This window comes from Pseudomonas onubensis, from assembly GCF_965653655.1.
GTDB lineage: Bacteria > Pseudomonadota > Gammaproteobacteria > Pseudomonadales > Pseudomonadaceae > Aquipseudomonas.
This window is the reverse complement of record NZ_CBFHAZ010000006.1, coordinates 1-57,671: the sequence shown is the minus strand read 5'-3', so window position 1 is coordinate 57,671 and position 57,671 is coordinate 1. Positions and strand designations below refer to the sequence as shown.

29 protein-coding genes (1 of these 29 running past the window's edge) are annotated in these 57,671 nt (G+C 61.2%); 12 read left to right on the top strand and 17 right to left on the bottom strand.

Annotation, left to right across the window (positions count from 1 at the left end; genetic code table 11):
* Together pvdN and pvdO are read left to right on the top strand one after the other, a co-directional pair.
* A protein-coding gene (gene pvdN, locus ACTD9P_RS03705) for a pyoverdine-tailoring periplasmic protein PvdN (RefSeq protein ID WP_438866748.1) crosses the window boundary here: on the top strand, window positions 1-292 show its 3' end. The gene continues 989 nt to the left of window position 1, outside the view; 292 of the gene's 1,281 nt are visible here — the last part of the coding sequence; the start codon falls outside the window, past its left edge; it ends in the stop codon at window positions 290-292.
* A gap of 33 nt (window positions 293-325) precedes the next feature.
* Window positions 326-1,198, top strand: coding sequence for a dihydropyoverdine dehydrogenase (gene pvdO, locus ACTD9P_RS03700; protein WP_438866747.1), 873 nt, complete (start codon window positions 326-328; stop codon window positions 1,196-1,198).
* Window positions 1,199-1,650: 452 nt separating this feature from the next.
* On the opposite strand, the gene ACTD9P_RS03695 is transcribed toward pvdO, so the two are convergent.
* Window positions 1,651-2,478, bottom strand: a complete 828-nt coding sequence (locus tag ACTD9P_RS03695; RefSeq protein ID WP_438866746.1) for a N(5)-hydroxyornithine transformylase PvdF — start codon at window positions 2,476-2,478, stop codon at window positions 1,651-1,653.
* A 200-nt stretch (window positions 2,479-2,678) separates the two neighbouring features.
* On the opposite strand from ACTD9P_RS03695, the gene ACTD9P_RS03690 reads away from it, so the two are divergent.
* A complete protein-coding gene (locus ACTD9P_RS03690) occupies window positions 2,679-4,331 on the top strand; it encodes a cyclic peptide export ABC transporter (RefSeq protein ID WP_438866745.1) in 1,653 nt (550 codons plus the stop codon).
* A gap of 154 nt (window positions 4,332-4,485) precedes the next feature.
* On the top strand, window positions 4,486-6,864 hold the full coding sequence (locus ACTD9P_RS03685; RefSeq protein ID WP_438866744.1) for a TonB-dependent siderophore receptor: 2,379 nt from the start codon (window positions 4,486-4,488) through the stop codon (window positions 6,862-6,864).
* Between the two features lie 135 nt (window positions 6,865-6,999).
* Here ACTD9P_RS03685 and ACTD9P_RS03680 read toward each other — a convergent pair whose 3' ends face one another.
* Genes ACTD9P_RS03680 through ACTD9P_RS03670 form a run of 3 tightly spaced genes read right to left on the bottom strand, consistent with a single transcriptional unit; the run spans window position 7,000 to window position 36,217 of the window.
* Window positions 7,000-17,406, bottom strand: a complete 10,407-nt coding sequence (locus ACTD9P_RS03680; protein WP_438866743.1) for a non-ribosomal peptide synthetase — start codon at window positions 17,404-17,406, stop codon at window positions 7,000-7,002.
* A gap of 10 nt (window positions 17,407-17,416) precedes the next feature.
* Entirely contained in the window at window positions 17,417-25,198 is a 7,782-nt protein-coding gene (locus tag ACTD9P_RS03675; RefSeq protein ID WP_438866742.1) for a non-ribosomal peptide synthetase, read from the bottom strand.
* A 3-nt stretch (window positions 25,199-25,201) separates the two neighbouring features.
* Window positions 25,202-36,217 carry a non-ribosomal peptide synthetase gene (locus ACTD9P_RS03670; RefSeq protein ID WP_438866741.1) on the bottom strand — a complete coding sequence of 3,672 codons (11,016 nt, stop codon included), beginning with the start codon at window positions 36,215-36,217 and terminating at the stop codon, window positions 25,202-25,204.
* Window positions 36,218-36,426: 209 nt separating this feature from the next.
* On the opposite strand from ACTD9P_RS03670, the gene ACTD9P_RS03665 reads away from it, so the two are divergent.
* Together ACTD9P_RS03665 and ACTD9P_RS03660 are read left to right on the top strand one after the other, a co-directional pair.
* The gene (locus ACTD9P_RS03665; RefSeq protein WP_017139593.1) at window positions 36,427-36,690 is read left to right on the top strand and encodes a type II toxin-antitoxin system HicA family toxin; all 264 of its coding nucleotides are present in this window, start codon (window positions 36,427-36,429) and stop codon (window positions 36,688-36,690) included.
* A complete protein-coding gene (locus tag ACTD9P_RS03660) occupies window positions 36,675-37,040 on the top strand; it encodes a type II toxin-antitoxin system HicB family antitoxin (protein ID WP_438866740.1) in 366 nt (121 codons plus the stop codon). The genes ACTD9P_RS03665 and ACTD9P_RS03660 overlap by 16 nt, the downstream gene beginning before the upstream one ends.
* A gap of 8 nt (window positions 37,041-37,048) precedes the next feature.
* Here the strand turns inward: ACTD9P_RS03660 and ispC are convergent, their stop codons facing one another.
* Window positions 37,049-38,230 carry a 1-deoxy-D-xylulose-5-phosphate reductoisomerase gene (gene ispC, locus ACTD9P_RS03655; RefSeq protein WP_438866739.1) on the bottom strand — a complete coding sequence of 394 codons (1,182 nt, stop codon included), beginning with the start codon at window positions 38,228-38,230 and terminating at the stop codon, window positions 37,049-37,051.
* Between the two features lie 288 nt (window positions 38,231-38,518).
* On the opposite strand from ispC, the gene ACTD9P_RS03650 reads away from it, so the two are divergent.
* The 5 genes from ACTD9P_RS03650 to ACTD9P_RS03630 are packed head-to-tail and all read left to right on the top strand — an operon-like array spanning window position 38,519 to window position 44,624.
* Entirely contained in the window at window positions 38,519-39,535 is a 1,017-nt protein-coding gene (locus ACTD9P_RS03650; protein ID WP_438866738.1) for a terpene synthase family protein, read from the top strand.
* A gap of 19 nt (window positions 39,536-39,554) precedes the next feature.
* On the top strand, window positions 39,555-41,384 hold the full coding sequence (dxs, locus tag ACTD9P_RS03645; RefSeq protein ID WP_438866737.1) for a 1-deoxy-D-xylulose-5-phosphate synthase: 1,830 nt from the start codon (window positions 39,555-39,557) through the stop codon (window positions 41,382-41,384).
* Complete coding sequence (gene ispH, locus ACTD9P_RS03640; RefSeq protein ID WP_438866736.1) at window positions 41,381-42,310, top strand: 4-hydroxy-3-methylbut-2-enyl diphosphate reductase; 930 nt, start codon at window positions 41,381-41,383, stop codon at window positions 42,308-42,310. Before dxs ends, ispH begins: the two co-directional genes overlap by 4 nt.
* 18 nt (window positions 42,311-42,328) lie before the next feature.
* Window positions 42,329-43,621, top strand: a complete 1,293-nt coding sequence (gene ispG, locus ACTD9P_RS03635; RefSeq protein WP_438866735.1) for a flavodoxin-dependent (E)-4-hydroxy-3-methylbut-2-enyl-diphosphate synthase — start codon at window positions 42,329-42,331, stop codon at window positions 43,619-43,621.
* 16 nt (window positions 43,622-43,637) lie between these two features.
* Window positions 43,638-44,624, top strand: coding sequence for a terpene synthase family protein (locus ACTD9P_RS03630; protein WP_438866734.1), 987 nt, complete (start codon window positions 43,638-43,640; stop codon window positions 44,622-44,624).
* Window positions 44,625-44,627: 3 nt separating this feature from the next.
* Here ACTD9P_RS03630 and ACTD9P_RS03625 read toward each other — a convergent pair whose 3' ends face one another.
* On the bottom strand, window positions 44,628-45,800 hold the full coding sequence (locus ACTD9P_RS03625) for an MFS transporter (protein ID WP_438866733.1): 1,173 nt from the start codon (window positions 45,798-45,800) through the stop codon (window positions 44,628-44,630).
* A 141-nt stretch (window positions 45,801-45,941) separates the two neighbouring features.
* On the opposite strand from ACTD9P_RS03625, the gene ACTD9P_RS03620 reads away from it, so the two are divergent.
* On the top strand, window positions 45,942-46,535 hold the full coding sequence (locus tag ACTD9P_RS03620) for a TetR/AcrR family transcriptional regulator (protein WP_438866732.1): 594 nt from the start codon (window positions 45,942-45,944) through the stop codon (window positions 46,533-46,535).
* Here ACTD9P_RS03620 and ACTD9P_RS03615 read toward each other — a convergent pair.
* The 11 genes from ACTD9P_RS03615 to urtA all read right to left on the bottom strand — a co-directional run bounded on the left by ACTD9P_RS03615 (window position 46,519) and on the right by urtA (window position 57,456).
* The gene (locus tag ACTD9P_RS03615) at window positions 46,519-47,874 is read right to left on the bottom strand and encodes an MATE family efflux transporter (RefSeq protein ID WP_219267613.1); all 1,356 of its coding nucleotides are present in this window, start codon (window positions 47,872-47,874) and stop codon (window positions 46,519-46,521) included. The genes ACTD9P_RS03620 and ACTD9P_RS03615 overlap by 17 nt on opposite strands.
* Before the next feature lie 25 nt (window positions 47,875-47,899).
* Window positions 47,900-48,472 (bottom strand): DUF2239 family protein, encoded by a 573-nt coding sequence (locus ACTD9P_RS03610; protein ID WP_438866731.1) that lies wholly within the window; start codon window positions 48,470-48,472, stop codon window positions 47,900-47,902.
* Between the two features lie 66 nt (window positions 48,473-48,538).
* The gene (locus ACTD9P_RS03605) at window positions 48,539-49,495 is read right to left on the bottom strand and encodes an AAA family ATPase (protein ID WP_438866730.1); all 957 of its coding nucleotides are present in this window, start codon (window positions 49,493-49,495) and stop codon (window positions 48,539-48,541) included.
* Between the two features lie 195 nt (window positions 49,496-49,690).
* Entirely contained in the window at window positions 49,691-50,734 is a 1,044-nt protein-coding gene (locus tag ACTD9P_RS03600; RefSeq protein WP_438866729.1) for an aliphatic amidase, read from the bottom strand.
* A gap of 15 nt (window positions 50,735-50,749) precedes the next feature.
* Complete coding sequence (locus tag ACTD9P_RS03595; protein ID WP_438866728.1) at window positions 50,750-51,097, bottom strand: FmdB family zinc ribbon protein; 348 nt, start codon at window positions 51,095-51,097, stop codon at window positions 50,750-50,752.
* Between the two features lie 2 nt (window positions 51,098-51,099).
* On the bottom strand, window positions 51,100-52,329 hold the full coding sequence (fmdA, locus tag ACTD9P_RS03590; protein WP_438866727.1) for a formamidase: 1,230 nt from the start codon (window positions 52,327-52,329) through the stop codon (window positions 51,100-51,102).
* 217 nt (window positions 52,330-52,546) lie between these two features.
* Window positions 52,547-53,236: an urea ABC transporter ATP-binding subunit UrtE gene (urtE, locus tag ACTD9P_RS03585; RefSeq protein ID WP_438866726.1), complete on the bottom strand. Its 690-nt coding sequence runs from the start codon at window positions 53,234-53,236 to the stop codon at window positions 52,547-52,549.
* Between the two features lie 10 nt (window positions 53,237-53,246).
* On the bottom strand, window positions 53,247-54,005 hold the full coding sequence (gene urtD, locus ACTD9P_RS03580) for an urea ABC transporter ATP-binding protein UrtD (RefSeq protein ID WP_138815131.1): 759 nt from the start codon (window positions 54,003-54,005) through the stop codon (window positions 53,247-53,249).
* Window positions 54,002-55,141, bottom strand: a complete 1,140-nt coding sequence (urtC, locus tag ACTD9P_RS03575) for an urea ABC transporter permease subunit UrtC (RefSeq protein WP_438866725.1) — start codon at window positions 55,139-55,141, stop codon at window positions 54,002-54,004. The genes urtD and urtC overlap by 4 nt, the downstream gene beginning before the upstream one ends.
* A gap of 10 nt (window positions 55,142-55,151) precedes the next feature.
* Window positions 55,152-56,069, bottom strand: coding sequence for an urea ABC transporter permease subunit UrtB (gene urtB, locus ACTD9P_RS03570; RefSeq protein ID WP_438866724.1), 918 nt, complete (start codon window positions 56,067-56,069; stop codon window positions 55,152-55,154).
* Between the two features lie 178 nt (window positions 56,070-56,247).
* Window positions 56,248-57,456 (bottom strand): urea ABC transporter substrate-binding protein, encoded by a 1,209-nt coding sequence (gene urtA / locus ACTD9P_RS03565; RefSeq protein ID WP_138815129.1) that lies wholly within the window; start codon window positions 57,454-57,456, stop codon window positions 56,248-56,250.
* Window positions 57,457-57,671 lie beyond the last annotated feature (215 nt).

The following is a 57,671-nucleotide window of genomic DNA, read 5'->3' as shown; positions in this document are numbered from 1 at the left end:
ACAGGTTGAGGCGCGTATCCACGCACTTAACAGTGAATTCAAAACCCAGTTGCTGGCGCATCCGCAGATCGAGTTGGTGACACCGCGCAGCACCGACCTGTCGGCAGGTTTTACATTCTTCCGCGTCAAGGGCCAGGACAGCGAAGCCGTGGTCGCCCACATGCTGAAAAACCGCGTGGTGATCGATGCCGTCGACCGTGATGTCGGCCCGGTAATCCGTACCTCCCCCGGCCTGCTCAATAGCTCGGACGAAATCCAGCAGTTCATGACCCTGTTAAGCCAACGCCTGTGATGCCCACTTTTTTCCTTTGAACGAGATGCCCACATGAATCCATCCCGACTCAAACCCCTGACCGCCCTGGCGCTGACGGCCCTGTGCGCGGCATTACTGCCCAACCTGGCGCAAGCCGCCACGCCACAACCCGGCAAAGTGTTCAAGGACTGCAAGGACTGTCCGGAAATGGTGGTACTGCCCGCCGGCACCTTCATCATGGGCACCCCGGAAGACGAAGTCGGCCGCGAGCCCGATGAAGGCCCGATGCATGAGGTGACCTTCGCCAAACCGTTTGCCATGAGCCGCTTCCACGTCACCGCCGGCGAATGGGACAGCTATATCCGCCAGACCGGCGTCAAGATCGCTGACGGCGACACCCGCCCCGGCCGCGAGTGCATCGCCAGCAAGCCGCGCTACCCGCAAGGGCCACGCCAGCCGGCGGTGTGCATGGACATGGACGACATCAAAAATTACATCGCCTGGCTGTCGAAAAAAACCGGGCAGAAGTACCACATGGTCAGCGAAGCCCAGCGTGAATACGCCGCCCGCGCCGGCTCCACCGGGCCGTTCCCCTTCCCGTTCGACGAGGGCAAGGGCTACAGCATCGCCCAGCACGCCAACACCTACGGCCCGGCGGACGGCTACAGCTATTCGTCGCCGGTAGGCAGCTACCCACCGAATGCATTTGGCATGTACGACATGCACGGCAATGTGTATGAGCGGGTTGCCGACTGCGAGCACCCCAACTACATCGGCGCCCCTACCGACGGCAGCGCCTGGATGGAGCCCAACTGCGAGGGCTACCAGATTCGCGGCAACGACTGGGGCGAAGCGCCGGTGTTCTCACGTTCGGGCAACCGCAACAACATCTACCCGCAAACCCGTGGGGATTGGATTGGGTTTCGGGTAGTGCGCGACCTTTAAGCAGCTCCCACATTTAGACCGCGTTGCATCAGGTACATAGGCTTTTGCCTTGCACTTGATCTGGCTCTTGCTTCAACCACTCAGGTCGGCTTTCAGGCCGCCGTGCTGTAGATTTTGATCTTGATCTGCTTTTGATCTGAGAATCGCCCCGTCAACCACGATGGCCGAACGCAGGCTTGAATCCGTGGGTAACCCGGCAGGACGCCGGGTTAGCCGCGCTGGGCCAAGGATGGCCCATCGCGGCGGCCCACGGATTCAAGCCGGAGTGCGGGCATGCCGAGCCTAGGCGAGGCACCGAGTGGTGGGGCGAGGACCTTTTGGTTACTTTTGCGTCCTTGCAAAAGTGACCCGCCGTCAGGGCGGAACCCTAAGTAGCCGTTACCGCAGCAACGGATATGTACGCCAACAAACCGCCATCGCAGGCAAGCCAGCCCCCCACATTTAGTTTTGCATCAAGCCTGCTTGGCCAACAACTCCAACCCTTCATGCAACGCCGGGAACAGGCTGTTATTGAAGTTGTTCCAGCGCAGTTCGAGGATGGTGTCCTCAGGCAAAATCTCGGTTTTCAGCACATCGTGGAACACTTCGCCCGAATCAATGCCGTTGTCCACGTAGTGGAATGAAGCGCCGGTGAGGTACAGCGGCTCGCTGGCCTTGGTTGCTTTGCTCGCCCAATCCACCACCGTCTGCCCACGCGCGCCGTATAGAGCATTCCAGGTGGCATAGGCCCCACGGCGCTCATACGGCGATTCAATACGGGTAATGCCTGGGTGGATGTTCATGATCCGACGCGCAAACGGCGCACCGGGACGCACCAGCTCATCAAGGATCACCAGCAGGCCGTCCAGCACCGCGATGTCGGCTTTCAACTCCACCAAGGTGTCGTGCAGGCGACGTTCAAAATCCTGTTTGCCAGCGATGTGTTCCGCACTGCCACGCGGCAGGCGACGGTAGGTGGACGGCACGCTCAGCAACAAATCATTGACCAGCTTGCCCTGCACCCGCAGGTCCGCCGGATAGAGCCACTGGCGGCCCGGCTGGTAGGCAAAACCATAGTCGGCCACCAACTGCTGGTCCCGTGGGTTGTGCTCGTCATCGTCGTACACCACGCCGACCAGATTGTAGGCCTGGCCCAAAGGTGTGTCGTTCAACGAGCCCACCAGAAACTCCAGCACCGACTTCATATAGCGCTCGTGGTCCTTGTAGGCCACCGGCTGGCCTGCCTTATCGGCGGCAGCGTTTCTCAGGGACCAGACATACACCAGATTCTTTTTCGTCATTGTTTCGCTCTCGCTGGATAGATCAGGCACGCGTCGATACGCGTGCGCCTACTTCACAAGAACGAATCAGGCCACGGGCAATTTATCCACCCACGTCACCGCACGGCGTACGTCGCTAAATAGTCGCCCCGGCACTTCGTTTGTCATGGGTAAGGGTCTGTGTGCCCAGCCCCCTCTTTTTCACTTTCCGGGAAGTATTTATGACCGACCCCAAGCGCGGCGCCTTTAACGGTTTGCTCGCATTGCTCAGGCCTTTTCGCACCATCGTGACGGTCTCTGTCGCCCTGGGGATGGCCGGCGGCCTGGCTATCACATTGCTGCTGGCGACCATCAATAACGCCCTGCACTCTTCCACCGGCATGACCCAGGGCGTGGTCTTGACCTTCGCCGCGCTGTGCCTGTTGGCGCTGACCAGTTCGATCGTCTCGGATATCGGCACCAACTATGTGGGCCAACGGATCATTGCCGCCCTGCGCAAGGATCTCGGCGAGAAAGTGCTGTCGGCGCCCATTGAGCAGATTGAGCGCTACCGCTCGCACCGCCTGATCCCGGTACTGACTCACGACGTCGACACCATCAGCGATTTTTCCTTCGCGTTTACCCCGTTGGCCATCGCCAGCACGGTGACCCTGGGCTGCCTGGGGTACCTGGCCTACCTGTCAGTGCCGATGTTCCTGATGATGATCGTCGCCATTGTGATCGGCAGCAGCGTGCAGTTCATCGCCGGCCACAAAGGCATTCGCGGCTTCGACGCAGCCCGTGACCTGGAAGACGAACTGCAGCGCTACTATTCGGCGATTGCCTCCGGCGCCAAGGAGCTGCGCATCCACCGGCCACGGCGCTACCGGATGAACACCCACCGTATCCAGGAAACCGCTGACCGGATCAGCGATATTCAGGTGCGCTCGGTCAACATTTACATCGTGGCCAAAACCTTTGGCTCGATGTTGTTTTTTGTAGTCATCGGCCTGGCCCTGGCCATGCAAGCCTACAGCCCCAACCCGGACCCGGCGGTGATCACCGGCTTTGTATTGGTGCTGCTGTACATGAAAGGCCCGCTCGAACACGTGATCGGTTACCTGCCGATCATCGGCAAGGCCGGCATTGCCTTTGCGCGTATTACCGAACTGTCGGATCGCTTCTCGTCACCCGAGCCGCATTTATTGATGGACGGCAGCGAAGCCCCCACACCGGTAGTCAACAGCCTTGAACTGCGCGGCGTCACCTACAGCCCGCCACCGGTAGAAGGCAGTGAACCGTTCCACCTGGGGCCGATCAACCTGAGCATCAAGCAGGGCGATATCGTGTTTATTGTCGGCGAAAACGGTTGCGGCAAGACCACGCTGATCAAACTGTTGCTGGGTCTGTATCAACCTGACGCCGGGGAAATCCGCCTGAACGGCGAAACCGTGACCGACCCGGTGCGCGATGACTACCGCCAATTGTTCACCACAGTGTTCGCCGACTACTACCTGTTCGACGACCTGGTCCAGGGCAGCGCCACGCAATCGCTGGACAGCGCCGCCAAGTACCTGGAGCGCCTGGAAATCGCGCACAAAGTCAGCGTCAAGGACGGCGTGTTCAGCACCACCGACCTCTCCACCGGGCAGCGCAAGCGTCTGGCGCTGGTCAATGCCTGGCTCGAAGAACGCCCAGTGCTGGTGTTTGACGAATGGGCCGCCGACCAGGACCCGGCCTTCCGCCGCGTGTTCTACACCGAGCTGCTGCCCGACCTCAAGCGCCTGGGCAAGACCATCATCGTGATCAGCCATGACGACCGTTATTTCGACATCGCCGACCAACTGGTGCGCTTGCGTGCCGGCAAGGTCGTGCACGAGATGGAGCCGGTTTGAAATTTATTTTCCGGTTTTCCCGGATAGGAACGTCTCACTAGTGGTAATGAGAATTGACCTCAATAAACACTAAAAGCTGCCCACTTAAAACATAGAAGAGAATGCATCCATGCCAGCAACGTTCGGTCTGAGTCCCTTGAGCAAGGCACTCTCCATGCGCCGCCTCTTGAACACCCCTCTGCTGCCAAGAGCGATTGCCTTTGCACTCGCACTGCCGGTCGCAGGTTATGTGCAGGCGCAGGAGGTCGAGCTGAATGTGCCTGCACAGCCGCTGGGGAGCGCGCTTCAGGAGTTCGGTCGCCAGACCAACTTGCAGGTGCTCTACAGCCCGACCGACGTTGAAGGCAAACGCAGCCACGCAATCAAAGGCAAATTGCAACCTGGCCAGGCCATGACTACCTTGCTGACCGGGACGGGCATCAGCTATGACCTGCAGGGCAGCTCATTCACCATCAGCGCGGCGAAAACGTCGGCACTGGAGCTGGGCGCAACGCAGGTAACCGCCAACCAGTTGGGCACCATCACCGAAGGCTCGGGCTCCTACACTCCCGGCACAATCGCCACCGCAACTCGCCTGGTGCTGAGCCCACGCGAGACGCCGCAATCGATTTCCGTGGTAACCCGCCAGGCCATGGACGACTTCAACCTCAAGTCGATCGACGACGTGATGCGTCACACACCGGGCATTACTGTTGCCGCCTATGACAGCGAGCGCACCAGCTACTTCTCTCGCGGTTTCGCCATTCAGAACTTCCAGTACGACGGTATTCCGATCCTGCAGGATGCCCAGTACTCGTCGGGCCACACCTTGACCGACACTGTGATCTACGACCGCGTCGAAATTCTCAAGGGCGCCACCGGCCTGCTGACCGGCGCCGGCGGCCCGGGCGGCACCATCAATATGGTGCGTAAAAAACCCACCTCGGAATTCAAAGGCTATGTCGACCTGGGCGCAGGCTCCTGGGACAACTACCGTTCGGAAATCGATGTCAGCGGCCCGCTGACCGAGACCGGCAATGTGCGTGGCCGAGCTGTTGCGGCGTACCAGGATAAACATTCATTCCTCGATCACTACCAACGCCAGACCAACGTCTACTACGGCATTCTCGAGTTCGACCTGGCACCGGATACGTTGCTGACCGTCGGTGGCGACTATCAGGACAGCGACCCGCAGGGCTCCAGCTGGTCCGGTTCGGCCTCACTCTTTGACTCGGCTGGTAACCGCATCAGTACACCACGCTCCTTCAACAACGGCGCCAAGTACAGCAAGTGGAAACAGTACACCCGTACCGCCTTCGCCACCCTGGAACACACGTTCGACAACGGCTGGGTCGGCAAGGCGCAGTACAACCACCAGATCAACGGCTACAAAGCCCCGCTGTCGGCCCTGCAGTCACCCAATGCCGAAACGGGCAAGGCACCGCTGCTGACCCGAACCTACAATGGTGAAACCACCAGCGACACGGGTGATCTCTACGCCACCGGGCCGTTCAGCCTGTTCGGGCGTGAACATGAACTGGTGGTCGGCACTTCGGTCTCGCGTTCGCGCTGGCTAGGCAGTGATTACACCAACGCCACCAACTACGAAAACAGCCATGACTACTTCAACTGGGACGGCGATGCTCTCAAACCGGACCGTGGTCCTCGAACCAAAAAGAACGACGAGCTGACCCGCCAGAGCGCCAGCTACATCACCGGGCGCTTCAGTCTCGCGGATGACTTGCACCTGATCCTCGGCACTCGGGTCAACAACTATGAAGTCAGCGGCACCAGCCAGGTCAAGGACACCGGCAAGGTAGTGCCGTACGCCGGCATCACCTATGACCTTAACGACAACTTCTCGGCCTATGCCAGCTTCACCGAAATCTACCTGCCACAGGACGACTACCGCGACCGCAATGACAAACCGCTGGAACCGGATGAAGGCAAGAACTACGAGATCGGCCTCAAAGGAGAATTCTTCGATGGCCGCCTGAACTCGAGCCTGGCCTACTTCGAGGTTCACGAGAAAAACCGCCCCATCGACGACACCGATTACATCCCCGACAGCCACCCTGGACTGGATTACGCCTCCAAGGGCACCGAAGCCAAAACCAAAGGCTATGAAGCGGAAATCTCCGGCGAGCTGGCGCCGGGCTGGCAGTTGCAGGCGGGCTATACCCACAAAATCATACGCGACAAACAGGGTGAGAAACTCTCCACCTGGGAACCGGAAGATCAGGTCAATATCTACACCAGCTACAAGCTGACCGGTCCACTCGACAAACTGACCCTGGGCACCGGCGTGCGCTGGCAAGGTACCGGCTGGAAGCTGCTGAACAACTACGCCAAAGGTACCGAGGAAAACTTCTCCCAGGACCCACTCTGGATCGTGGACGCGATGGCCCGCTACCAGGTGACCGAGAACGTCTCGGCGACCCTCAACGTCAACAACATCTTCGACAAGAAGTACTACACCAACATCGGCTTCTACAACTCGGCTTACTACGGCGACCCGCGTAACGTCATGCTCAGCACCCGCTGGAACTTCTGATCCAGCCCAAGCCCCTGGTCATCGCTGATGACCAGGGGCTTTTTGTTGCCTGCTAAAACGTGGCTCATGCTGAATAACACAGATAAAAAAACGCCCCTGGCCATAGGTCCAGGGGCGTTTCTTTTACACCGAGGGTTACTTCATCGCATCCGCAAAGCTCTGTACGAACGCGGCGTTGTCGATGATTCGATCATGGGTGGAGTCGATCAGCACCGACTGCTCAATACACGCACGGCCCGTAACCTGCGCCATGCTCGCCTCGATCAACTGACGATGCTGCCCTGCACGGCTCGCAGCGGCCCACCAGCAACTGATCGGTGCCTGGATCGGCTTGAAGTCAGCGTCCTTGAGAGACTGGCCGAGGGCACGGTCGAGTTCCCAGGAGATCTGCGCTTCGGCGCCCTCAAGCAAGCTGGCCTTGACCTCCAGATAGGCGTCACCGAGTGCACCTTCTGCCCACGTGCTGAACGCCTGCCATTGCTGTACCTCGTCGTCGGCAACCGCCTGGCTTTGCAACCATGCGTCCTGGATCAGCTGGCTCGACTGCGCAAACATCACCTGCAACAACTCAACGCGCCGTTGATTGACCGGCACCTCACTGTCATCGGTCATCACCGCCGTGTCCCAATAGTCCTTGAGCCAGTACGGCGGCGACGCGTCGATCCAACCGACAACTTCCACCACACGCCCCGCCTGCTCCAATGCATACGCGACTTCCATGGCCAGGTTACCCCCCAGGGACCAACCGGCCAGGCGATAAGGGCCTTCGGGCACGGCATCGAGCAGTTGCACGGTGTAGTCGTTGACCATTGATTGCCAGCTGGGTACTTCACTGCCCTCCTCGACCAACGCCCGACTGATCACCCCCAGCACCGGCCGCTGGTCACGCAGCGCCAGGCCGATAGCCTTGTAGCAATGCACCGAACCGTAGCTGGGGTGAAACAGGAACAGCGGCGTGCCTTGGGTCTGGCTGTTGAGTTTGACGATCAACGACTGGTGGGTCTCGCCCCCCAGGCAAGCGACCTGCCCCGCAATGCTCGGGTTAAGCATCAATTGGCTGACCGACAGCGCTGTGCCGGTCGCCTTGCGGATGCGTTCCTTGAGCCTCAACACCAACAGCGAATGGCCACCCAGCTCAAAGAAATTGTCATTCAAGCCGACGCGTTCAACCTCAAGCACTTCGCTCCAAATTGTTGCGAGGCGCTGCTCCAATTCGGTCTGCGGCGCCTGATATACCCGCTCCTGCAAATGCGCATCAGCCTTGGGCAGCGCCTTGCGGTCCAGCTTGCCATTCGGGCTCAGGGGCATGTGCGCCAGCAGTACCCATTGCGCCGGCACCATATAGTCCGGCAGGTGTGCCAAGAGGTGTTCGCCCAGTGACTCACGCCAGGTTTCGCTCGGTGCCTGCAACACCAGGTAACCTACCAGGTGCTTGCCATCGACCACCTGGACCGAGGCTTCCTGTACCTGTGGATGTTCGAGAACGCGCGCTTCAATCTCGCCCAATTCAATGCGCAAGCCACGCAATTTAACCTGATGATCCAGACGCCCAAGGTATTCGATAACCCCGTCGGCACGCTGACGCACGCGGTCGCCGGTACGATACAGGCGCTCTCCCGGCGCGAACGGCGAAGCGACAAACCGTTCGGCGGTGAGCCCCGGGCGTCGATGATAGCCGCGTGCCAAGCCGATACCCCCCAGGTACAACTCACCGGCCACACCCACGGCGGTCGCTTGCAACTGGGCGTCCAGCACATAGGTGCACAGGTTGGCAATCGGCTGGCCAATGGGTACCGTGTCACGCCCTTCGTCAACGCAAGTCCAGTGGGTCACGTCGATGGCGGCTTCGGTCGGGCCATACAGGTTGTACAACGCGGCTTGCGGCAGCTTGCGCAAGACCTGCTGCTGGGCATCCACCGGCAGCGCTTCGCCGCTGCACACAATCCGTTGCAATGCGTGGCAGGAGCCAACGGCCGGGTCTTGCAGGAACGCCTGCAGCATCGACGGCACAAAGTGCAGCGTGGTGACCTGTTCGGTGTTGATCAGCGCTACCAGCCTGGCCGGGTCGCGGTGATCCCCCGGCGCAGCCACCACCAGGCGCGCGCCGGTCATCAGCGGCCAGAAGAACTCCCACACCGACACGTCAAAGCTGAACGGGGTCTTTTGCAAAACCGTGTCACGGGCATTCAACCGGTAGGCTTCCTGCATCCAGCACAGGCGGTTGGTCAGCGCACAATGGCGGTTGCCCGCGCCTTTGGGCTGGCCGGTGGAACCGGAGGTGTAAATCACATAGGCGAGGTTTTCGCCGCTCAGCACGCTAATGGGATTGGCTTCGCTGTAACTGTCGAAATCGGACTCGCCCAACACCAGCGTGTCCACTCCGTGTGGAATCGGCAATCGACTCAGCAGATGGGCCTGCGTCAGCAACATACTCACGCCGCTGTCTTCCAGCATGTAAGCCAGTCGCTCGCGTGGGTATTCCGGGTCGAGCGGCACATAAGCGCCACCGGCCTTGAGTACCGCCAACAGGCCGACGACCATTTCTATCGAACGCTCCGCGGCCAGCCCCACCAACACGTCGGGGCCGACACCGGCGTCCATCAGGCGATGGGCCAGGCGGTTGGCCCGCCGATTAAGCTGGGCGTAGGTCAAGCGTTGCCCGGCAAACACCAGCGCCTCGGCATCCGGCGTGAGTTCCACCTGCGCTTCGATCAACTCATGCACGGGCTGCTGCGTGTAGTCGCGAGCAGTGGTATTCCAGTCTTGCAGCGCGCTACGTTGCTCGGTGTCGCCCAACAGCGGCAACTGGCTGACGCGCTGCTGCGGGTCGTCGAGCATGCCTTGCAACAGATTTTGCCAGTGCGCCAGCATGCGCGTGAGCATGGCCGGCTCGAACAGGTCAGTCGCATAGGTCAAGGTGGCCCAGATACCCTGCGCAGTGGCCTGGGTGTCCAGGCTCAGGTCGAACTGCGCGGTCTGACTGCCCCAATCCAGGCCCTCCACACGCAAGTCGGGCAACTGACGGCCACGGGTAGCCAACCTCGCATCGCTCTGATGGTTGAACAACACCTGGAACAACGGGTTATGGCTAAGGCTGCGCTCCGGTTGCAGGGCTTCGACCAGTTGTTCGAAGGGCAGGTCCTGATGGCTCTGCGCATCCAGGCTGCGGCGTTTAGCCTGTTGCAGCAGTTGGGTGACGGTGATCTGCTCGTCAAGGTCGGCCTTGAGCACCTGGGTGTTGACGAAGAAGCCGACCAACCGCTCGACTTCAACACGGTTGCGGTTGGCGATCGGCACCCCGACACGGATGTCGTGCTGGCCACTGTAGCGGTACAACAAGCCCTGAAATGACGCCAGCAACAGCATGAACAGCGTCACGCCCTCACGCTGCGCCAATGCGTTGAGCCCTTCGGCCAGTTGCGTCGGCAACTCAAGCTCCAGGCTGGCACCGCGATAGCTTTGCACCGCCGGGCGCGCATGGGCTGTGGGTAGCTCCAACACCGGTTGCTCACCGCCCAGCAGCTCGCTCCAGTAAGCCAACTGACGCTCGCGCTCACCCGCCGCCATCCACTCGCGTTGCCAGTGTGCGTAATCGGCATACTGCAAGGCCAGCGCCGGCAGCTGCGCGACCTCGCCCTGGCTGTGGGCGCTATACAACTGCACCAGTTCGTCGACCATCACCTGCATCGACCAGCCATCGGAAACGATATGGTGCTGCACCAGCACCAGTACGTGCTCATCTTCGGCCAGGCGCAACAAGGTGACGCGCAGCAGCGGCCCCTGCTGCAGGTTGAAGGGCCGGGCAATTTCGCCTTCTACCTGCTGCTGCAGCGTCTTCTCAGTCGCATCGCTTCGCATGATTGCCAACGGTTCGGCGGGCAAAACCACCTGCACTGCGCGCTCATCCTGCTGATCGATGCGGGTGCGCAAGCTTTCATGTCGAGCCACCAAACGGTCAAAACTGCACTGCAAGGCATGCTGATCAAGGCGGCCGCTCAGGCGCAGAATGCTCGGGATGTGGTAAGCGGCGCTTTGCGGATCCAACTGCCAAAGAAACCACTGGCGCTCCTGGGCAAAGGACAGCACCAACGGCTGATCGCGCCCTATCGCCACCATCGGCGGCGCCAGATCTTTTTCAGCGGCTTGCAGTGCCAGCACAAAACCTTGCAGCTGCGGCTGCTCAAACAAGGTGCGCAGTGGCACCTCGCGTTCAAGCAACTGGCGCACTCGGGAAATCACCTGCATGGCCAGCAACGAATGCCCGCCCAACTCGAAGAAGTGATCCGTCAGGCCAATGCGCGCAGCGCCCAGCACCTGGGCCCAAATCGCCGCGACCTGCTGTTGCAATGGCGTAACCGGCTCAACCCACACACCTTGCGACTGCGCCGCATCCGGCTCGGGCAGGCCCTTGCGGTCGAGTTTGCCGTTGGGGGTCAATGGCATTTGGTCCAGGAACATGAAGTGCGTGGGCACCATGTAATCCGGTAGCCGGGTTTTCAGGGCCCGGCGCAGGCTGTCGCGGAACGCGGTGTGGTCGAGCTGCACGGTGGCAGGCACTACATACGCGACCAACTGCTTGCCGCTCGGACTTTCCTGGGCCACGACGACCGTTTCACCAACCGCATCCTGCTCACGCAAGCGCGCTTCGATTTCGCCCAGCTCAATACGGAAACCACGGATTTTCACCTGATGGTCGACGCGCCCGAGGTAATCCACCACGCCGTCCGCACGCCCACGGGTCAGGTCGCCACTGCGGTACACGCGGCTGCCAGGCTTGCCGAATGGGTCCGGCACAAAACGCTCGGCGGTAAGCGCCGGGCGCTCCAGATAACCACGGGCCACGCCTTCGCCGCCGAGGTACAGCTCACCGGCCACGCCGATCGGTTGCAGGTTGAGTTGTGAGTCCAGCACGTAGCCGCTGCGGTTGCCCAACAATGTGCCAATCGGCGCATAGACCGCGCCGCAGGGATCGCCGCGACGGGCTTTCCACAGCAGCGGCGTGACCACGGTTTCGGTCGGACCGTAGCCGTTGAACAGGTAAGTTGGTTTGAGTGCGCGCCAGGCCAGGTCGTAACTGGCCTGCGCCACCGCATCGCCGCCGAAGCAGTACACGCGCACATTGGGCGGGTTGCCATCGCGCTCGGCATGCTCGGCCAACTGTTGCAGGTATACCGGCGGGAACACAGCCATGGTCACGTTGTGGCGGTGCATTTGTTCGTAGGTGTATTCCGGCAGCCACAGGCTGTCGTCGCGGATCAGCACGCTGGCACCGTTGATCAGCGGGTGCATCCAGCCTTCGTGGGAACCATCGAAGGCGAAGGACATGAAATGCAGTTCGCAATCGGCCGGGCCGGTTTCATAACGCTCCCCGGTGGCGATGATGTGCGCCACCAACGGCCCGTGGGAAACCGCCACGCCTTTGGGCATGCCGGTGGAGCCGGAGGTGTAGATCACGTAGGCGAGGTTGTCGCCGTCCAGATTCACCTGCGGCGCGGTATCGCTGTAGCCGGTCCAGTCTTCGGTGCGGTCGATGGCCAGGGTTTCGAGGCCCTCGGCTACCGGCAATTGCTGCAGCGCAGTGGTGTGGCTCAGCAGCAATTTCGCGCGGCTGTCTTGCATCATGTACAGCAGGCGATCACGCGGGTATTCGATGTCCAGCGGCACATACACCCCACCGGCTTTCATCACCGCAAGGAACGCCACCATGATTTCCGCGCTGCGCGGCATGGCAATCGCCACCCGCACTTCCGGGCCGACGCCACGCGCGATCAGTGCATGGGCCAGGCGGTTGGCCTGGCGATCCAGCTCGCCATAAGTCAGGGTTTGCGCATCGAATTTGACCGCCACCGCATTTGGATTTTCCCGGGCGCGATCGGCGAACAACTCATGCACCAGGCGCTCGGCCGAGAAGCCGGAATCAGTGCAGTTCCACAGTAGCAGGATGTGCTGCTGCTCGTCGCTATCCAACAGGTTCAACTGGCCGATGTTCTGCTGCTGATCGGCAACCATCGCCTGCAACAGATTCTGCCAGTGGCGCGCCATGCGCTCGATAGTGGCGGCTTCAAACAGATCGGTAGCATAGCCCAGCGAGGCCCACAGCCCTTGTGTACTTTCGTGCGCGTCCAAGTCGAGGTCGAAGTGCGCGGTGCGGCGCTCCCACTCCAGGCCTTCGATGTGCAAATCCGTCAGTGCTTGCGCGCCCAGGTGACTCTCGCTCTGATAATTGAACATGACCTGAAACAGCGGGTTCAGGCTCAGGCTACGCTCGGGTTGCAGGGCCTCGACCAATTGCTCGAACGGCAGGTCCTGATGGGCCTGGGCCTCCAGTGCACGCTGCTTGACCTGGACCAACAACTCGGCAACCGTCATGTGCCCGTCGATATCGGCCTTGAGCACCTGAGTGTTGACGAAAAAGCCGATCAGCCGTTCGGTTTCCACACGATTGCGGTTGGCGATCGGCACGCCGACACGAATATCTTGCTGGCCGCTGTAGCGGTGCAGCAAGGTCTGGAACGAGGCCAGCAGTAACATGAACATCGTCACGCCCTGCGCTTGCGCCAGGGCTTTAAGACCTTGCGCCAGGCTGGCAGGCAACGGCACATCCAGGCGCGCGCCGCGATGGCTTTGCTGCGCCGGGCGTTGATGGTCGAACGGCAACTCCAGCACCGGCTGCTCGCCACCGAGCAAATCGCGCCAATAATCCAGTTGCCGGGCCTTTTCACCCGCCTCCATCCATGTACGCTGCCATACGGCAAAGTCGGCGTACTGGATCGGCATCACCGGCAACTGTACCGCCTGGCCCTGGCTGAATGCCGCGTAGAGTTGCACCAGCTCGTCGATCATGACTTGCATCGACCAACCGTCAGAGACGATGTGATGCTGCACCAGCACCAACACATGATCGTCCTGCGCCACACGCATTAAGGTCACGCGCAGCAACGGCCCGCTTTGCAGGTTGAACGGCTGGGCGATTTCGGCTTCTACCTGCGCTTGCAGATCAGCTTCTTGTACATCAACGCACTGGATAGGCAGCACCGCCTGCGCACGGATAACTTGCCGCGCACCGTCCACGTGCTGTTCGACGCAGGTGCGCAGGCTTTCATGACGAGCGACCAGCACATCGAAACTGCGCTGCAACGCCGCCGTATCCAGCCGTCCCTTGAGGCGCAAGGCACTGGGGATATGGTAGGCGGCGCTGTCCGAGGCCAACTGCCAAAGGAACCACTGACGCTCCTGGGCGTAGGACAGTGGCAACGGCTGGTCACGGCCGACCGGCACCAGTGCCGGCGCCTGCTCACCGAGCCCCCCTTCCAAGGCGTGCAAAGCGCCAGCGAACCCTTCCAGGCGCGGCTGCTCGAACACCAGCTTGAGCGGTACTTCGCGCCCCAGCGTATGACGCAAGCGTGAAACCACCTGCATGGCCAGCAGTGAATGCCCGCCCATCTCAAAGAAATGGTCGGTCAACCCTACGCGCTCAACGCCCAGGATATTCGCCCATACGGCCGCGACCTGCTGCTCCAGCTCAGTCACCGGTGCCACCCATGCCTGCTGCGATTGGCTGGCGTCGGGTTTGGGCAGCGCGTGACGATCCAGCTTGCCGTTGGGGTTCAGCGGCATGCGGTCGAGGAAGATGAGGTGGGCCGGCACCATATAATCCGGCAGTTGTTCGCGCAGCGTCAGCTTGAGGGATGCGGCGTCTTGCTGCTCGGCAACCAAATAGGCGACCAATTGATTGTCGACGGCCAGCACCAGCGTTTCGCGTACGCAGGGCTGGGCCAACAACAGCGCCTCGATTTCACCCAGCTCAATACGAAAACCGCGGATCTTGACCTGATGATCGACCCGCCCGACATACTCGATGACACCATCGGCGCGATAGCGTGCCAGGTCGCCGGTGCGATACAGGCGCTCGCCGGTTGCGCCGAACGGGTCCGGCACAAAGCGCTCGGCCGTGAGCAGCGCGCGGTTCAAATAGGCACGCGCCAAACCACAGCGGCTGCCGATGTACAACTCGCCCACCGCTCCCAACGGCGCCAGGTTCAGGTCGCGGTCCAGCACGTAAAGGGCGCGGCCCGGCAAGGAACGGCCAATCGGGCTGGCGGTGGCACCGACGATTTCCGCAGCGGCTGTGCAATCCAGCACACTCGACACCACGGTCGCTTCCGTAGGGCCATAAGTATTGAGCAAGCGCACATGGCCAAGACCGGCTTTCACCCACTGCGCCGGGCCGTCCAGTGGCATGGCTTCGCCACCGATGTGGACCTGGCGAAGCGCGCCATACGGTCGAGGCCCCGCCGCCAGGCAATCGAGCAGGAACAGGTTCCAATAAGCGGTGGGCAAGTCGGCCAGCGTGATGCCTCGGGCGATGATTTCGTCGTATAGCCGAGCGCTGTCCCACAGCTGCGGCCCTCGCAATACCACCGTCGCGCCGTGGGTCAGCGCCGGGTAGAGCTGTTCGACGAAACCGTCGAAATTCAAGGTAGCGAATTGCAGTACGCGGTCATCCTGGGTCAGGCGCGAGTAATCGGCGGCCATCCGCGAAAACTCGGTCAGCGCCGCATGATCGATCGCCACACCTTTGGGCTTGCCAGTGGAACCGGAGGTGTAAATCACGTAGGCCAGGTTGTGCTTGTCGACCTTGACCTGCGGGTTGCTCTCGCCGTAGTGGGCCAGCCCCGAATCCGCCACGTCCAGCGTCGGCATGCCTTCTGGCAGTGGCATCGGCACATGGGCTTGCGTCAGCACCACACGCACACCGCTGTCCTCCAGCATATGCAGCAGGCGTTCACGCGGGTATTGCGGGTCCAGCGGCACATACGCGCCACCGGCCTTGAGCACGGCCAACAAGCCAACCACCATCTCGAACGAGCGCTCGACCGCCACCCCCACCCGCACTTCCGGGCCGACACCGCGCGCGATCAGCGCATGCGCCAGGCGATTGGCCTGGCGGTTCAACTCGGCATAGCTGATGGTGTGTTCGTCCAGGCACAGGGCAACCGCCTTCGGGCGGCGTTGCACCTGGGCCTCGAACAATCCGTGAACACCTGCCGCCGCTTCGAACACAGGGCCACCCTGGTTCCAGGCATACAGCAAGTCACGCTGTTCTGCATCAATCAGCATGGCCAACTGCGCCACACGGGTGTCCGCACGCCCGACAATCGCGCGCAGCAAGCGCTGCCAATGCTCGGCCATGCGCTGCACTGTGGGCGCGTCAAACAGGTCAGTGGCGTAGGTCAGCGAAGCCCAGATACCTTGCGGGGATTCCTGAGTATCCAGGCTAAGGTCAAACTGTGCACTCTGGCTGCCCCACTCCAGCGCCTCAAGTGCCAGGCCCGGCAAGTGCAGCTCGCCACGGGATTTATGCGCGTCAGTCTGGTGGTTGAACATCACTTGGAACAACGGGTTATGGCTCAGGCTGCGCTCCGGTTGCAGCGCCTCGACCAGCTGCTCGAACGGCAGATCCTGATGGCTCTGGGCTTCGAGTGCGCGCTGCTTGACCTGGGCCAGCAATTGACTGAAGGGCATCTGCCCGTCGATATCAGCCTTGAACACCTGGGTATTGACGAAAAAGCCGATAAGGCGCTCGGTTTCTGCACGATTACGGTTGGCGATCGGCACACCGACGCGGATATCCGACTGCCCGCTGTAGCGATACAACAGCGTTTGGAAGGACGCCAGCAACAGCATGAACAACGTCACACCTTCGCGTTGAGCCAGCGCCTTGAGACTGCTGACCAACACTGCGTCCAGGTCCATGTCCAGACGCGCGCCTCGATAGCTTTGCACCGGCGGGCGCGGATGATCCAGGGGCAACTCCAACACCGGCTGCTCACCGCCCAACTGCTCAACCCAATAACCCAGCTGGCGTTCTTTTTCACCAGCCTCCATCCAGCTGCGCTGCCACAACGCATAGTCGGGGTATTGAACCGGCAACTCAGGCAAACGCACATCCTGGCCCTGGCTGTAGCCCACGTACAACTGCACCAGCTCATCGACCATGACCTGCATCGACCAACCGTCGGAGACAATGTGGTGCAACACCAGCACCAGTACATGCTCATCCGGTGCCAGCTGCAGTAATTTCACCCGCAACAGCGGGCCCTGTTGCAGATCAAAGGGTTTGGCGACTTCGGCTTGCACTTGAGCTTCGAGTTGCGCGCGATCACCTACGCCCTCAGCGATCTCAAGGTGCATGTCCGGCTTCACCACCTGCAACACCTGATCGACGTCTTGATGCAGGCAGGTGCGCAAACTCTCGTGACGGGCAATCAAGGCGTCAAAACTGCGCTGCAAGGCCGACCGATCAAGTCGGCCTTTCAACCGCAACGCACGTGGCAAATGGTAGGCAGGGCTCTGCGGCTCCAACTGCCACAAAAACCACTGCCGCTCCTGGGCATAAGAGAGTCGCAGCGGCTCGCCTTCCTGACGCTTGAAAACCGGGGCAATCTCAAACAGGTTGATGCCTTGCTGCTTGAGCATTACCGCCAACGCTTTCTTTTGTTGCGCAGAAAGTGAACCTACCGACTCGATTAATGCTTGCACGCCACGCCCCTCAGGAAATCAATTTATCCAAATCTTCTGCTGATAGACGTTTGAGGGCCTCCAAGGATTTAGCCAATGCGTCCTGCACCGGCGAATTATTTGTTTGCCGGGTGGCTACATAGGCACTGAAATCCGCCAGGGTCGGGGTGGTGAAGATCGATTTGACGTCGAATTCGGCGTGCAACTGCTCGCGCAGGCGCACCACCACTTGGGTGGCCAATAAGGAATGCCCGCCCAACTCGAAGAAGTTGTCGTTCAGGCCCACCCTTTGCACGTCGAGTACTTCGGCCCAGATCGCGGCGATCTGTTGTTCCAGGTCGCTGCCCGGCGCCACGTATTCGCGCGCCTGCAGGTTGGCGTCCACCTTGGGCAGCGCCTTGCGGTCGAGCTTGCCGTTGGGGCTCAGGGGCATCTGTTCCAGCAGCATCCATTGCGCGGGAACCATGTAGTCCGGCAGGTGTTGCGCCAAGTGCGCGCTCAATACGTCGCGCCAGTCGTCGGCGGCGTGTTGCAGCACCAGGTAGCCCACCAGGTATTTGCCGTCGACGGCCAGCACCGCCGCTTCACGCACCCATTCGTGTTCGAGCAGGCGCGCTTCGATTTCACCCAACTCGATACGCAGGCCACGCAACTTGACTTGATGGTCGATACGCCCGGCGTACTCGATCACGCCGTCGTCGCGATAGCGCGCCAGGTCGCCAGTGCGGTACAGGCGCTCACCGTTGACAAAGGGGTTGGCAATGAAGCGCTCGGCAGTCAGTGCCGGGCGGCGATGGTAACCTCGGGCCAGGCCGACGCCGCCCAGGTACAGTTCGCCCAATACGCCCACCGGCGCCGGCTCAAAGTTGCCGTCGAGGATGTAGCAGCCCAGGTTGGCAATCGGGCGACCAATCGGCACCGCATCGCGACCTTCGTCAACGCAGGTCCAGTGGGTCACATCGATGGCGGCTTCGGTCGGGCCGTAAAGGTTGTACAGCTCGGCTTGCGGCAATTTGGCGAAGACTTGCTGTTGCGCATCCACCGGCAGCGCCTCGCCGCTGCACACGATGCGGTGCAAGGTGTGGCATGTCGCAACGGTCGGGTCTTGCATAAAGGCCTGCAACATCGAGGGTACAAAGTGCAGCGTGGTGACCTGTTCGGCATTGATCAGGCTGACCAGCCTGGCCGGATCGCGGTGATCGCCGGGCGCAGCAACCACCAGGCGTGCGCCGGTCATCAGTGGCCAGAAGAACTCCCACACCGACACGTCAAAGCTGAAAGGCGTCTTTTGCAGCACAGTGTCACTGACATCCAGGCCGTAGGCTTCCTGCATCCATCGCAGGCGGTTGGTCAGGGCCGAATGACGGTTGCCGGCGCCTTTGGGCTGGCCGGTGGAACCGGAGGTGTAGATCACGTAGGCGAGGTTTTCGCCGTCCACAGCAATACCCGGATTCTCTGCGCTATAGCTGTCGAACCCCGTCTCGCCAAGTACCAGCGTTTCCAGGCCATGTGGAATCGGCAACTGCTCACGCAGATGCGCTTGAGTCAGCAGTAACTTCACGCCGCTGTCTTCAAGCATGTAGGCCAGGCGTTCACGCGGGTATTCCGGGTCCAGCGGCACGTATGCGCCACCGGCCTTGAGCACCGCCAGCAGGCCGACCACCATCTCGATGGAACGCTCCACCGCCAGCCCCACCAGCGAATCCGGGCCAACGCCCGCTTCGATCAGACGATGGGCCAGGCGATTGGCGCGACGGTTCAGCTCGGCGTAATTCAAGCGTTGCTCGGCGAACACCAGTGCCGGCGAATCCGGCGTGAGCGAAACCTGCGCCTCGATCAGTTGATGCACGGTGTGCTGCAACGGGTAATCGCGGGATGTCGCGTTCCAGTCCTCAATCACCTGCTGGCGCTCAGTAGCGTCGAGCATCGCCAGTTCACCCAGGCGTTGCTGCCCACCCTTAAGCATCGCTTGCAGCAGGTTGACCAGATGCCGACCGTAGCCTTGCACCCTGTCTTCATGGAAATGCGCGCGGGCAAAGCTGAACTGCACCGACAGCGTTTCGCCCAGATCCACCAGCACCGTGAGCGGGAAGTTGGTTTGTTCATGGGCGTGGGGCTCGCCAAACCGAATACCGCTGCCGCCGCTTTGCTCCAGGGCTTTGGACACTGGGTAGTTTTCGAACACCAGGATATTGTCGAACAAGGCTTCACCGCCCTGCCCGGCCCAGCGCTGAATGTCATACAGCCCGGTGTGCTCATGCTCACGCAACGCCAGGTTTTGCGCCTGCACGGCTTGCAACCAGTCGGCCACTGACACCTGCCCCTCGACCGCGCAGATCACCGGCAAGGTGTTGATGAACAGACCGATCTGCTGCTCAACGCCCGCAAGCTCCGCCGGGCGCCCGGCCACGGTAGCACCGAAAGCCACTACCGCCTGGCCACTGTGACGCTGCAACAGGATCAGCCACGCCGCCTGAATCAAGGTGTTGAGCGTGACCTTGTGGCTTCGGGCGAACGACTCAAGTTGAGTCGTGAGTGTGCGATCAAGCGCCAGTTGATGCTCGCCATGCCCTTGCGCCGCCGTCGGTTGGCTGCTGCCCAGCCGTGTTGGGGTTTGCAATGCGCTCAATTGTTCGCGCCAGAAGGCTTCGGTCGAAGCGGCATCACGCTGTTGCAGCCAGCCGATGTAATCGCGATAGCGCCCGGCCGCCTCCGGCACCGCCACGCCGGCATAGCGTTGCAGCACTTCGCCGAACAGCCGCGAATTGCTCCAGCCGTCCATCAGGATGTGATGGTTGGTGTAGATCAGTTCTTGGCACTGCTCATCGGTGCGCACCAGTACCAGGCGTACCAGCGGTGCCTTGGCCAGGTCAAAACCCTGGCGGCGCTGGGCCTGTTGCAGCTTGCGCAGCTCCAGTTCGCGCTCCGGCATGGCGCGCCAATCCAGAACCTGTATCGGCAACCGCGCCTCGCGGTACACCACCTGGCACGGCCACTCCAGCTGGCCTTCCCAGAAGAACCCGCTGCGCAGTACATCATGGGCCTGCACCGTGGCATCCCAGGCGTGCTGGAAGCGCGCCACGTCCAGGCCCTCGGCCGTCACGCGGATCTGGTTGATGTAGTCGCCCGCCGTCTGCTCATAGAGCGTGTGAAACAGCATGCCCTGCTGCATGGGCGACAAGGTGTAGATGTCTTCAATGGCATCGAAGGCCAGCGGCAACGACTCCAGCTGCGATTGGTTCAAGCGCGATAACGGGAAATCGGAAGCGGTCACACCGCCATTGCCAGGCGTGCAGCAATGTTCTATCAGCGCGTTGAGTTCGCGGGTGTAAGCCGCGCTCAGCGTTTCGATCACCGCGGGGTCGAACATCAGCGGGCTGAACGTCCAGCCCAGTTGCAGTTCGCCGCCATAGACTTGGCCGTTGAGCGTCAGCCAGTTACCCAGCGGCGCATCCGGGCTTTGTTCGGCACCGGCGCTTTCTGCGGCGGGCGCGAACAGGGTGTCCGGTTGGTCGAAACTGCCGTCAACCTGGCCCAGGTAGTTGAAGGTGATGCGCGGCGCTGGCAAAGCACTGAACGCCTCACGTGTGGCGTCATCGCCCAGGTAGCGCAAAGCGCCAAAACCCAAGCCTTTATGCGGCACGCTGCGCAGTTGCTCCTTGATCTGTTTGATCGAAACCGCCAGGGACACGTCGGGGGTCAGGCGCACCGGAAACAGGCTGGTGAACCAGCCCAGGGTGCGCGTCAGGTCGATGTCGTCAAACAGGTCCTCACGGCCATGGCCTTCCAGCTGGATCAGGCTCGAGGCGTGGCCCGTCCACTGGCAGATCACCCGCGCCAGCGCCGTGAGCAGCAGGTCGTTGATCTGGGTACGGTAGGCCGTGGGCGCCTGTTGCAGCAATTGCCGGGTGCGCTCGGCATCCAGTTGGCTGACCACTGTCTGGGCCAAACGACCGGGACGCGCGCCTTGCGGGTCGCGGCACGGCAAGTCGGTGGCCGCACCTTGAAGCTGTTGCAGCCAAAAGGCTTGCTCGGACGCCATCGCAGCGCTACGGGCGTGGGCCTGCAAGCGCTCGGCCCAGGCTTTGAATGAAGAGGTCTTGGCCGGCAATTTTTGTTCGCGATACAGCGTTTGCAGGTCTTCAAGGAACACCCGCCAGGACACGCCGTCCACCACCAAGTGGTGCATCACCAGCAACAGGCGCTGGGTACCGTCTGCCAGCTCGGCCAGTACCGCGCGCAGCAATGGCCCCTGTTGCAGGTCGAGGCTGCGCTGGGCTTTTTCGCAGAGCGCGGTCAACTCGCTGGCATCCGCCACCATGGCTTGCCAGAGTACCGGCGTTCCGGCTGCAGCATGCTCGGCCCTCCAACCCTCAGGGTGCTGGCTGAAGCGCAAACGCAGCACATCGTGGTGGGCAATCAGGCTCTGCAACGCGGCTTCCAGACGCTCGCCCTGAAGCGCTTGGCGCGGCGTCAGCAAGAAGGACTGGTTCCAGTGATGCGGATCCGGCAGCTGCATGTCGAAGAACAACTGCTGGAACGGCAGCAACGGCGTCTCACCCTGCACCGAACCTTGGTCGATCACCCGCGCGGTCTGCAACTGCGCCACCCGCGCGAGGCTGCGCACGGTTTGATGCTGGAACAACGCCTTGGCGGTGAAGTGAATGCCGGCGGCACGCGCGCGGCTGACCACCTGGATCGAGATAATCGAGTCACCGCCGCGCTCGAAGAAGTTGTCGTTCAAGCCCACGTGCTCGATGCCCAGCACATCGGCCCAGATCGCAGCGATCTGCTGCTCCAGCGCGCTTTGCGGGGCTTCGTACTGCTGCGTCGCCTCGGGCGCTGGCAGCGCCTTGCGGTCAAGCTTGCCGTTGGGGCTCAGGGGCATCTGCTCCAGCAGCATCCATTGTGCGGGCACCATGTAATCCGGCAGTGTTTCAGCCAGATGAGCACTTAGCACATCGCGCCAGTCATCAGCGGCGTTTTGCAGCACCAGGTAGCCCACCAGGTATTTGCTGTCCAGCGCCAACACGGCCGCTTCGCGGACGTAATCGTGTTCCAGCAATCGCGCTTCGATTTCGCCCAATTCGATACGCAGGCCACGCAACTTGACCTGATGATCGGCACGCCCGGCATATTCAATCACGCCGTCTGCGCGATACCGCGCCCGGTCGCCGCTGCGGTACAGACGCTCACCGCTGACAAAGGGATGGGCGATAAAACGCTCGGCGGTCAATGCCGGACGTCGGTGATAACCACGGGCCAGGCCGACACCGCCCAGGTAAAGCTCGCCCAGCACGCCAATCGGTACCGCTTCGAAATGGCTGTCGAGGATGTAGCAGCCCAGATTGGCAATCGGGCGACCAATCGGCACGGCGTCACGCCCTTCATCGACACAGGTCCAGTGGGTCACGTCGATGGCGGCTTCGGTTGGACCGTAGAGGTTATAGAGCCCGGCTTGCGGCAGTTTGGCCATGACTTGCTGTTGCGCATCCACCGGCAGCGCCTCGCCGCTGCACACGATGCGCTGCACGCTGTGGCAGGTCGAAACCGCCGGGTCTTGCAGGAACGCCTGCAACATCGAGGGTACAAAGTGCAGCGTGGTGATCTGTTCGGCAGTGATCAGGCTGACCAACCGGGCCGGATCACGGTGATCGCCCGGTGCTGCAACGACCAGGCGCGCGCCAGTTATCAGTGGCCAGAAGAACTCCCACACCGACACGTCGAAGCTGAACGGGGTCTTTTGCAGCACGCTGTCGCTGGCGCCCAGGCCATAGGCCTCCTGCATCCATTGCAGGCGATTGAGCAGCGCCGAATGGCGGTTGCCGGCGCCTTTGGGTTGGCCGGTGGAGCCGGAGGTGTAGATCACGTAGGCGAGGTTTTCACCGTCCAGCGTGATATCCGGGTTTGCGTCGCTGTAGCTGTCGAAGCCGGACTCACCCAGCACCAGGGTTTCCAATCCTTGTGGGATCGGCAACTGTTCGAGCAAATGCGCCTGAGTCAGCAGCAGCTTCACGCCGCTGTCTTCAAGCATGTAGGCCAGGCGCTCACGCGGGTATTCCGGGTCCAGCGGCACATACGCGCCACCGGCCTTGAGCACCGCCAATAGCCCCACCACCATCTCGATGGAGCGCTCCACCGCCAGCCCCACCAGCGCATCCGGGCCAACGCCGGCCTCGATCAAACGATGGGCGAGGCGATTGGCGCGGCGGTTCAGTTCGGCGTAACTCAGCGCCACGTCACCAAAGCGCAATGCCGCTGCATCCGGGTGATTGAGCACCTGCGCTTCAATCAACTGATGCACCCACTGGTCTTGCGGGTAGGCGCGCTCGGTGGCATTCCACTGGTAGAGGAGTTGTTGGCGCTCCGTGGCGTTCAGCATCGCCAGGTCCTGCAAGGCCATTGCGGGGTTGGCCACGGCGGCGCGCAACAGGTTCAGCCAATGGCCCAGCATGCGCGAGGCCGTCGCCGCGCTGAACAAGTCGGTGGCATAGGTCAGGGAGGCCCAGAGGCCGTCGCCGGTTTCCTGGGTATCAAGGCTCAGGTCAAACTGGGCGCTCTGGGTTTCGAGTTCGAGGCTGGCCACACGCAGGCCCGGCAGTTGCTGCTCTGCGGCTTGGGTTTTGGCCTGGTGGTTGAACATCACCTGAAACAGCGGGTTATGGCTAAGGCTTCGTTCGGGTTGCAGTGCTTCGACCAGTTGTTCGAAGGGCAAATCCTGATGGGCCTGGGCTTCCAGCGCGCGGCGCTTGGTGTGTTGCAGCAGTTGGGCGAAGGTCATCTGGCCGTCGAGATCGGCCTTGAGCACCTGCGTGTTGACGAAAAAGCCGATCAGCGATTCGGTCTCGACACGGTTGCGGTTGGCGATCGGCACGCCGACGCGAATGTCCGACTGCCCGCTGTAGCGATACAGAAATGCCTGGAACGCCGCCAATAGCAGCATGAACAGCGTCACCCCTTCGCGCTGCGCCAGGGCCTTGAGACCGGCGACCAGGGCGGGTTCCAGGGCGATGTCCTGGCGTGCGCCGAGGAAACTCTGCTGCGCCGGGCGCGGGTGATCGAGCGGCAGTTCCAGCACCGGCTGAGTGCCGCTGAGCAGCTCACGCCAGTAATCCAGTTGGCGGGCCTTCTCCCCTGCTTCCATCCAGCGGCGTTGCCACACCGCGTAGTCGGCGTACTGGATCGGCAGCGGTGCCAACGTGCAGTCCTGGCCCTGGCTGTAGGCGGCATACAGCTGCATCAGCTCTTGCACCATCACGCCCATCGACCATCCGTCAGAGACGATATGGTGCTGCACCAGCACCAGCACATGCTCTTCTTCGCTTAGGCCGAACAAGCTGACCCGCAATAGCGGACCTTGCTGCAAATCGAAAGGTCGGGCGATTTCAGCTTCGACGCTTGCTTTTAGCCCGGCCTCGTCGGCTGGGTGTTCAGCGATCTCGATCACAGCCTGGGCCAATACTTGCTGGGCACGCTGCTCGCCCTCCAGGTGCAAACGGGTGCGCAGGCTCTCATGGCGTGCCACCAGCGTGTCGAAGCTGCGCTGCAGCGCGGCCTTGTCCAGGCGCCCGCTCAGGCGCAAGGCGCCGGGGACGTGATAGGCCGCGCTGTCGGGGTCCAGTTGCCAGAGGAACCATTGGCGCTCCTGGGCATACGACAGCGGCGCGTGCTCGCCCTCCTCGCGAATCGAAGCGATCGGCAGTTGTGCGAAACTCATGCCGCGGCTTTGCAGGCGTTGGTAAAACTGTTGGCGCTGTTCCAGAGGCAGGCGAAGAAAGCGCGAAACCAGATCGATATTAGGGTTGGAAAGCATGGTTCAAATCGCCTCTAGTTCGCTTAAAAAGTCACGAAGATCATCAAAGTCTTCCGCGCTGCCGGCGCGGAAGGTGGCAGCGGCCTGGGCATAGGCGCGCAGCGTTTCGGTCTGGAACACTTCCACCAAGGGCACTTCCAGCCCCAGTTCAGCCTGCACCCGCGAGGTGATCTGGATCGCCAGCAGGGAGTGGCCGCCTACTTCGAAGAAGTTATCGTCCAGGCCCACGCGGGGCAGGTGCAGAATCTCGGCCCAGATCGCGGCAATCTGTTGCTCCAGCTCGGTTTGCGGGGCGACGTAGTGCTGCTGCATCAGACTCGCATCCGGCTCGGGCAGGCCCTTGCGGTCGAGTTTGCCGTTGGGGGTCAATGGCATTTGGTCCAGGAACATGAAGTGCGTGGGCACCATGTAATCCGGTAGCCGGGTTTTCAGGGCACGACGCAGGCTGTCGCGGAACGCGGTGTGGTCGAGCTGCACGGTGGCAGGCACTACATAGGCGACCAACTGCTTGCCGGCCGGGCCTTCCTGCGCGATCACCACGGTTTCACCGACTGCATCCTGCTCACGCAGGCGCGCTTCGATTTCACCCAACTCAATACGGAAACCACGGATTTTCACCTGATGGTCGACACGCCCGAGGTAATCCACCACGCCGTCCGCACGGCCCCGAGTCAGGTCGCCACTGCGATACACGCGGCTGCCAGGTTTGCCGAATGGGTCCGGCACAAAACGTTCGGCAGTGAGTGCCGGGCGTTCCAGATAACCACGCGCCACGCCTTCGCCGCCCAGGTACAGCTCACCGGCCACGCCGATGGGTTGCAGGTTGAGTTGTGAGTCCAGCACGTAGCCGCTGCGGTTGCCCAACAATGTGCCGATTGGCGCATAGACCGCGCCGCAGGGATCGCCGCGACGGGCTTTCCACAGCAATGGCGTGACCACGGTTTCGGTCGGGCCGTAGCCGTTGAACAGGTAAGTTGGTTTCAGTGCGCGCCAGGCCAGGTCGTAACTGGCCTGTGCCACCGCATCGCCGCCGAAGCAGTACACGCGCACATTGGGCGGGTTGCCATCGCGCTCGGCATGCTCGGCCAACTGTTGCAGGTACACCGGCGGGAACACAGCCATGGTCACGTTGTGACGGTGCATTTGCGCGTAGGTGTATTCCGGCAGCCACAGGCTGTCGTCGCGGATCAGCACGCTGGCGCCATTGATCAGCGGGTGCATCCAGCCTTCATGGGAGCCGTCGAAGGCGAAGGACATGAAGTGCAGTTCGCAATCGGCCGGGCCGGTTTCATAACGCTCGCCGGTGGCGATGATGTGCGCCACCAACGGCCCGTGGGAAACCGCCACGCCTTTGGGCATGCCGGTGGAACCGGAGGTGTAGATCACGTAGGCGAGGTTGTCGCCGTCCAGATTCACCTGCGGCGCGGTATCGCTGTAGCCGGTCCAGTCTTCGGTGCGGTCGATGGCCAGGGTTTCGAGGCCCTCGGCTACCGGCAATTGCTGCAGCGCAGTGGTGTGGCTCAGCAGCAATTTCGCGCGGCTGTCTTGCATCATGTACAGCAGGCGATCACGCGGGTATTCGATGTCCAGCGGCACATACACCCCACCGGCTTTCATCACCGCGAGGAACGCCACCATGATTTCCGCGCTGCGCGGCATGGCAATCGCCACCCGCACTTCCGGGCCGACGCCACGGGCGATCAGTGCATGGGCCAGGCGGTTGGCCTGGCGATCCAGCTCGCCATAAGTCAGGGTCTGCGCATCGAATTTGACCGCCACCGCATCCGGGTTTTCCCGCGCGCGATCAGCAAACAGCTCATGCACCAAGCGTTCGGCCGAGAAGCCGGCGTCGGTGCAGTTCCACAGTTGCAGGATGTGCTGCTGCTCGTCGCTATCCAAGAGGTGCAACTGGCCGATGTTCTGCTGCTGATCGGCAACCATCGCCTGCAACAGGTTCTGCCAGTGGCGGGCCATGCGCTCAATGGTCGAGGCGTCGAACAGGTCGGTCGCATAGCTCAGGGACGCACTCAACTGGTCACGGGACTCCTCGATGTCCAGGGTAAGGTCGAAATGCGCAGCCGTTTCATCCCAGCTCACCGGGCTCATGTCCAACTGCGCCAGGCGCTGTAAATGCTCGCTGGCCTGACTGATGTGATGGTTGAACGCCACCTGGAACAACGGGCTCAAGCTCAGGCTGCGCTCAGGTTGCAGGGCCTCGACCAGTTGCTCGAACGGCAGGTCCTGATGGGCCTGGGCTTCCAGGGCGCGCTGCTTGACCTGCTGAAGCAACTGGGTAACGGTAGTTTGCGCGTCGATCTCGGCCTTGAGCACCTGGGTGTTGACGAAAAAGCCGATCAGCCGTTCGGTTTCAACACGGTTGCGGTTGGCGATCGGCACGCCGACACGGATGTCGCGCTGGCCGCTGTAGCGATGCAACAACGCGTGGTAGGAAGCCAGCAACAGCATGAACAGCGTCACACCTTGGCGCTGGGCCAACGACTTGAGGCCATCGAGCAACGGGGTCGGCAACGCAATATACAAACGCGCGCCGCGATGGGACGGTACCGCAGGGCGCTGGTGATCGAAAGGCAACTCCAGCACCGGTTGCTCGCCGCCGAGCAGTTCACGCCAGTAGTCGAGCTGGCGCGCTTTTTCACCGGCTTCCATCCAGTCGCGCTGCCATTTTGCGTAGTCGGCGTACTGGATCGGCATCGCCGGCAATTGCAGGGCCTGGCCTTGGTTGTAGGCCGCATAGAGCTGCACCAGTTCGTCGACCAGCACTTGCATTGACCAGCCATCGGAGATGATGTGATGTTGCACCAGGACCAGCACATGCTCGTCTTCAGCCAGGCGCAAGAGGCTCACACGCATCAGCGGCCCCTGGCGCAGATCGAACGGTTGCGCCACCAGTGCTTGCACTCTGGATTTGAGCTGCGCTTGGTCGGTGAGCTGCAACGCGAGTTCGATCCGCGCCTGTGGGCTGACCACTTGCACCGTGCACTCGGCCTCTTGCTTAAAATGCGTGCGCAGGCTGTCGTGACGCGCCACCAGGGTATCGAAGGCACGTTGCAGGGCGCTGCGGTCCAGCGGACCTTTCAGGCGCAGCGCACTCGGCACGTGATAGGCAGAGCTGTGCGGGTCAAGTTGCCAGAGGAACCACTGCCGTTCCTGGGCATAGGACAGCAACATTGGCTGATCGCGATCCGCCGCCACCATTGACGGCGCCGAAGCGCTGACCTCGGCCAGATTGTTAACCCCCGCCAGATTGTTAATAAAGTCGCCCAGCACGGGCTGCTCAAACAGCGTGCGCAGTGCAACTTCGATGCCCAGGCCATGACGCAAACGGGACACCACCTGCGTTGCGAGCAACGAATGCCCGCCCATCTCGAAGAAGTGATCGTTGAGCCCGACCCGTTCGGCGCCCAGCACCTGGGCCCAGATAGCCGCGACGCGTTGCTCGGTCTCGGTGACCGGTGCAACCCAATCGACCAGGGCTTGGCTGATATCCGGCTTGGGCAGCGCGGCACGGTCCAGCTTGCCGTTGGGGCTCAGTGGCAAGCGCTCCAGCACCAGCAGATGCGCCGGAACCATGTAGTCCGGCAGCTCCTGGCGCAACGAAGCCTTGAGCTGCGTGCGCAATTGAGCCTGCTCGGTGTCGGACAACGACTGGCTGGCGACGATATAGCCGACCAACTGGTTGTCCGCCGCGATCACCAGCGCCTCGCGCACATTGGCCTGGGCCAGCAGGCGCGCTTCGATTTCACCCAACTCGATACGGAAACCTCGTACCTTGACCTGATGGTCGATTCGCCCCACGTACTCGATCATCCCATCGGCGCGGTAGCGCGCCAGGTCACCGGTACGGTACAAACGGCCGACGCCGTCAGCGCAGAAGGGATCGGGAATGAAGCGGTGGGCTGTCAGGTCCGCACGTTTGAAATAACCCCGCGCCAGCAGCGGCCCGCCGATCACCAACTCGCCCGCGACACCTACCGGCACCGGGTTGAGGTTGGCATCCAGGAGGTAAATGGCTCGGCCATCCAGCACGCGGCCAATCGGCATCATCGACGGCAAGGCTTCACGGCCCTCGACATACGCGGCGCAGTCCAGGGCAGTGGCGGTCACCGTGGCTTCGGTAGGCCCGTAGGTATTGAGCAGCCGCACATGCAGCAAGCCCGCTGCGCGCCAGGCATTCAGCCCTTCAGGCGGCATGGCTTCGCCGCCAATGTGCAGTTGGCGCAGGCGCCCGTAATCACGTGGGCCCAGGTCTGCAAAGTCGCGCACCAGAGCCAGCCAATAGGCCGTGGTCAGGTCGACCACGGAAATATCGTGTTCAATCAGCTGCTGGTAGAAGGTGTCGCTGTCCCACAGTTCGCCACCGCGCACCACCACCGCCGCACCGCAGCACAACGCCGGGTAAAGCTGCTCGACAAAACCGTCGAAGTTGAAGGTGCCAAATTGCAGGACTCGGTCATGGGCTTGCAGCGCAAACAGTTCGGTGAACACCTCCACATGCCGGGCCAGGGACGCGAGGTCGATGCCCACGCCTTTTGGCCTGCCGGTGGAGCCGGAAGTGAACATCACGTAGGCCAGGTTGGCCGGCTGCGCCCTTGACTCGGGGTTTTCAGCGCTGTAGTCGGCCAACCAGTCTGCGCCGGACTCCAGGCACACAAGCGTCAGGTTTTCGCTGATCGGCAGATGCTCCACCAACGGCTGTTGGGTCAGCAGTAATTGCAGACCGCTGTCCTCGATCATGCATTGCAGGCGTTCGGCCGGGTATTTCGGGTCCAGCGGCACATAAGCGCCACCGGACTTGAGCACCGCCAGCAAGCCGACGATCATTTCCAGGGAGCGGTCCACCGCCACACCCACCAGGGTGTCGGCGCTGACGCCCAACGCGATCAGGCGATGGGCCAGGCGGTTGGCGCGCAGGTTGAGGTCGGCGTAGGTCATGCGCTGCTGATCCAGGATCAGCGCGATGTTTTGCGGGTGCAACGCGGCCTGTTGTTCGAAGCGCTGCAATACGCTTGCCTTGGCCGGTTGAGCGACACTGCGCGGGTTCCAGTCTTGCAGTACGCGGGTGTATTCAGGGGCCAACAGCAAGGGGATGGCGCCCACGGCTTGCTCGGGCGCCTGGATAAATTGCTGCAGCAAACCCTGCAAGTAGGTGCCGATGTGCTGCACGGTGTCGGTGTCGAACTGCGCCCGCAGGTATTCCAGGTGCAGGCTCAGGCGCTCGCCGCCGTGCACGGTCAGTGTCAGCGGGTAGTTGGTGCGCTCCTGATGGCTGACGCCACTGAAACGCAAACCACCCTCGCCCGACTGCTCCAGCGTCTTGGCCACCGGAAAGTTTTCGAACACCACCAGCGTGTCGAATAACGCCTCACCGGCCGAACCGGCCCAGCGCTGGATATCAAACAGCGGCGTGTGTTCATGTTCGCGCATTTCCAGGTTCAGTGCCTGTACGCATCGCACCCACTCGCTGACGCTTTGCGCCGGGCTGGCGGCGGCAATCAGCGGCAAGGTGTTGATGAACAGGCCGACTTGCTGCTCGACATCCGCCAACTGCGCCGGCCGCCCGGACACCGTCACCCCACAGGCGACGCTGGACTGGCCGGTGTAGCGTTGCAGCAGCAACAGCCACGCCGATTGCACCAAAGTGTTGAGGGTCACTTGGTGTGCACGGGCGAAGGCCGCCAGGCGCTGAGTCTGGCTAGCATCCCACTCACAAAGGACTTCACCGTATTCACCCGCACTCTGCGCCGGGCTCTTGACCACACTGCGCGCCAGGTGTGTCGGCTCGTCCAACTGCGCCAGGCGCTGGCGCCAAAAGGCCTCGCCCAACGCCGGGTCCTGCCGTTGCAACCAGGCGATATGCTGGGAAAACGCCGCGCCCACCGGCGCCAATGCCTGGCCCTTGCAGGCCTGCAGCACTTCATTGAGCACCAGTGCATTGCTCCAGCCATCCATCAGGATGTGATGGCTGGTGTAGATCAAGTGCCAGCGGTCTTCAGCCGTACGCATCAACGCCACTCGCAGCAACGGCGGACGCGCCAGCTCGAAGCCCTCGCGATGGTGCTCGGCGGCCAGGCTCTCCAGCGCGGCGGGAAGGTCCTGACGCCCACGCCAGTCGAATTCGGTAAACGGCAAGCTCACCTGTCGATACACCACTTGCAGGGCCTGGCCCTGGTCGTCCTGCCAGACAAACCCGGTGCGCAACATGTCATGCCGTGCCAGCACTTGCGCCCAGGCGCGCTGGAATACCGCCACGTCCAGGCCGTGCACATCGGCGCGCAGCTGGCTGACGTAAACGTCGTCCTCGCCCTGTTGGTAGAGGCTGTGAAACAGCATGCCTTGCTGCATCGGCGACAGCGGGTACAGGTCCTGCACGTCCCTTGCTGGCAGTGCCAGCTCGTCCAGCTGGGGTTGGGTCAATTGCGCCAGGGTCACGTCGGCCGGTGTCAGGCCGCCGTGTTTCGGATCGACGCAATGCGCGATCAGGGCCAGCAGTTCCTGCTGGAAATCATCCGCCAGGCGCTGGACAGTCGCGACCTCGAACATTTCCCGGCTGAACCCCCATTGCAGGGCCAATTCACCGCCGTACACCTGCCCCTCCACCGTCAGCCAGTTGGCTAACGGCGCCTCCGGGTCCTGGGCCTGCCCACTGCCCTGGGTGGCGGGCACGAACAGCGCCGACTCGTTGAACTGGCGGTCGAACTGCCCCAGGTAGTTGAACGTGATGCGTGGCGCGGCGAGTTTCGAGAGCGCTTCACGGGCGTCAGGCGTGCCAAGGTAACGCAGCAGGCCGTAGCCAATGCCTTTGTGCGGCACGGCACGCAGTTGTTCCTTCACCGACTTGATCGCCGCCGACAGCTCGCCATCGGCTTGCAGGCGCACCGGGAACAGGCTGGTGAACCAGCCGACGGTGCGGCTCAGGTCGAGCGTATCGAACAGGTCTTCACGGCCATGGCCTTCCAGCTGGATCAGCGCGGCAGGCTGCTCGCTCCAGCGGCTGACCACCCGCGCCAGCGCAGTGAGCAGCAGGTCATTGACCTGGGTGCGGTAGGCCGCCGGGGCGTCTTGCAGCAGTTGACGGGTGTGTTCGGCGCTCAAGCGAATTTCGAGCTTGCTGCCCAGACGATTCTGCAGGCCGCCCTGGGGGTTGTCGCAGGGCAGATCGGCGCTCGCGGTCTGGGCCTGCCAATACGGCAGTTGGTCACCCAGCGTCAGCGCATGGGCCTGTAACTGCTGCGCCCAGTCTTGGTAGGCACTGGTTTTGGCCGGCAACGCCGCGCTGCGGTAAGCCTGTTGCAGGTCTTCGAGCAGAATGCGCCACGACACGCCATCGACCACCAAGTGATGCACCACCAGCAGCAGGCGCTGGGCGCCGTCTGCCATCGAGACCAGTACTGCGCGCAGCAGCGGACCCTGTTCAAGGTCGAGGCTGCGGTGTGCCTCGTCACAGAGTGCGGCCAGCTCAGCCTCGTCAGCGACCTGCGCCTGCCACACTGAAGCGCTTGCAACCGGCTCGGCGTGGGCCTGCTGCCAGCCGTCTGCCTGGCGCACAAAACGCAGGCGCAGGGCGTCATGGTGGTTGATCAGGCGGGTCAACGCCGCGTCCAGGCGCGCAGGCTCCAGGGCTTCACGCGGGGCCAACAGCAGCGACTGGTTCCAATGCTGGCGCGCCGGGATCGCCTGCTCGAAAAAGCTGTGTTGCACGGGCGTGAGGATCACCTCGCCGCTGACTGGCCCCTGATCGATAACCGTCGCCTGTTCAAAGCTCGCCACCAACGCCAGGCTGCGCACGCTCTGGTACTGGAACAGGTCACGCGGGCTGAGGCGAATCCCCGCCTGACGGGCGCGGCTGACCACTTGGATGGAGATAATCGAGTCGCCACCCAACTCGAAGAAGTTGTCGTCCAGCCCCACTTGCGCGGTGCCGAGCACGTCGCTCCAAATTGCCGCCAGGGCTTTTTGCAGGGCGTTTTCAGGCGCGACAAAGGCTTGCTGCGGCGCGGCATCCGGCAACGGCAGCGCCTTGCGGTCGAGCTTGCCGTTGGCAGTGACCGGCAGTTTGGCCAGGGTGACGAAGTGCGTGGGCACCATGTATTCCGGCAGGCTGCTGAGCAACGAGGCCTTGAGGTCGCTCGGCGCTTCACCCTCGTTAACCAGGTAGGCAACCAGCTGTTTGCCGCCCTGCACCAGTACCACCGCTTCACGCACCTGCGGGTGTTGCATCAGGCGGGTTTCGATTTCGCCCAACTCGATACGCAAGCCGCGCAGCTTGACTTGATGGTCGAGACGGCCGAGGTATTCGATCACGCCGTTGTTACGTTGGCGCACGCGGTCGCCGGTGCGATACAGGCGCTCGCCGTCAACAAAAGGGCTCGGTACAAAGCGCTCGGCGGTCAAGCCGGGACGGCGGTGATAACTGCGCGCCAGGCCGACGCCGCCCAGGTACAACTCGCCTGAAACACCGGCGGGTACCGGGTTGAGCTGGGCGTCGAGCACATAGGTGGCAAGGTTGGCGATCGGGCGGCCGATGGGCACGCTGTCGGCACCCTCGTCGGTGCATGTCCAATGGGTGACGTCGATGGCGGCTTCGGTGGGGCCGTAGAGGTTGAACAACCCCGCCGCTGGTAGTTTGGCGAACACCTGCAACTGCGCGTCCAGCGGCAATGCCTCGCCGCTGCACACAATGCGTTTGAGGTTCGTGCAGGCACGCACGCCCGGCTCATGGATAAACGCCTGGAGCATCGACGGCACGAAGTGCAAGGTAGTGATGGCGTGACGACTGATGGTCTCGATCAGCCGCGCCGGCTCGCGATGTTCGCCGGGCGCGGCGACCACCAAGCGAGCGCCGGTCATCAATGGCCAGAAAAACTCCCACACCGACACATCAAAGCTGAACGGGGTTTTCTGCAAGACCGCATCGCTGGCGTTCAGGCCATAAGCCTGCTGCATCCAGCACAAGCGGTTGACCAGCGCACGATGGCTGTTGCCGGCGCCCTTGGGTTTGCCGGTGGAACCGGAGGTGTAGATCACGTAAGCGAGGTTGAGCGCCTGGATGGCCACGGCCGGTGATTCACTGCTATAGCCGTCCAGCCAACCCGGCGCCTGGTCCAGAACGATCACTTGCACGCCATTAATCGGCAGCAAAGCCTGCAGGCTCTGCTGGCTGAGCAACAGCTTGATGCCGCTGTCTTCGATCATGTAGGCGAGGCGTTCCTGGGGGTATTCCGGGTCCAACGGCACATAGGCACCGCCAGCCTTGAGGACCGCCAACAGACCCACCACCATCTCGACCGAGCGCTCCACGCAGATACCCACCAGCACGTCGGGGCCAACGCCCTGCTCGCGCAAGGCATGGGCCAACTGGTTGGCGCGGGCGTCGAGCCGGGCATAGCTCAACGTGGTCTCAGCAAACACCAGCGCCGGAGCATCCGGGGTGCGCTGCACCTGCTCTTCAATGAGCCGATGCACTCCTTGCGCGGTCGGGTACGCCTGGGCCGTCTGGTTCCATGCCTGGACCAGCACCTGCTGCTCATCGGCGGCCAGCATCGGCAACTCACCGATACGGTGTTCGTCGCCAGCCACCATGGCGTGCAACAGGCTGACCCAGTGCTGGGCCATGCGCGTTATAGAGGGCGCGTCAAACAGGTCGTTGGCGTAGGTCAACGCAGCCTGCAAGTTGCCGGACTTTTCGTAGGTATCCAGGGTCAGGTCGAACTGGGTGGTACGGCCTTGCCACTCCACCAGCGCCAGCTCCAGGCCGGAGGCGGTGCTCACCGAGGCAATGTCCGCTACCAGCGGCTGGTGGTTGTACATCACCTGAAACAGCGGCGTATGGCTCAGGCTGCGCTCGACCTTGAGGGCTTCCACCAGGCGTTCGAACGGCAGCTCCTGATGGGCCTGCGCGCCGAGGGCGTGCTCCTTGATGCCCTGCAGTAGTTCGGCGACACGGGTTTGCCCGGTCAACTCGGTACGCAGTACCTGAGTGTTAACGAAAAAACCGATCAGCCCTTCGACTTCGCTGCGATTGCGGTTGGCGATCGGCACACCGACGCGAATATCGCCCTGCCCCGTATAACGATGCAACAACACGTTGAAAGCGCCCAACAGCAACATGAACAGGGTCACATTGTGCTTTTGCGCACAGCTGCGCAGTTGCGCGGCCAGGCCGGAATCGATGGCGAAATTATGCCGGGTGCCCTGGTAGCTGGGCATGGCCGGGCGCGGGCGATCGGTGGGCAGCTCCAACACCGGATGTTCATCACCCAGACGGGCCTGCCAGTACTCAAGCTGGCGCGCCTGCTCCCCCGCTTCCAGCCAACGGCGCTGCCACAGGGCGTAGTCGCTGTACTGGATCGGCAGCGCCGGCAACTGCGGCGTTTCGTTGCGTTCGTGGGCGTCGTAGCAGCGAATAAATTCGTCGATCAGCACATTCATCGACCAGCCATCGGAGACGATGTGGTGCAGGGTCAGCAGCAGCACGTGCTCTTGCGCATCGAGTTTAAGCAATTGCACACGCAGCAGCGGGCCGTTTTCCAGGTCGAAGGGCAACAGCGATTGACGGGTCGCCGCCTGGTTGACGGCCTGCTCGCGCTCGTCAAAGGCCAGCGCACTGAAGTCCAGAGGCTCGACGACAACCGACGGCTCGATGGCAACTTGCAGCAAACGATCGTCGGCCTGGCGCTGGAACACCGTGCGCAGGGTTTGATGACGTGCCACCAGGCTTGCGAATGCCTGCTCCAGTGCGCGCAGGCTGAGGGCGCCTTTTAACCGCACGGCGCCCGGCAGGTTATAGGCACCACTGGTCGGGTCCAGTTGCCACAGAAACCACATACGTTGCTGCGCGTAGGACAGCGCCTGGCGATCCTCCACCTCCACCCCTGCCGGAATCGGAAACCGGGAAAAATCCACGCCTTCTTTCTGTAGGGCTTGCAGGAAAACCTGGCGCTTTTCCAGGGGCAACCCGATAAACCGGCGAGCAAGTTTCAAGGAGTCTTCAGCATTCATTTCTTGGAGTCCGGAACAATAGGCAGGAAGCACAAAGGCACGTCGTCCCTATAAAACGAACCGGACAAGGAAAAATTAGCGGGGCGTAAGCGGCGTGAAGTGCGGTGTCATCAAGGGTTACATCAATCTCAGCCAAGCCTTGCAATCTCGAGCTAGCATTGACGAACACCACTTTTTGCAACTACATTTAGTTACACGCAGGGAACGCCGTGTCCAAAAATGAAAAGCTGCTCGCCAAACTGCTCAATGAGCACATGGCTTTTACCTGGCCTGAGCTGGTAACGCTGCTGCACCAGCTCGGCTACAGACAGATTGAAGGGGCTGGAAGCCGCGTAAAATTCGATATCGGCAACCCCAGTGCAATGATCACCTTGCACAGGCCTCACCCCGGCAACGAACTGAAACACTACATTCGGCGCCAGATCATCGAACAATTGAAATCAGGAGAACTGATTCAGTGGACAACCAACTGAAACACCAAGGCTACATCGGCTCTATCGAAGCCAGCCTCGAAGACAACTGCCTGTTCGGCAAGGTGCTGTTCATCAAGGCACTGGTGAGCTACGAAGGCAAAACCGTCGCCGAGCTGGACGCGGCGTTCCGTGAGGCCGTGGATGACTACCTCGTGACCTGCCAGACACTCGGACAAACCCCGGAGAAGCCTTGCAAAGGTTCATTCAACGTGCGCGTCGGCCACGACTTGCATTTGGCAGCGGCCCTGGCGGCGACGCGCAAGAAAGTGACGCTCAATGACCTGACGCGGCAGGCGCTGAATGAGTTCTTGCAACATCACAGTGGGGACGCTTGCCCTGCAGTGGGCTGACGCCAACGTTAGCGGCTCAAACCGCACAACCGCACGTGCTCGCGGGCCAGGCGACGTGCCTGATGATCCAGGGCGAGGACCGCCTCAAGGTCGGATTGCGTCGGCACGTCGATCTCCTGCAACGTCTGCTCGACCACCTGGGAAATATGGGTGAACCGAATGCGCCGCCCCAGAAACGCCTCGACGGCCACTTCGTTGGCCGCACTCAGGGCGGCACTGGCCCGGGCACCATCAGCCAATACCTGCAATGCCAGGCCCAGACACGGAAAGCGCTCAACATCGGGGTGTTCGAATGTCAGGCCGTCGAAACGTGTCAGGTCCAAGGGTTCTACACCTGACTCCATTCGTTGCGGATAGGCCAGGGCGTGGGCGACAGGCATGCGCATATCGGGGTTGCCCAGTTGCGCCATAACCGACTGATCGCGAAACACTACCATCGAATGCACCACGCTCTGCGGGTGGATCAGCGCTTGAATGCGACTGGCCGGCAGGTTGAACAACCAATGGGCCTCGATGATTTCCAGCCCTTTATTCATCATCGTCGCGCAATCCACGGAGATCTTGCGGCCCATGGACCAGTTGGGGTGGGCGCAGGCTTGATCGGGGGTGACGTCGGCCAAGCTGTCTGCTGGCCGATTCCGGAATGGTCCACCCGATGCAGTGAGAATCAGGCGCTCGACGCCTTCAAGCATGCCCTGACACCCTTGCAAACATTGGAAGATTGCATTGTGCTCACTGTCCAGCGGGATCACGACTGCGCCGGCATTGGCAGCCGTCTCAATGAACACAGCGCCCGACATGACCAGCGCCTCCTTGTTGGCCAGGAGAATTTTCTTGCCTGCCTGCGCGGCACTCAACGTCGGTAGCAAACCTGCTGCGCCGACAATGGCGGCTACCACCGTATCGGCGTCCGGCGCGCTGGCGGCACTGCATAAGGCTTCGACACCGCACAGCACTTGCGTAGGAACATCGGCCGCGAGTAAGTGAGCCTGCAACTCGATGGCGTGTTGCGGCTCGCTGACCACCGCTATCGCAGGGCGAAATTGCCGGCATTGCTGGTACAGCTTGTCTATCCGCCGATGGGCTGAAAGCCCATATACCATCAATGACGCTGGGTGACGCGCGACTACATCCAAAACGCTGTCGCCGACCGACCCGGTTGAACCGAGAACGAGCAGGCGTTGCACCATGATTTTTTGCCATCCCTTTTATGTAATCCGTGCCCAATAATACCAAGCACCCACAGACGTTTTGCAACACGCTATACAGACCCACTGGCGATAGACTAAAACACATTTACTTCTATACCTGTGCTTAGTACTTTTTTTAAAAGTTTCGATTCCAAATAAACCTAAATGACCGCCTTGCATTAAGCTTTTAAACCTCTAGATTAAACAACTTCTCCTTGACACTTTCTCCCACCCATCGTTGTTGGTCCGCAGTACCGTCCAATGGCAAAGACACTTCGGAGTCTTGCTATGAACGAACCCGACAGTTTATGCATGCCTGTCTTCACCTTTAGTTGGCCTGATGCCTGCTCGCCCCATGCGCAGGCCGTTGAACAGCACGTCATTGAGTGGGTGGAACACTACCAACTGATCCCCAACCAAGCACTTCGCGCCCGTACGATCAAGGCTCGCTACGGTTGGCTGGCTGCACGCTGCTATCCCCGCGCTCCACTGGATTTACTCAAAACCATCGCCGACTACATCGCCTGGTTGTTCCTGGTCGATGATTTGTTGTTTGACTGGGCCAAGCATCTGTCGCCGCGCACTGTCGACCATATCACCGCGGTCATCGACGTGCTTGACCTGAACGACACCCAGGCCCAACCGGGGTTTGGCGAGCGTGCCCTGCTCGATATCTGCCAGCGTTTGCGTGGGCAAGTGGGTGCAGAACGCTTTGAGCATTTCGCCCATGGTACGCGCATGGTGTTCGCCAGCACTGCGCTGCTGATCCTGGGGCGCTTGAACGGTGAGCGGATGGCGCTACGCCAGTACGGATGTGCCCGTCGGCACGGCAGTGGTGTGGTCCCCTGTATTGCACTGCTCGACAGCGCTACGGCAGCGCCGCTGGAGAGCGAGGTGCGTTTCTGCCCCCAGGTACGACAACTCAAAGAGAGTGCCAATACGATTGTCAGTTTGATCAATGACATCTTTAGCGTGAGCAGTGAACTTAAACAACCAGGGCAGAGCGCAAACATCGTTATGCTATTGGCGGGTCAACAGCACTCGCTGCAAGAGGGTATTGAGCTGAGCGCGAATAAAGTGCGTATTGAAATAGAGCGCTTCACGAAACTATCAGAGCAACTTCTTGACCCTGCAAGCCCTGCACTTAACCACTATATCCAAGGCCTGAGGTATTGGCTGAGTGGACATCAGCACTGGCTGGAAAATGATACCGCACGTTATGACTCGACGTCGTTTGACAGTGAAGCACAACAGCGTTCTATCGCCCATGCCGTCAACTACGCCGACAGCGTCATAATGCCCTGAAGCGCGAAGGAGCCCCGCCATGTTCGATCTCCTCAGCAGCGTCGACAGCCCTGCCCGCCTGCGAACCTTGCACCCCGCTGCACTACGCCCTTTGGCGGATGAACTACGGGCGTTCATCCTAGGCAGTGTGAGTGCCACAGGCGGCCATCTTTCGGCTAACCTGGGCACGGTCGAGTTGACCGTCGCCCTGCATTACGTGTTCAACACCCCGGATGACCGAATTGTCTGGGACGTCGGGCACCAGGCCTATGCCCACAAGATTCTCACCGGGCGGCGCGAGGAGATGGGCGGTATTCGTCAGTTCGGTGGGATTTCGGGATTTCCTCGCCGCTGTGAATCAAGCTACGACTGCTTTGGGACCGCGCACTCGAGCACATCGATTTCAGCCGCACTGGGCATGGCCCTGGCGGCTCGACACCTGGCACACCCGCGCCATTGCATCGCCGTGATCGGCGACGGTGCCTTGAGCGGCGGCATGGCCTTTGAGGCGCTGAACAATGCGGGCTTGTATCGCGACCTGCCGCTTCTGGTGATCCTTAATGATAATGACATGTCGATCTCCCCTTCGGTGGGCATGCTGCGCGAGCACCTGGGCGCCTTGACCGCCAATCGCGATGGCTGCCATGAGAACAATCTGTTCAAGGCACTGGGCTTGAGTTACAACGGCCCAATCGACGGGCACGACCTGGATGAGTTGGTGTCCATCCTGCGCCGCATGAAACACTGCCGTGGGCCACAACTGCTGCATATCGTTACGCAAAAAGGTCATGGCTACTCGCCGGCCGCTGCCGACCCGGTGCTCTATCACGGGCCGGGCAAGTTCAATCCGGTGCAGGGCATTCTTGCACCAGCCCCCACTGTGCCCACGTATACCCAGGTATTTGGCCAGTGGCTGGCGGATGCAGCCGAGCGCGACTCACGCATCGTCGTGATTACCCCGGCCATGCGCGAAGGCAGCGGCCTTGTCGCATTCGAGCGACAGTTTACCGAGCGTTATTTCGATGTCGGCATTGCTGAACAGCACGCGTTGACCTTTGCCGCCGGCCTCGCTGCCGAAGGCATGAAACCGGTGGTGGCCATCTATTCAACGTTTCTGCAGCGGGGCTATGACCAACTGATCCATGACATTGCCTTGCAGCAATTGCCTGTGGTGTTTGCCATCGACCGCGCCGGCATTGTGGGAGCCGATGGTGCAACCCACATGGGCGCCTTCGATATCGCCTATTTGCGCTGCATCCCCCACCTGACCCTGATGGCGCCGGCCGACGAGCAAGAATGTCGGCAGATGCTGCACACCGCGGTGCAACAACCCGGCCCTTGTGCAGTACGTTATCCAAGGGGTTCGGGCAGCGGCGTGGCACCTTTGTCCGCACTCACCGAACTACCGCTTGGTAAAGGCGAGATCCGCCGCACCTGTAGCCAGGTCCGAGGAAATCGCATCGCCATCCTGGCCTTTGGCGCCATGACACAAAAAGCCCTGGAAGCCGCTGAACTGCTCGACGCCACGGTAGCCAACATGCGTTTTATCAAACCGCTGGACCGCGACCTGATCCAGACGCTGGCGCGCCAGCATGATTGGCTGGTCACCATTGAAGAAGGGTGCATCATGGGCGGTGCCGGATCGGCCTGCCTGGAATACCTGTCCAGCCAGAACCTGCACCCTCCACTGCTGCAGCTGGGCCTGCCCGATCAGTTTATTGAGCACGGTACGCCTGAACAGCTCTTGCGCAATTACGGGCTGGACGCCATGGGCATCGTCCGATCCCTCCAGCGATTCGCCGATGAATACCAGTTGGGGTGCCCGTCGCTCAGCGACACCACAGCCTTCCCGGTGAGCGCACCGGCATGAACGTTATCCTCGCTCAACCACGGGGTTTCTGTGCCGGGGTGGTACGTGCAATAGACACGGTTGAACAGGCCTTGGCACTCTACGGCGCACCGGTCTACGTGCGTCATGAGATTGTGCATAACCGCCATGTGGTTCAGACGCTGCAGGACCGGGGCGCAGTTTTCGTCGACGATCTGGAGCAGGCACCGCTGGGCGCGGTGACTATTTTCAGCGCCCACGGGGTCGCACGGGCTGTCGAGCAACAGGCGCGCAAGCGTCAACTTCACGTGCTTGATGCCACGTGCCCGCTGGTAACCAAGGTGCATAACCATGGGCGTCAATACGCCGCAAAAGGTTATCAGTTGATCCTGATCGGCGAGCCCGGCCATCCTGAGGTCATTGGCATTCAGGGCCAGGTAGACGCGCCGATCACCCTGATCCAGACCATCGAGCAGGTGCAGGCCCTGGTGTTTCCTTGCGAAACCCCACTGGCCTACCTTACCCAGACCACCCTGAGTGTCGATCACACCCGCCACGTGGTCGACGCCCTGAAGCAGCGCTACCCGCATATTGTCGGGCCAGACGACCGCGACATTTGCTACGCCGTGCAGAACCGCCAGCAGGCCGTGCGTGAACTGTGCCCCCTGGTCGATGTGTTGCTGGTGGTCGGCAACGCCCATAGCGCCAACGCCATGACGTTATGCTCGGTGGCCAACCACAGCGGCAAGCCCAGCCACTTGGTGGCCGACGGTAGCGAGGTGGACAGTCGCTGGTTTACACCACAAATGACCGTGGGCATCAGTGCAGGTGCCTCGACCCCGGACGCCTCGGTACAGGACGTTATCGCGGCATTGGCGCGGATTGCCCCGCTGCACATCCAGACCTTGCCGGGCCTCGAAGAACAGGTGCTGTTTCGTCCCCCGGCCGGGTTGATTGCCCGGCAATAGCCCGCAGGAGGCATGGTCATGAACATTCCCACCTCACGTCGTGTTACCCGCCAAGTGAAAATCGGCGCTCTTTGCCTGGGCAGCGACGCGCCTATTGTGGTCCAGGCCATGACCAATACTGACACCGCCGACGCCCAGGCTACCGCCGCCCAGGTGGAAAGCCTGGCGCGCTCCGGCGCGGAACTGGTACGTATCACCGTCAATGGCCACGAGGCGGCCGCCCAGGTTGCGAACATCCGCGATCTGTTGGACCGCCATGGCATTGATGTACCGCTGGTGGGCGATTTTCACTTCAATGGCCATCGCTTGCTGGCGGCCTACCCTGCGTGTGCACAGGCACTGGCCAAGTACCGCATCAACCCCGGCAATGTCGGTAAAGGCGCGCGACGCGATGAACAGTTCTGCCAGATGATCGAAATCGCCTGTCGCCATGGCAAGCCGGTACGCATCGGGGTCAACTGGGGCAGTCTCGACCCGGACTTGTTGGCGCGCATGATGGACGCCAATGCCGCCCTGCCCGTGCCACTGACAAGCGATACGGTCATGCGCGAAGCCCTGGTGGTGTCGGCGCTGGACTATGCCAACCGGGCGATCGAGGTCGGGTTGTCGGCCGATCATATCGTGTTGTCGGCCAAGGTCAGCCAGGTACAGGACTTGATCGCTGTGTATCGCAACCTGGCGGTACGCTGTGATTATCCCCTGCACCTGGGGCTGACCGAAGCAGGCATGGGTTCCAAAGGCATCGTCGCATCAACGGCGGCTCTTGCTGTGCTGTTGCAAGAAGGCATTGGCGACACCCTGCGTATTTCCCTCACCCCGAAGCCCGGCGGTGAGCGCGCCAAAGAAGTCCAGGTGGCCCAGCAAATCCTGCAAACCATGGGCTTGCGCGCGTTTACCCCACAGGTGGTTGCGTGCCCCGGGTGTGGGCGCACCACCAGTTCGTTCTTCCAGGCATTGGCGCAACAGATCGAAGCGTACCTGCGAGAACAAACGCCAGTATGGCGCACGCGCTACCCCGGCGTTGAGCGCATGCAGGTTGCGGTCATGGGCTGCGTCGTCAACGGCCCGGGCGAAAGCCGGCTGGCGGATATCGGCATTTCATTGCCAGGTGCCGGAGAACACCCCTCGGCGCCGGTGTTTATCGATGGCGAAAAGGTTTTGACGCTCAAAGGCGCCGGTATCGCTCAAGACTTCATTCGCTTACTGGATGCGTATGTTCAAACCCGCTACGGCCCAGCCACCCCGCATAATCAGCTGGAGCAACTACTGCACGCATCTTCCTTGATCATGCCACCAACCGACAGTCTCTAGTGCAGGAGCAGCAATAATGAATCACTCAAAAAACAACTCGGCCTCCTTTGAAATTCCCCCGCTCGATTACCCATCACCCGCGCAGGTGGATGAACAATTGGGTAATCAAATCAATCAGCGGTTACTGGCATGGGTCAAGGGGGTGGGGATTTTCGACGGCAAGCTGGAAAAAATGCAGGCAGAGAATTACGGACGCTTTGCGATGCTGTGCCACCCTGACGCTCAGACCCCGGAACACCTGATGCTGGCAGCTAAATGCTTCGCCGCTTTATTTGCACTGGACGACCAGTATTGCGATGACGAACAAAGTGGTTCCAACCCCCGCCTGCTAGGTTCTCGCTTGAGCCTGGCGCTGACGACTTTGGATAAGGCCTACCTCAATGCACCCTATGACCTCGCGCTGCAGCAGGCGCTGGAAGGCGATCCAGTACTTCGAGGTTTACAAGGGTATATGAAGCATCTGAATCGCTTCGGTACGCCCTCGCAATCCGCCCGAGTCCGCCTGGAAACCGTTGCCATGTTTGTAAGCATGAGCGCAGAGGCCACTTGGCGCATCGAACAGAGCCTGCCGCCAGTCTGGGAGTACCTGGCGCATCGGCAGGTCAACAGCTTTTTACCCTGTATCGCATTGATTGATGTTATTGGCGGTTATGAACTCGACACCGACACTTATTTCTCAACGCCGGTACGAGAGGCTGTGACCCTCGCGGCGAGTGCAACCATCATCGCCAATGACGTGTACTCCGGGCCTAAGGAAAACGTGTCTGAAGCCAGCGACTTCAAACTCCCGTGGTTGCTGGCACGCGAACAGAATTGCTCCTTACAGGAAGGGCTGTGGTTGACCGCCGACATTCACAACAAAATAATCCAGCGATACAAAACCAAAGAGCACGAACTGCTCAAGCACGCCTCACCGGCACTAAAACGCTTCCTGGATGGCGTGCGGGCCTGGCTGGCTGGCAATAACGAATGGCACCGCAGCAGCGCGCGATATAAGGTGTAAACCTCACCCCAGCCGCCGATAACCCAGCACCGCCGAACCCAATACCACCGCACCCGCCGCCAATGCCACCCAGAACCCGCTGGTCGCGCCAAAGTGGTCGATCATCCAACCAGAGCTGGCCGCACCAATGGCCACGCCGATGCTCAGGCCGGTGATCAGCCAGGTCATCCCTTCAGTCAGGCGGCTGGGCGGCACCACTTGCTCCACCAAAGCCATGGAGACGATCAACGTTGGGGCAAAGAACAGCCCGGAGATAAAAATCGCCGCCGCCAGCCCGGGGATATTGGTCACCAGCAGTAGCGGTAAGGTGGTCAACGCGGTGGCTACGCCGCAAAACAGAAACTGTCGTGGCAATGAAGCCTTCAGCTTCAGCGTGCCAAAGGCCAAACCCGCCAGGCACGAGCCGATGGCGTACACCGACAACACGATACTGGCCGCTGCCGGTTGGCCCTGGTGTTGGGCGAAGGCCACGCTGACCACATCCACCACCCCCACGATCACGCCCATGGCGAGCAGCAGGATCATCAGGATCAGTACCGACGATGAGGCGATCAACCAGCGGCCGTGCTGGTCTTGCTGCGCATGCACCGGCGGTTCTGTCGCGCGCTGCAACACAAACGTGGTGACGCCAACCGCCAACAGCAGCGCTGCCACCAATGGCCCTGCTTCCGGGAACAGCACCACGCTCAGCCCTACCGAAATCGGCGGGCCGATGATGAAACACACCTCATCGAGCACCGACTCCAGGGCAAACGCGGTTTGCAGCCTGGGCTGGCCGCGGTACAACTCGGTCCAGCGCGCCCGCACCATGGCCGACATGTTCGGCATGCAACCAGCCAGTGCGGCACACACAAACAACATCCAGTTCGGCGCCTGCAAACGTGTGCACAGCAACAACAGCAATAACGCCCCGCCGCCGATCAGCGCCGCTAGCGGCAGCACCCGGCCTTGGCTGTAGCGGTCCACCAGGCGCGACACCTGCGGCGTGCAGAATGCCGTCGCCAACGCAAACACCGCTGCCACCGCGCCTGCCAGGCCATAGCCGCCATGCACTTGCGAGAGCATGGTGATCAGGCCGATACCGGTCATCGAGATCGGCATGCGCGCCAGCATGCCCGCCAGTACAAAAGCCCGGCTGCCTGGGGCCTGGAATAACTCGGCGTAGGGATTTGCCATCCTGCTCAACCTCTTCCTCAGCGCCTCAACCTTGCGATTTGCAGGTATCAAGGCAAAATACATACGGTGCGTATGTTACAAAGCATGCGTAACATACGCACCGTATGTCAATCACTCACTGAGCTAACGCGAGCCTTACCCATGAGCCGAGCCCGTACCGAAATGATCGACGCCACCCGCGCCCGGCTGATCGCCAGCGCTCGCCAAGCCTTCGCCACACAAGGCTACGCCAACACCTCGATGGATGATTTTACCGCGCGCGCCGGCCTCACCCGCGGTGCGTTGTACCACCACTTCGTCGACAAGAAAGGCTTGTTGGCGGCGGTGGTCGCCGAGCTCGACGCGCAGATGGATGCGCATCTGCAGCGCATCAGCGACCAGGCGCGAGACCCTTGGAGCGGCTTTTGTGAACGCTGCCGCGCCTATTTGCGCATGGCCCAGGAGGGCGAGATCCGACGCATTGTGTTGCAAGATGCGCCGGCCGTACTCGGTGATACCGGCTCACAGCAACAGTGCGTGGAATCCCTGCGCCAGTTGCTGGAGGTGATGATGCAGGCCGGTGTGATGGCACAAGCCCCCAGCGTCGCGCTGGCTCAGTTGATCAATGGCAGCCTGATCAACACGGCGCTGTGGATCGCCCGCGATGACCAACCGAACCTGCGCCTGCAAGAAGGTTTGCAGGCGCTGGAACTGTTACTGCAAGGTCTAAAGCAACCTGTCACACCAGCCGCTTGATCTGCTTGTGGCGCCACACCAAGCGGTAATAGGCGCTCTGCAACACCAGCATCGCCAGGTAGGTGACCGGGAATGCCATCCACACGCCTTCCAGGCCGAAGTGCGCGTTGAACAGATACGCCATCGGCAGTTCAACACACAGCACACAGAAGATCGAAATCACCACCGGCATCAGCACCACGCCGCTGGCGCGCATGATCCCGCCGATCACCGCCTGGAACCCGAACACCAGGATGCTCCACAGCATGATATGCAGCAGGTGCTCGGCATTGAGCCGCGCCGCGTCGTCGGTGATGAACAAACCCAGCAACCAGTGGGACAGCAGGTAACCCAACAGGATCAGGCCACCGGTGAGGCACAGGTTGATCATAAGCCCGGTGCGCAGGATCGGCCCGATACGCTCCAGGCGCCCGGCACCGATTGCCTGGGCACCGAGGATCGAGGCTGTGATCGCAATCGACAGCGCCGGGAACTGCACGTAATTGACGATCTGCGTCACCGCGCCATAGGCGGCCGTGGCTTGTGAGCCATGACCGTTGACCAGTGCCAGAATCACCAGCTCCGACAGCGACAACACCACCATCTGCAAACCGGTTGGCAAGCCGATGCGCAGGACTTTGCCGAGGATCGCCCGGTCCAGGCGCAAGGCCGCGAGCAGTTCACGGTCCGGCGCCATCACATGGTTTTTATGGCGCAGACGCAAAATCAGAAACAGCATGGCCGCCGCGTTGCCCACCAAGCCCGCATACACCGCACTCTGGATTCCCATGGGTGGCAAGCCGATCCAGCCGCGAATCAGCGCCGGGGTCAGCAGCAGGCCGACCAGCGTCGAAACCATCAACGCCAGCAACGGCGAAACCGTATCGCTCACACCCCGCAACAGCTGGGTGTAGAGGATAAACACCAGCAGCAACGGCATGATCAACATCATCATCTGGGCATAGCCCACCGCGTCGTCGAGTACATCGATTGGCGTACCCAACGCCTGCAACGCCGGGCGCGCGAACAGGCTGCCCAGCACCGCCGCGATCAAACCCACCAGCGCCCCAAGTGTCAGGGTGGCACCGGTGATCACCTTGACCATCGCGGTTTCCTGGGCGCCCCAGGCCTGGCCGATCAACACCGAAGCGCCCGCCCCGAGGCCGATCACCAACGCAATAAAGAAAAACACGATGGGGAACATCCCCGACACCGCCGCCAGCGCCTGGGTGCCGAGCATCTGCCCGACATAGATGCCGTTGAGGGTGCCGGAAAAGCTTTGCAGGAAGTTGGACAGCACCATGGGCGCCAGAAACATCAGGTAGATCTGCCACAACGGCCGCTTTGGGGTGACGTCCATGCTGGTTTGAATCCTTGAATTATTGTTATGCAGTAAAGGCATTGCGTGACAGCCAGGCCAGGTACGTCTGCACGTCCACCGGCCAATGCGCGATTTTATGGGAAAAGTCAGCCCCTTCTTGCGCAAACAGCGCCCGTGACGCGTCTTCAAACCCTGGCAGGTCACCGCCGATGGCGCTCATGAAACGATAGCTGGCTTCTTTGGCCTGGCGCATTTGATCATGGGCAGCGTGAACATTGCGCGCTTCGTCCACCAACCGGCGTAATGCCGCCGAAGCGCCGCCCCGTTGTTGGGCCAGCCACTCCCAGTGGCGCGGCAGCAGCGTAACTTCCCGCGCAACCACGCCCAGCTTGGGGCGCCCGACCGCGGGCACTGCAGGCTGCGCTGCATCGACTTGGGCCGGTGCCGCTTGCACAGGCGCATACCCCGCAGGCCACGGATAGTCGACCTGCGTGCCGGTGGCATCGTCGAAGACCAGGAAACTGCCGGTGGGCAGGTCAAGCCCCGCCAGCGCTTCGGCCACCTGGGAATAGGCGCCGGCGGCAACGCGTTGGTGACGGACAAAGGCAGTGCACAGCGGTAGGTTTTGCGTAGGCACGGATTATTACCCGGATGTTATTTGTTTTACCCGGATCATATTAGCGATGTTTTTATAATCCGCAAGCTATTGCGCTGAAACCTCCAACTGCTCGCCGCGCAGGGTCACGCGCATTGCTTGCACGGCAGGTTCGCGCAGCAGGCATTCAGCAATCGCCGGTTCCAGTTCTACCCGCAGGCGTCGGCCCAGCGCCCGCGCACCAAAGCGCACATCGTGCCGACGACACAGCCACGCCCTCGCCTGCGCATCCACATGCAATGACCGCTGTTGCGCTGCCAAGCGCTGGTTGAGCTTGCCCAGCTCCACCTCCAGCAGCGCGTTAAGCCACTGAGTGTCGATGGGTTCGAACATCAAGATGCGGTCAATGCGATTGAGAAACTCCGGCTCGAAGTGCGCGTGCAGCGCCTCTTCCAGCACTGCTGCCTCACCCCGCACCAAGGCGCGTATCCAGCGCCGCCAGCCCTGGCCAAACCGTTGGCGATGCCGACGCGCCTGTTGCGCGCCGACATTGCTGGTCATGAAGATCAGGCTGTTGCGAAAGTCCAACGTTCGCGTGCCTCCGGCCAGGGTCAGTTGGCCGTTTTCGAGAATACCCAGCAAGCTGCGCACCACCTCCTGGCTGGCTTTCTCCAATTCATCGAACAGCACAATGCCGGGACGACTGTAGGTGCCCTGGATCAACTCGCTGTTGAACAGGCTGATACCTTCTTTGCTGCCCACATACCCCGGTGGCGCGCCGGTGAGTGCGGCGGCGTAATGCTCCTGGGCCAGCGTGTGCATATCGATGCGGCAAAACCCGTCAGCCCGACCGTGCAGCGCCTGGGCCAGCAGGCGCACGATTTCGGTTTTGCCGACACCGGTCGGCCCCATGAACAGGTTGACACTCAGCGGCCGATCGCGCTCACCGATATCGGCCTTGACCACTTTCAGCAGCCCTTCCACCTGGGCCAAGGCTGCGTCCTGGCCGACGATACGGCTGCGCAGCAAGGCCATGACCTGGGCCGGTTCAAAGGTAAAACGCATGCCTCACCCTCTAATCAAAAGGACAGTGAATAACCTGTGGCGAGGGCGCTTGCTCGCGCTGGATCGGGCTGGCGCTCCAGTGCGCAGCGCTCCTTGGATTTTGGGGCCGCTGCGCAGCGCTCCTTAGATTTTGGGGCTGCTGCGCAGCCCAGCGGGAGCAAGCTCCCTCGCCACAGAGGGTGTGTTTCGCCAGGTTTAGTCCGCTGTCTTTTGTTTGCCACCATTGGGCAACTGCCCCACCGGGCATTCGGCGACACCAACGGTACTGCGGGTAAATGCCTCGACATACTCCTGGGCCTTTTGCGCGTCCAGCACCCAGGTGCGGTAGAACTCGAACGGGCAGTCCGCCACGCCTTTGTCGCCATCTCCCGAAGCATGCATACCGGTGTAGCCGCGATGCAGCAACTTGAACAGATGGTTCTGCGACTGGTCATTGGCGCGTGCATCGCGGATCTGCGAAACCGACAATTGCGCGTACTGGATGCCCATTTCTTCTTCGCCACACTCGCCCAATGTGCGCCCATCAAAGCCGATGATCGCCGAGTGACCAAAGTACGAATACACCCCGTCAAAGCCTGCGGCATTCGCCACGGCCACATAGCAGTTATTGGCCCAGGCCATGCTCTTGGACATCTGCACCTGCTGCTCCTTGGCCGGGTACATATAGCCCTGGCAGCGCACGATCAACTCGGCGCCCTTCATCGCGCAATCGCGCCAGATCTCCGGGTAGTTGCCGTCATCGCAAATGATCAGGCTGACCTTCATGCCTTTCGGCCCGTCACACACATAGGTGCGGTCGCCGGGATACCAACCCTCGATGGGGCACCAGGGAATGCACTTGCGATAGCGCTGCACGATTTCACCAAGGTTGTTGATCAACACCAGCGTGTTGTACGGCGCCTTGTGTGGATGTTCTTCGTGCCGCTCACCCGTGAGGGAAAACACGCCCCAAGTGTTCGCCTGGCGGCAGGCGCTGGAGAAAATCACGGTCTCCTCGCCGGGAATACTCGCGGCAGTCGCCATCATCTCGTCGTGGTCGTACATGATGCCCATGGTGCTGTATTCCGGGAACACCACCAGGTCCATGCCCGGCAGGCCCTGCTTCATGCCCACGATAATCTCGGCAATCTTTTTGGCGTTCTCGATCACATCGGCCTTGCTGTGCAGGCGCGGCATTTTGTAGTTGACCACCGCGACACCGACGGTGTCGGGGCTGCTGGAAATATCGCCATGACGCATAACAACACTCCTGATCTAGTGGCTGATCATCCACGGCCGTGGCCCGGTCTTGGTTTTGAGCCCCAAGGGGTTGGCCTTGCTCGGCTCGACTTGTTTGCTGCTGCCACAACAACTGCACCCCGCCGGATGCCGGCGGCTCTGCTGATATTCACCGACGGTCTGCGGCGCATGGGCGCTGCGTTCGTTGCCGGCGATGGCCTTGCGCTGGTTGGCTGACAGCGTTTGCAGCGCCGGAGCCGATACCCTGAGTTGCCCGCCCGGCCCGTCGCAGTGCGGACACTGGCTGGGCTCGTTGCGCTGCGCGATCGGACGCAGCATTGTAAAGGTGCCGCACGTCTGGCAGGCGTATTCGTAGGTCGGCATGGCTACAGGTCCGGGGCGATGGGCAGGTCGATACTGCCGTCAAGAAACTTGGTTGGGCCGTTGGCGTTGGGGTTGATATCGAATTCGAAGATTTCCGTCGGCAGCCACAAGGTGGCGCAGGCGTTTGGAATGTCCACCACGCCGCTGATATGCCCCTGCACCGGTGCCGAACCGAGCAACGCATAACCCTGGGCGGGCGAATAGCCGAACTTGGTCAGGTAGTTGATCGCGTTCAGGCATGCCTGGCGGTAAGCGACGTTGACATCCAGGTAGTGCTGCTGGCCCTGCTCGTCCACCGAGATGCCTTCGAAGATCAGGTAGTTCTTGTAGTTCGGCGTGATCGGGCTCGGCTTGAACACCGGGTTCTTGATCCCGTATTTGGCCATGCCGCCCTTGATCAGCTCGACCTTCATATGCACCCAGCCGGCCATTTCGATGGCGCCGCAAAAGGTGATTTCGCCGTCGCCCTGGCTGAAGTGCAAATCGCCTACCGACAACCCGGCGCCGTTGACGTAGACCGGAAAAAAGATCTTCGAGCCACGGGACAAATCCTTGATGTCGCAGTTACCGCCATGCTCACGCGGCGGCACGGTGCGCGCGCCAGTGGCGGCGGCGTCGTCGCGGGCCTGACCCTTGAGTTTGCCCATGTGCGCGGTCGCGGCCAGCGGCGCGTTGGCCAGCGGTGGCACGCGTGTGGGGTTGGTGTCGATCAGTTCCTGTTCGCGGCGGTTCCAGTCGGCAAGCATCACCGGGTCGGGCAGGCAGCCGATCAACCCTGGGTGGATCAAGCCGGCGAAATTAACCCCTGGGATATGCCGCGAACGGGTGAACATGCCCTTGAAATCCCAGATGGCTTTTTGTGCGCTGGGAAAGTGATCGGTGAGAAAACCACCGCCGTTCTGGCGTGAGAAAAACCCGTTAAAGCCCCACTGCGATTCGGCCTTGGCGCCGATATCGAGCAAATCCACCACCAGCAAGTCGCCCGGTTCGGCACCGTGCACGCCCACCGGGCCAGACAGGTAATGCACGGTGGACAGGTCCACATCGCGCACGTCACTGGCGTCGTCGTTGTTCTTGATCGCGCCGGCGGTCCAATCATAGGTTTCCAGGATGAAGTCGTCGCCGGGCTTGACCCAACAGGCCATCGGGATATCCGGGTGCCAGCGGTTATGGATCTGCTCGTTTTCGGTGACAGGTTGGTTGAGGTCGACTTTGATCAGCGTTTCGGTCATGGGCTGGCTCCTGGACGGATGGTGTGAAGCGTTGAAACCAGTCTCGACGAGCCAGGTAAAACGGGGAATACGTTGGATGACGTATGAGATTTTCAAGGCAGACACAAAACAACTGTGGGAGCGGGCTTGCTCACGAATGCGGTAGGTCAGTTAATTTATCTTTAACTGATACACCGCATTCGCGAGCAAGCCCGCTCCCACATTTGGACTGTGTTGTTCAGACGGACAGGTAGCGGCTGATAGTCGCCTCATTCACCCGGTCGCGGGTTTCTTCGATCACGAAGCGGCCCTTCTCGATCACCAGAAACCGGTCGGCAATTTCCAGGGTAAACGACAGCACTTGCTCGGACACCACAATGGTCAAATCCCGCAGGTTGCGAATCTCCTTCAGCGTGCGCGCAATGTCCTTGATAATTGAAGGTTGGATGCCCTCGGTCGGCTCATCGAGCAACAACACCTTGGGGTTGGTCGCCAACGCCCGGGCAATTGCCAACTGCTGTTGCTGGCCGCCGGAAAGGTTGCCGCCCTTGCGTGACTGCATGTCATGCAGCACCGGAAACAGCGCATACAAATCCTCCGGCACCTTGCCGCGCGCGGATGCAGGCAAGCCGGTCTGGATATTTTCCAGCACGGTCATGCTCGGGAAAATCATCCGCCCTTGTGGCACGTAGGCAATGCCACGCTCCACCCGCTCATGGGTTTCCAGCGCCGAGACGTCGTGCCCGTCCACACTGACCTGGCCTTTCCACTGCGGCAAAATCCCCATCAGGCTCTTGAACAAGGTGGTCTTGCCCATGCCATTGCGCCCCATCACCGCAACGATTTCGCGCTTGGCCACGTTGAGGTCCAAGTCATGAAGAATCTGGCTCTGGCCATAGCCGCAGGACAACTGGTCGATCTTGAACATGCCGGATTCCTCAGTGGCCCAAATACACTTCGATGACTTTAGGGTTGCTTTGCACCGACTCCATGCTGCCCTCGGCCAGCACCTTGCCCTGGTGCAGCACCGTGACTTTGTGGGCGATGCTTTTGACGAACTCCATGTCGTGCTCGATCACCAGTACCGAACGGCCCTGGCTGATGCGCTTGAGCAATTCGGCGGTTTGCGCGCGCTCATTGACGCTCATGCCCGCCACCGGCTCGTCGAGCATCAGCAACTCGGGGTCTTGCATCAACAGCATGCCGATTTCCAGCCACTGCTTTTGCCCGTGGGACAACAGGTCGGCCTGTTGTTGCAGCAAGTCGCCGAGGAAGATCTCCCTGGCGACTTCTTCCACCCGCGCAACCACCTGGGCGCTACGCTTGAAAAACAGCGCACCCCAGACCTTGCGCCCCGCCGGGTACGACATCTCGAGGTTCTCGAACACCGTGAGGTTTTCGTAGATCGACGGGTTCTGGAACTTGCGCCCCACACCTGCGCGCACGATGTTGTACTCGCGCATCCTGGTCAGTTCCTGGCCATCGAACTGGATGCTGCCGCTGGTGGCGCGGGTCTTGCCGCAGATCAGGTCGAGCACCGTGGTCTTGCCGGCGCCGTTGGGGCCGATTACCACGCGCACCTCATTGCGGTCGATATACAGGTTAAGGTTGTCGACCGCCTTGAAGCCGTCGAACGACACGGTGAGGCCTTCGATGGCCAGCACCGGTTTTTTCATTTCAAAGCCGACGGCAGTCATGGCTGGGTCTCCAGGGTTTTAGGTTTGGCCTGGGTTTTCAAGACGGGTTTGCGTCGTAGTAGCCTCGCCAAAGCCTGGCGCCCATGGCTTTCCCACAAGCCGGCCAACCCATTGGGAAAGTACATGACCACCGCAATAAACAGCCCGCCCATCAGGTACAGCCACAACTCCGGGAAAGACTCGGAAAAGTAGGTCTTGCCGTAGTTCACCAGCAGCGCGCCATACACCGCGCCGAGCAGCGACATGCGCCCGCCGACTGCCGCAAAAATCACCATCTCGATCGACGGCACGATGCCCACAAACGAAGGGGACATAAAGCCCACCTGCAAGGCAAACATCGCCCCACCAATCGCCGAAAACGCAGCCGCCACGCAAAACACAAAGATCTTGAAACTGGCCACGTCATAGCCGGAAAAACGCACACGCTCTTCCTTGTCGCGCATGGCCATCAGCAACCGGCCGAGCTTGGAGGCGAGGATAAACCGACCGATAAAAATGCAGCCAAACAGCAAACCGGCATTGATGAAGTACAAAATCAGCTTCGCGCTGTCGGTACGCAGGTCCCAGCCGAGCAGGGTCTTGAGGTCGGTGATGCCGTTGACGCCGCCGGTGAGCCCTTGCTGGCCGACGATCAGCACCGTAAGGATCAGCGCAATCGCCTGGGTGACGATGGAGAAATACACATCGCCCACACGCCGCTTGAACAGCGCCATGCCGATCACGAACGCCAGCAGTACCGGCACCGCAATCACCGCCACCAGGGTAAAGCTGAAGCTGTGGAACGGCTGCCACAGCCAGGGCAGTTCGGTGATCTGGTTCCAGTCCATAAAATCCGGAATGCCCGGTGTGGACTGGATTTTAGTGCTCTCGGGGTCAGACGCTTCAAGCTTGAGAAACATCGCCATGCAGTAGCCGCCAACCCCGAAAAACACGCCTTGGCCCAAACTGAGAATGCCGCCATAACCCCAGCACAGCACCAGCCCGACCGCGACGAACGCGTAAGTCAGGTACTTGCCGACCATATTCAGGCGAAACGCATCGAGCGTCAGGGGGAATACCACCACTATCAGCAGCGCCAACAGCACAATGCCGATCAGGTTTTGCTGGCCGCCCAGCAGCTTGTCTAAAGCCTTCATCTGCTCGCCTCTACTTGCGCACTTTGATGGAGAACAACCCTTGCGGGCGCAGCATCAGGATCAGAATCACCGACGACAAGGTCAGCACCTTGGCCATCGAGCCGCTAAGGAAAAACTCCGACAGCGATTGGGTCTGGGCAATCACAAACGCCGAGGCGATGGTGCCGAACAGGCTTTGCGCGCCGCCGAACACCACCACCAAAAAGGTGTCGACGATGTACTGCGAGCCCGCCGTCGGCCCGGTGGAACCGATAGTGGTGAAGGCCGCACCGGCCACACCCGCGACGCCGCAGCCGAGGGCGAAGGTCATGCGGTCAACCTTGCGCGTGTTGATGCCGACTGCGCGGCTCATCAAGCGGTTCTGCACCGTGGCGCGTACCTGCAAACCCCAGCGCGAGCGGTACAGCATTAAAAATATCGCAGCGGTCAGCAGCAAGGTCAGGGCCATCATGAACAAGCCGTTACGCGGAATTTCGATGGCATCGGTGAAGTTCACCGAGCCCATCAACCACGCGGGCGGCTCGGCGCTGACTTCACGGGCGCCGAACACCGAGCGGAAGGTTTGTTGCATCACCAGCGACAAGCCCCAGGTAGCCAGCAAAGTGTCCAGCGGGCGTTTGTAGAGGCGGCTGATCATCGCCCACTCCACCAGCCAGCCGACGGCCCCGGCCACCAGGAATGACAGGGCGATGGCGAAGAAGAAGTAATAGGGTTGAAAGCTCGGCGCAAAATGCGCGGTCAGGCTGGAACACACGTAGGTGGTGTAGGCGCCAATGGTCAAAAACTCACCGTGGGCCATGTTGATCACGCCCATCTGACCAAAGATGATCGCCAGCCCCAATGCCATCAGCAACAGCACGCAGAACACGGACAAACCGTTGAACCCCTGCATTGCCGCGATGGCCCCAAATTCCGATAGCCATTCCATGATGATGGTCTCCTGAGCGGGAGGTTGAAATGCAATCTGCTGTTGATTTATGTGGGAGCTGGCTTGCCTGCGATGGCATCACCTCGGTCTGGCTGCAAGACCGAGTCGCCTGCATCGCAGGCAAGCCAGCTCCCACACAAGGCCAGTGCCCACAGTTGGATCTGTGTGTGCCTGAAACTTATTGATAGCCCTTGGGGAACGGGTTCGGCTCGATCAGATCCGACTCGTAGATCACCTTGAACTGGCCATCAGGCTGCACTTCACCGATACGCGACTTGCTCCACAGGTGGTGGTTTTCGTGGATCTTCACGTAGCCTTCCGGCGCGTTTTTCAACTCGATACCAGGGCTTGCAGCGACGACTTTATCCACGTCGAAACTGCCGGCCTTCTCCACCGCCGCTTTCCACAACCACGGCCCGAGGTAGGCGGCCTGGGTCACGTCGCCGATCACCGCGTCCTTGCCGTATTTGGCCTTGAAGGCGGCAACGAAGGCTTTGTTGTTGGGGTTGTCCAGGCTCTGGAAGTACTTCATCGAGGCATAGAAACCAGCCATGTTTTCGCCGCCAATGCCCAGCAGTTCGTCTTCGGTGACCGACAGTGTCAGCAGGGTTTGCTTGGATGAATTCACACCCGCCGCGTTGAGCTGTTTGTAGAACGCCACGTTGGAGCCGCCCACGACCGCGGCGAAGACCACGTCAGGCTTCTTCAGCTTGACCTTGTTGATCAGCGAACCAAATTGGGTGTTGCCCAGCGGGTAGTAGTCTTCGCCAACCACAGTGCCGTGCAATACGTTTTCAATGTGCTTGCGCGCGATCTTCATCGAGGTGCGCGGCCAGATATAGTCCGAGCCGACCAGGTAGAACGTCTTGGCGCCTTTGGTCTTGGCGATCCAATCGAGGCTGGCGAGGATCTGCTGGGTCGCTTCCTGGCCGGTGTAGATCACGTTTTTCGACTGTTCCAGGCCTTCGTAGAAGGTTGGGTAATAGAGCAAGCCGTTTTCTTTCTCGAAGATCGGCAACACGGCTTTGCGTGAGGCCGAGGTCCAGCAACCGAATACAGCGGCGACCTTGTCGTTGACCAGCAGCTTCTTGGCTTTTTCCGCGAAGGTCGGCCAGTCGGAGGCGCCGTCTTCCTGGATCACCTTGATCTGGCGTCCCAGGATCCCGCCCGAGGCGTTGATCTGCTCGATGGCCAGGCGCTCGGCCTGGATCGAGCCGGTCTCGGAAATCGCCATGGTGCCGGTGGCCGAGTGCAACTGGCCGACAGTGACTTCGGTGGGGGTCACGGCCAGGCCTTCGTTATCGGCCAGCACGCCCTGGCTGAACAGAGCGGCCGCCAGTAATGACAAGGCCAACAGCGGTGTGGAGCGGATCAATCGTGATGCCATGGGGCGACTCCTCTGCAATGAGGGGTTCAGCATGGCGGCAGGCAGCCAGCACGGGTATACGCAGCCTGACGTAACGGGATACGTCATTTGACGTATGCCGCTGCGCACTATTTCAGGGCAGGATCGCGCCCGCCAAACACTAGAGATCCAATGTGGGAGCGGGCTTGCTCGCGAATGCGGTATATCAGTCACTGGTGTTCAAGATGACCTACCGC

Coding starts and splice junctions, on each gene's coding strand:
- pvdO (WP_438866747.1), top strand. CDS start 326: ATGAATCCATCCCGACTCAAACCCCTGACCGCCCTGGCGCTGACGGCC.
- ACTD9P_RS03695 (WP_438866746.1), bottom strand. CDS start 2,478: ATGACGAAAAAGAATCTGGTGTATGTCTGGTCCCTGAGAAACGCTGCC.
- ACTD9P_RS03690 (WP_438866745.1), top strand. CDS start 2,679: ATGACCGACCCCAAGCGCGGCGCCTTTAACGGTTTGCTCGCATTGCTC.
- ACTD9P_RS03685 (WP_438866744.1), top strand. CDS start 4,486: ATGCGCCGCCTCTTGAACACCCCTCTGCTGCCAAGAGCGATTGCCTTT.
- ACTD9P_RS03675 (WP_438866742.1), bottom strand. CDS start 25,198: ATGCTTTCCAACCCTAATATCGATCTGGTTTCGCGCTTTCTTCGCCTG.
- ACTD9P_RS03670 (WP_438866741.1), bottom strand. CDS start 36,217: ATGAATGCTGAAGACTCCTTGAAACTTGCTCGCCGGTTTATCGGGTTG.
- ispC (WP_438866739.1), bottom strand. CDS start 38,230: ATGGTGCAACGCCTGCTCGTTCTCGGTTCAACCGGGTCGGTCGGCGAC.
- ACTD9P_RS03650 (WP_438866738.1), top strand. CDS start 38,519: ATGAACGAACCCGACAGTTTATGCATGCCTGTCTTCACCTTTAGTTGG.
- dxs (WP_438866737.1), top strand. CDS start 39,555: ATGTTCGATCTCCTCAGCAGCGTCGACAGCCCTGCCCGCCTGCGAACC.
- ispH (WP_438866736.1), top strand. CDS start 41,381: ATGAACGTTATCCTCGCTCAACCACGGGGTTTCTGTGCCGGGGTGGTA.
- ispG (WP_438866735.1), top strand. CDS start 42,329: ATGAACATTCCCACCTCACGTCGTGTTACCCGCCAAGTGAAAATCGGC.
- ACTD9P_RS03630 (WP_438866734.1), top strand. CDS start 43,638: ATGAATCACTCAAAAAACAACTCGGCCTCCTTTGAAATTCCCCCGCTC.
- ACTD9P_RS03625 (WP_438866733.1), bottom strand. CDS start 45,800: ATGGCAAATCCCTACGCCGAGTTATTCCAGGCCCCAGGCAGCCGGGCT.
- ACTD9P_RS03620 (WP_438866732.1), top strand. CDS start 45,942: ATGAGCCGAGCCCGTACCGAAATGATCGACGCCACCCGCGCCCGGCTG.
- ACTD9P_RS03615 (WP_219267613.1), bottom strand. CDS start 47,874: ATGGACGTCACCCCAAAGCGGCCGTTGTGGCAGATCTACCTGATGTTT.
- ACTD9P_RS03605 (WP_438866730.1), bottom strand. CDS start 49,495: ATGCGTTTTACCTTTGAACCGGCCCAGGTCATGGCCTTGCTGCGCAGC.
- ACTD9P_RS03600 (WP_438866729.1), bottom strand. CDS start 50,734: ATGCGTCATGGCGATATTTCCAGCAGCCCCGACACCGTCGGTGTCGCG.
- ACTD9P_RS03595 (WP_438866728.1), bottom strand. CDS start 51,097: ATGCCGACCTACGAATACGCCTGCCAGACGTGCGGCACCTTTACAATG.
- fmdA (WP_438866727.1), bottom strand. CDS start 52,329: ATGACCGAAACGCTGATCAAAGTCGACCTCAACCAACCTGTCACCGAA.
- urtE (WP_438866726.1), bottom strand. CDS start 53,236: ATGTTCAAGATCGACCAGTTGTCCTGCGGCTATGGCCAGAGCCAGATT.
- urtD (WP_138815131.1), bottom strand. CDS start 54,005: ATGACTGCCGTCGGCTTTGAAATGAAAAAACCGGTGCTGGCCATCGAA.
- urtC (WP_438866725.1), bottom strand. CDS start 55,141: ATGAAGGCTTTAGACAAGCTGCTGGGCGGCCAGCAAAACCTGATCGGC.
- urtB (WP_438866724.1), bottom strand. CDS start 56,069: ATGGAATGGCTATCGGAATTTGGGGCCATCGCGGCAATGCAGGGGTTC.
- urtA (WP_138815129.1), bottom strand. CDS start 57,456: ATGGCATCACGATTGATCCGCTCCACACCGCTGTTGGCCTTGTCATTA.